The organism is Rhizorhabdus sp. GW822-FHT03C02, assembly GCF_058801765.1.
Map to the genome: position 1 here is coordinate 283,915 of NZ_JBXANN010000006.1, position 54,758 is coordinate 338,672.

At 66.1% G+C, this 54,758-nt stretch carries 62 protein-coding genes (2 of these 62 only partly in view); 45 read left to right on the top strand and 17 right to left on the bottom strand.

Going from position 1 to position 54,758, the window contains the following annotated elements; all coding sequences use genetic code 11:
• The 5 genes from AC1RM6_RS17340 to AC1RM6_RS17360 all read right to left on the bottom strand — a co-directional run.
• A protein-coding gene (locus AC1RM6_RS17340) for a class I SAM-dependent methyltransferase (RefSeq protein ID WP_493103404.1) crosses the window boundary here: on the bottom strand, positions 1-208 show its start. It extends 545 nt beyond the left edge of the window; only the first 208 of its 753 coding nucleotides appear in the window; the start codon lies at positions 206-208; its stop codon lies beyond the left edge, outside the window.
• Positions 209-313: 105 nt separating this feature from the next.
• Positions 314-1,387: a 3-deoxy-7-phosphoheptulonate synthase gene (locus AC1RM6_RS17345; RefSeq protein ID WP_493103406.1), complete on the bottom strand. Its 1,074-nt coding sequence runs from the start codon at positions 1,385-1,387 to the stop codon at positions 314-316.
• Between the two features lie 248 nt (positions 1,388-1,635).
• Positions 1,636-2,997, bottom strand: coding sequence for a multinuclear nonheme iron-dependent oxidase (locus AC1RM6_RS17350; protein ID WP_493103408.1), 1,362 nt, complete (start codon positions 2,995-2,997; stop codon positions 1,636-1,638).
• 13 nt (positions 2,998-3,010) lie between these two features.
• Positions 3,011-3,220, bottom strand: coding sequence for a hypothetical protein (locus AC1RM6_RS17355; protein ID WP_493103410.1), 210 nt, complete (start codon positions 3,218-3,220; stop codon positions 3,011-3,013).
• A 272-nt stretch (positions 3,221-3,492) separates the two neighbouring features.
• A complete protein-coding gene (locus AC1RM6_RS17360) occupies positions 3,493-3,975 on the bottom strand; it encodes an SspB family protein (RefSeq protein WP_493103411.1) in 483 nt (160 codons plus the stop codon).
• 131 nt (positions 3,976-4,106) lie between these two features.
• Between AC1RM6_RS17360 and hisB the strand changes: the two genes are divergently transcribed.
• The 8 genes from hisB to AC1RM6_RS17400 all read left to right on the top strand — a co-directional run bounded on the left by hisB (position 4,107) and on the right by AC1RM6_RS17400 (position 9,713).
• Positions 4,107-4,709 (top strand): imidazoleglycerol-phosphate dehydratase HisB, encoded by a 603-nt coding sequence (gene hisB / locus AC1RM6_RS17365; protein WP_493103413.1) that lies wholly within the window; start codon positions 4,107-4,109, stop codon positions 4,707-4,709.
• Positions 4,663-5,319 carry an imidazole glycerol phosphate synthase subunit HisH gene (gene hisH / locus AC1RM6_RS17370; protein ID WP_493103415.1) on the top strand — a complete coding sequence of 219 codons (657 nt, stop codon included), beginning with the start codon at positions 4,663-4,665 and terminating at the stop codon, positions 5,317-5,319. The genes hisB and hisH overlap by 47 nt, the downstream gene beginning before the upstream one ends.
• Positions 5,316-6,059 carry a 1-(5-phosphoribosyl)-5-[(5-phosphoribosylamino)methylideneamino]imidazole-4-carboxamide isomerase gene (hisA, locus tag AC1RM6_RS17375; RefSeq protein WP_493103417.1) on the top strand — a complete coding sequence of 248 codons (744 nt, stop codon included), beginning with the start codon at positions 5,316-5,318 and terminating at the stop codon, positions 6,057-6,059. Before hisH ends, hisA begins: the two co-directional genes overlap by 4 nt.
• Positions 6,056-6,817, top strand: a complete 762-nt coding sequence (hisF, locus tag AC1RM6_RS17380; protein ID WP_493103419.1) for an imidazole glycerol phosphate synthase subunit HisF — start codon at positions 6,056-6,058, stop codon at positions 6,815-6,817. Before hisA ends, hisF begins: the two co-directional genes overlap by 4 nt.
• 196 nt (positions 6,818-7,013) lie before the next feature.
• Entirely contained in the window at positions 7,014-7,202 is a 189-nt protein-coding gene (locus tag AC1RM6_RS17385) for a PEP-CTERM sorting domain-containing protein (protein WP_493103420.1), read from the top strand.
• Between the two features lie 136 nt (positions 7,203-7,338).
• On the top strand, positions 7,339-7,659 hold the full coding sequence (locus tag AC1RM6_RS17390; protein WP_493103421.1) for a phosphoribosyl-ATP diphosphatase: 321 nt from the start codon (positions 7,339-7,341) through the stop codon (positions 7,657-7,659).
• Between the two features lie 28 nt (positions 7,660-7,687).
• Positions 7,688-8,074, top strand: coding sequence for a histidine triad nucleotide-binding protein (locus AC1RM6_RS17395; protein ID WP_493103423.1), 387 nt, complete (start codon positions 7,688-7,690; stop codon positions 8,072-8,074).
• A gap of 127 nt (positions 8,075-8,201) precedes the next feature.
• A complete protein-coding gene (locus tag AC1RM6_RS17400) occupies positions 8,202-9,713 on the top strand; it encodes an amino acid permease (protein ID WP_493103424.1) in 1,512 nt (503 codons plus the stop codon).
• A gap of 53 nt (positions 9,714-9,766) precedes the next feature.
• On the opposite strand, the gene AC1RM6_RS17405 is transcribed toward AC1RM6_RS17400, so the two are convergent.
• The gene (locus AC1RM6_RS17405) at positions 9,767-10,663 is read right to left on the bottom strand and encodes an adenosine kinase (RefSeq protein ID WP_493103426.1); all 897 of its coding nucleotides are present in this window, start codon (positions 10,661-10,663) and stop codon (positions 9,767-9,769) included.
• Positions 10,664-10,901: 238 nt separating this feature from the next.
• On the opposite strand from AC1RM6_RS17405, the gene AC1RM6_RS17410 reads away from it, so the two are divergent.
• Positions 10,902-11,273: a hypothetical protein gene (locus AC1RM6_RS17410; protein WP_493103428.1), complete on the top strand. Its 372-nt coding sequence runs from the start codon at positions 10,902-10,904 to the stop codon at positions 11,271-11,273.
• 61 nt (positions 11,274-11,334) lie between these two features.
• Here the strand turns inward: AC1RM6_RS17410 and AC1RM6_RS17415 are convergent, their stop codons facing one another.
• From AC1RM6_RS17415 to AC1RM6_RS17440, 6 genes are all read right to left on the bottom strand, one after another.
• Positions 11,335-13,389, bottom strand: a complete 2,055-nt coding sequence (locus tag AC1RM6_RS17415) for an NAD(+) synthase (protein WP_493103430.1) — start codon at positions 13,387-13,389, stop codon at positions 11,335-11,337.
• 81 nt (positions 13,390-13,470) lie between these two features.
• A complete protein-coding gene (locus AC1RM6_RS17420; RefSeq protein WP_493103432.1) occupies positions 13,471-14,508 on the bottom strand; it encodes a GGDEF domain-containing protein in 1,038 nt (345 codons plus the stop codon).
• Positions 14,509-14,587: 79 nt separating this feature from the next.
• Positions 14,588-14,803: a DUF2842 domain-containing protein gene (locus tag AC1RM6_RS17425; RefSeq protein ID WP_493103434.1), complete on the bottom strand. Its 216-nt coding sequence runs from the start codon at positions 14,801-14,803 to the stop codon at positions 14,588-14,590.
• The gene (locus AC1RM6_RS17430; protein WP_493103436.1) at positions 14,800-15,393 is read right to left on the bottom strand and encodes a 5-formyltetrahydrofolate cyclo-ligase; all 594 of its coding nucleotides are present in this window, start codon (positions 15,391-15,393) and stop codon (positions 14,800-14,802) included. Before AC1RM6_RS17430 ends, AC1RM6_RS17425 begins: the two co-directional genes overlap by 4 nt.
• 234 nt (positions 15,394-15,627) lie before the next feature.
• Positions 15,628-15,951 (bottom strand): cell division protein ZapA, encoded by a 324-nt coding sequence (locus AC1RM6_RS17435; protein ID WP_493103438.1) that lies wholly within the window; start codon positions 15,949-15,951, stop codon positions 15,628-15,630.
• Complete coding sequence (locus AC1RM6_RS17440) at positions 15,951-16,190, bottom strand: hypothetical protein (protein WP_493103440.1); 240 nt, start codon at positions 16,188-16,190, stop codon at positions 15,951-15,953. Before AC1RM6_RS17440 ends, AC1RM6_RS17435 begins: the two co-directional genes overlap by 1 nt.
• A 143-nt stretch (positions 16,191-16,333) precedes the next feature.
• Here AC1RM6_RS17440 and tkt point away from each other — a divergent pair, with 143 nt between their 5' ends.
• The 32 genes from tkt (at position 16,334) to AC1RM6_RS17600 (ending at position 47,506) form a co-directional block, all read left to right on the top strand.
• Positions 16,334-18,304 carry a transketolase gene (gene tkt, locus AC1RM6_RS17445; RefSeq protein WP_493103442.1) on the top strand — a complete coding sequence of 657 codons (1,971 nt, stop codon included), beginning with the start codon at positions 16,334-16,336 and terminating at the stop codon, positions 18,302-18,304.
• A gap of 12 nt (positions 18,305-18,316) precedes the next feature.
• Entirely contained in the window at positions 18,317-19,327 is a 1,011-nt protein-coding gene (gene gap, locus AC1RM6_RS17450; protein WP_493103444.1) for a type I glyceraldehyde-3-phosphate dehydrogenase, read from the top strand.
• Positions 19,328-19,501: 174 nt separating this feature from the next.
• The gene (locus tag AC1RM6_RS17455) at positions 19,502-20,695 is read left to right on the top strand and encodes a phosphoglycerate kinase (RefSeq protein WP_493103446.1); all 1,194 of its coding nucleotides are present in this window, start codon (positions 19,502-19,504) and stop codon (positions 20,693-20,695) included.
• A 65-nt stretch (positions 20,696-20,760) separates the two neighbouring features.
• Positions 20,761-21,675: a class I fructose-bisphosphate aldolase gene (locus tag AC1RM6_RS17460; RefSeq protein WP_493103448.1), complete on the top strand. Its 915-nt coding sequence runs from the start codon at positions 20,761-20,763 to the stop codon at positions 21,673-21,675.
• 82 nt (positions 21,676-21,757) lie between these two features.
• The gene (locus AC1RM6_RS17465; RefSeq protein ID WP_493103450.1) at positions 21,758-22,291 is read left to right on the top strand and encodes a hypothetical protein; all 534 of its coding nucleotides are present in this window, start codon (positions 21,758-21,760) and stop codon (positions 22,289-22,291) included.
• A gap of 25 nt (positions 22,292-22,316) precedes the next feature.
• Complete coding sequence (gene thiE / locus AC1RM6_RS17470; RefSeq protein WP_493103452.1) at positions 22,317-23,024, top strand: thiamine phosphate synthase; 708 nt, start codon at positions 22,317-22,319, stop codon at positions 23,022-23,024.
• A gap of 100 nt (positions 23,025-23,124) precedes the next feature.
• A complete protein-coding gene (locus AC1RM6_RS17475; RefSeq protein ID WP_493103454.1) occupies positions 23,125-25,089 on the top strand; it encodes an OPT family oligopeptide transporter in 1,965 nt (654 codons plus the stop codon).
• Between the two features lie 80 nt (positions 25,090-25,169).
• Positions 25,170-25,733 (top strand): elongation factor P, encoded by a 564-nt coding sequence (gene efp, locus AC1RM6_RS17480; protein ID WP_493103456.1) that lies wholly within the window; start codon positions 25,170-25,172, stop codon positions 25,731-25,733.
• Positions 25,734-25,874: 141 nt separating this feature from the next.
• The gene (locus AC1RM6_RS17485) at positions 25,875-26,696 is read left to right on the top strand and encodes an inositol monophosphatase family protein (RefSeq protein ID WP_493103458.1); all 822 of its coding nucleotides are present in this window, start codon (positions 25,875-25,877) and stop codon (positions 26,694-26,696) included.
• Between the two features lie 151 nt (positions 26,697-26,847).
• Positions 26,848-27,225: an NADH-quinone oxidoreductase subunit A gene (gene ndhC / locus AC1RM6_RS17490; protein WP_493103460.1), complete on the top strand. Its 378-nt coding sequence runs from the start codon at positions 26,848-26,850 to the stop codon at positions 27,223-27,225.
• The gene (locus AC1RM6_RS17495; RefSeq protein WP_493103462.1) at positions 27,216-27,782 is read left to right on the top strand and encodes a NuoB/complex I 20 kDa subunit family protein; all 567 of its coding nucleotides are present in this window, start codon (positions 27,216-27,218) and stop codon (positions 27,780-27,782) included. The genes ndhC and AC1RM6_RS17495 overlap by 10 nt, the downstream gene beginning before the upstream one ends.
• A 2-nt stretch (positions 27,783-27,784) precedes the next feature.
• Positions 27,785-28,561, top strand: coding sequence for an NADH-quinone oxidoreductase subunit C (locus AC1RM6_RS17500; RefSeq protein ID WP_493103575.1), 777 nt, complete (start codon positions 27,785-27,787; stop codon positions 28,559-28,561).
• Positions 28,561-29,784 carry an NADH-quinone oxidoreductase subunit D gene (locus tag AC1RM6_RS17505; protein WP_493103464.1) on the top strand — a complete coding sequence of 408 codons (1,224 nt, stop codon included), beginning with the start codon at positions 28,561-28,563 and terminating at the stop codon, positions 29,782-29,784. Before AC1RM6_RS17500 ends, AC1RM6_RS17505 begins: the two co-directional genes overlap by 1 nt.
• A complete protein-coding gene (locus AC1RM6_RS17510) occupies positions 29,784-29,963 on the top strand; it encodes a hypothetical protein (protein ID WP_493103466.1) in 180 nt (59 codons plus the stop codon). Before AC1RM6_RS17505 ends, AC1RM6_RS17510 begins: the two co-directional genes overlap by 1 nt.
• A complete protein-coding gene (locus AC1RM6_RS17515) occupies positions 29,956-30,633 on the top strand; it encodes a complex I 24 kDa subunit family protein (protein ID WP_493103468.1) in 678 nt (225 codons plus the stop codon). The genes AC1RM6_RS17510 and AC1RM6_RS17515 overlap by 8 nt, the downstream gene beginning before the upstream one ends.
• Positions 30,630-30,776 carry a hypothetical protein gene (locus tag AC1RM6_RS17520; RefSeq protein ID WP_493103470.1) on the top strand — a complete coding sequence of 49 codons (147 nt, stop codon included), beginning with the start codon at positions 30,630-30,632 and terminating at the stop codon, positions 30,774-30,776. Before AC1RM6_RS17515 ends, AC1RM6_RS17520 begins: the two co-directional genes overlap by 4 nt.
• A 63-nt stretch (positions 30,777-30,839) precedes the next feature.
• Positions 30,840-32,138 carry an NADH-quinone oxidoreductase subunit NuoF gene (gene nuoF / locus AC1RM6_RS17525; RefSeq protein ID WP_493103472.1) on the top strand — a complete coding sequence of 433 codons (1,299 nt, stop codon included), beginning with the start codon at positions 30,840-30,842 and terminating at the stop codon, positions 32,136-32,138.
• Positions 32,135-32,779 carry a hypothetical protein gene (locus AC1RM6_RS17530; RefSeq protein ID WP_493103474.1) on the top strand — a complete coding sequence of 215 codons (645 nt, stop codon included), beginning with the start codon at positions 32,135-32,137 and terminating at the stop codon, positions 32,777-32,779. Before nuoF ends, AC1RM6_RS17530 begins: the two co-directional genes overlap by 4 nt.
• A 41-nt stretch (positions 32,780-32,820) precedes the next feature.
• Positions 32,821-33,471: a hypothetical protein gene (locus AC1RM6_RS17535; protein ID WP_493103476.1), complete on the top strand. Its 651-nt coding sequence runs from the start codon at positions 32,821-32,823 to the stop codon at positions 33,469-33,471.
• Between the two features lies 1 nt (position 33,472).
• Complete coding sequence (gene nuoG, locus AC1RM6_RS17540) at positions 33,473-35,476, top strand: NADH-quinone oxidoreductase subunit NuoG (RefSeq protein WP_493103478.1); 2,004 nt, start codon at positions 33,473-33,475, stop codon at positions 35,474-35,476.
• On the top strand, positions 35,473-36,525 hold the full coding sequence (gene nuoH / locus AC1RM6_RS17545; protein WP_493103480.1) for an NADH-quinone oxidoreductase subunit NuoH: 1,053 nt from the start codon (positions 35,473-35,475) through the stop codon (positions 36,523-36,525). Before nuoG ends, nuoH begins: the two co-directional genes overlap by 4 nt.
• Positions 36,522-37,007, top strand: a complete 486-nt coding sequence (nuoI, locus tag AC1RM6_RS17550; RefSeq protein WP_493103482.1) for an NADH-quinone oxidoreductase subunit NuoI — start codon at positions 36,522-36,524, stop codon at positions 37,005-37,007. The genes nuoH and nuoI overlap by 4 nt, the downstream gene beginning before the upstream one ends.
• A 36-nt stretch (positions 37,008-37,043) precedes the next feature.
• On the top strand, positions 37,044-37,655 hold the full coding sequence (locus tag AC1RM6_RS17555) for an NADH-quinone oxidoreductase subunit J (RefSeq protein WP_493103484.1): 612 nt from the start codon (positions 37,044-37,046) through the stop codon (positions 37,653-37,655).
• On the top strand, positions 37,652-37,957 hold the full coding sequence (nuoK, locus tag AC1RM6_RS17560; RefSeq protein WP_493103485.1) for an NADH-quinone oxidoreductase subunit NuoK: 306 nt from the start codon (positions 37,652-37,654) through the stop codon (positions 37,955-37,957). Before AC1RM6_RS17555 ends, nuoK begins: the two co-directional genes overlap by 4 nt.
• A 7-nt stretch (positions 37,958-37,964) precedes the next feature.
• The gene (nuoL, locus tag AC1RM6_RS17565; RefSeq protein WP_493103487.1) at positions 37,965-40,058 is read left to right on the top strand and encodes an NADH-quinone oxidoreductase subunit L; all 2,094 of its coding nucleotides are present in this window, start codon (positions 37,965-37,967) and stop codon (positions 40,056-40,058) included.
• A gap of 4 nt (positions 40,059-40,062) precedes the next feature.
• Positions 40,063-41,595 (top strand): NADH-quinone oxidoreductase subunit M, encoded by a 1,533-nt coding sequence (locus tag AC1RM6_RS17570; protein WP_493103488.1) that lies wholly within the window; start codon positions 40,063-40,065, stop codon positions 41,593-41,595.
• A complete protein-coding gene (gene nuoN, locus AC1RM6_RS17575; RefSeq protein ID WP_493103490.1) occupies positions 41,595-43,034 on the top strand; it encodes an NADH-quinone oxidoreductase subunit NuoN in 1,440 nt (479 codons plus the stop codon). Before AC1RM6_RS17570 ends, nuoN begins: the two co-directional genes overlap by 1 nt.
• A gap of 64 nt (positions 43,035-43,098) precedes the next feature.
• A complete protein-coding gene (locus AC1RM6_RS17580; protein ID WP_493103492.1) occupies positions 43,099-43,761 on the top strand; it encodes a biotin--[acetyl-CoA-carboxylase] ligase in 663 nt (220 codons plus the stop codon).
• Positions 43,762-43,790: 29 nt separating this feature from the next.
• A complete protein-coding gene (locus AC1RM6_RS17585) occupies positions 43,791-44,591 on the top strand; it encodes a type III pantothenate kinase (RefSeq protein ID WP_493103494.1) in 801 nt (266 codons plus the stop codon).
• Between the two features lie 155 nt (positions 44,592-44,746).
• Positions 44,747-46,327: a ribonuclease J gene (locus AC1RM6_RS17590; protein ID WP_493103496.1), complete on the top strand. Its 1,581-nt coding sequence runs from the start codon at positions 44,747-44,749 to the stop codon at positions 46,325-46,327.
• A gap of 10 nt (positions 46,328-46,337) precedes the next feature.
• On the top strand, positions 46,338-46,604 hold the full coding sequence (locus AC1RM6_RS17595; RefSeq protein ID WP_493103498.1) for a DUF1467 family protein: 267 nt from the start codon (positions 46,338-46,340) through the stop codon (positions 46,602-46,604).
• Between the two features lie 107 nt (positions 46,605-46,711).
• Positions 46,712-47,506 carry an SDR family NAD(P)-dependent oxidoreductase gene (locus AC1RM6_RS17600; protein WP_493103500.1) on the top strand — a complete coding sequence of 265 codons (795 nt, stop codon included), beginning with the start codon at positions 46,712-46,714 and terminating at the stop codon, positions 47,504-47,506.
• Between the two features lie 71 nt (positions 47,507-47,577).
• Here AC1RM6_RS17600 and AC1RM6_RS17605 read toward each other — a convergent pair whose 3' ends face one another.
• A complete protein-coding gene (locus tag AC1RM6_RS17605) occupies positions 47,578-48,900 on the bottom strand; it encodes a dicarboxylate/amino acid:cation symporter (protein WP_493103502.1) in 1,323 nt (440 codons plus the stop codon).
• Between the two features lie 120 nt (positions 48,901-49,020).
• A complete protein-coding gene (locus tag AC1RM6_RS17610) occupies positions 49,021-50,310 on the bottom strand; it encodes a glutamate-5-semialdehyde dehydrogenase (RefSeq protein WP_493103504.1) in 1,290 nt (429 codons plus the stop codon).
• Between the two features lie 78 nt (positions 50,311-50,388).
• On the opposite strand from AC1RM6_RS17610, the gene AC1RM6_RS17615 reads away from it, so the two are divergent.
• On the top strand, positions 50,389-51,483 hold the full coding sequence (locus AC1RM6_RS17615) for a DUF3667 domain-containing protein (RefSeq protein WP_493103506.1): 1,095 nt from the start codon (positions 50,389-50,391) through the stop codon (positions 51,481-51,483).
• Between the two features lie 24 nt (positions 51,484-51,507).
• Here AC1RM6_RS17615 and AC1RM6_RS17620 read toward each other — a convergent pair whose 3' ends face one another.
• From AC1RM6_RS17620 to AC1RM6_RS17630, 3 genes are all read right to left on the bottom strand, one after another.
• The gene (locus AC1RM6_RS17620) at positions 51,508-51,858 is read right to left on the bottom strand and encodes a hypothetical protein (protein ID WP_493103508.1); all 351 of its coding nucleotides are present in this window, start codon (positions 51,856-51,858) and stop codon (positions 51,508-51,510) included.
• A 91-nt stretch (positions 51,859-51,949) separates the two neighbouring features.
• Positions 51,950-52,132: a DUF1328 family protein gene (locus AC1RM6_RS17625; RefSeq protein ID WP_493103509.1), complete on the bottom strand. Its 183-nt coding sequence runs from the start codon at positions 52,130-52,132 to the stop codon at positions 51,950-51,952.
• 64 nt (positions 52,133-52,196) lie between these two features.
• Complete coding sequence (locus AC1RM6_RS17630) at positions 52,197-52,481, bottom strand: BolA family protein (protein ID WP_493103511.1); 285 nt, start codon at positions 52,479-52,481, stop codon at positions 52,197-52,199.
• A gap of 39 nt (positions 52,482-52,520) precedes the next feature.
• Between AC1RM6_RS17630 and AC1RM6_RS17635 the strand changes: the two genes are divergently transcribed.
• The 3 genes in view from AC1RM6_RS17635 to AC1RM6_RS17645 are tightly spaced (at most 28 nt apart) and all read left to right on the top strand, a layout consistent with a single transcriptional unit that may run on beyond the window.
• A complete protein-coding gene (locus tag AC1RM6_RS17635) occupies positions 52,521-53,123 on the top strand; it encodes a J domain-containing protein (RefSeq protein WP_493103513.1) in 603 nt (200 codons plus the stop codon).
• A 28-nt stretch (positions 53,124-53,151) separates the two neighbouring features.
• Positions 53,152-54,156 (top strand): cobaltochelatase subunit CobS, encoded by a 1,005-nt coding sequence (cobS, locus tag AC1RM6_RS17640; RefSeq protein ID WP_493103514.1) that lies wholly within the window; start codon positions 53,152-53,154, stop codon positions 54,154-54,156.
• A protein-coding gene (locus AC1RM6_RS17645) for a tyrosine-protein phosphatase (protein ID WP_493103516.1) crosses the window boundary here: on the top strand, positions 54,156-54,758 show its 5' portion. Its footprint extends 240 nt past the window's final position; the window shows 603 of its 843 coding nt (coding positions 1-603); the start codon lies at positions 54,156-54,158; its stop codon lies off the right edge, out of view. Before cobS ends, AC1RM6_RS17645 begins: the two co-directional genes overlap by 1 nt.

The following is a 54,758-nucleotide window of genomic DNA, read 5'->3' on the forward strand; positions in this document are numbered from 1 at the left end:
CCGATCCGGTGATCAGGTCGGCCGCCTTCATCCCCGGTTTCAAACCCAGAAAGGCGAGGGTCTCGACGGGCTTGCGCCCGGTGTCGAGCGCTATCGCATCGGCCGGTCGATCGGCGCGCGCCACCGCGGCGGCCAGGTCGGGTGCCGCCGCGATGGCTGGAGTGCAGAGACCGAGCGCGAGGCTGGCGATCAGGACGGGCAAGCGCATGGACATTTCCTTCGACGGACCGCGCATGATGTTGGGCGCGACGTCACCGCGCAATCCCGGCATCGCGCGGTTGGTCGATGCGGATCGCCCGTTGGTCGAACCGTGTCATGCCGCGCTTCGCGCACGCAGGCCGCGCCGCTGCCGGACGGCGAGCGCGAGCCGGTCGAGCAGGTCGACCGAGCTGTCCCAGTCGACGCAGGCGTCGGTGATCGATTGGCCATAGGTCAGCGGTCGGCCGGCGATCTGGTCCTGGCGTCCGGCGACCAGATGGCTCTCGATCATCACGCCGGCGATCCGGTCTTCGCCGATAGCGATCTGATCGCACAGACTGTCGACGACGCCGGGCTGATTCTCGTGACGCTTGCCGCTGTTGCCATGGCTGGCGTCGACGACCAGCCGCTCGGCCAGGCCCGCCCGCGCGAGTTCGGTGCAGGCGGCCGCGATCGATTCGGCATCGTAGTTCGGCGCGCGGCCGCCGCGCAGGACCACATGGGCATCCTCATTGCCGCTGGTCGTCGCGATCGCGGCGCGGCCGTCGCGGTCGACCGCCAGGAAATGATGCGGATGGCGGGCGGCCAGCACGGCATCGACCGCCACCTTCACATCGCCGTTGGTGCCGTTCTTGAATCCGACCGGGCAGGACAGGCCCGACGCCATTTCGCGATGGATCTGGCTCTCGGTGGTACGCGCTCCAATCGCGCCCCAGGCGACCAGATCGGCGACATATTGCGGTGTGGTCACATCGAGAAATTCGCAGGCGGCCGGAAGATCGAGCGCGGCGATGTCGAGGAGCAGTCCGCGCGCGATACGCAGCCCCTTGTCGATCCTGAAGCTCCCGTCGAGATCGGGATCATTGATCAGCCCCTTCCAGCCGACCGTGCTGCGCGGCTTTTCGAAATAGACCCGCATCAGGATCTCGAGTTCGCCCGCATGGCGCTTCCGCTCGGCCGCAAGGCGACGGGCATAGTCGATGGCCGCGTGCGGATCGTGGATCGAGCAAGGACCGATGATCACCGTCAGCCGATCGTCGGTCCCCGCCAATATGTCGTGGATGGCGGTTCGGGTGCCGCCGACGAGATCGCGGACGGCCGGGCTGGCGGGGGCTGCGTCGATCAGCGCCGCCGGCGGCGGGAGCGGGTCGAGGCGAAGGATGCGAAGATCGTGGGTGGTGTCGTGCATGTCGGGCTCCTTGGGATCGGGAGCTGGCGGACATGAAAAAGCCGCCAGGTCCCTGGCGGCTGGCGGGAGGTTCGGCTTGGTTGAACTTAGGCCGAGCGATCCTCTGCCGGCGCCAGGGGCGTCGGAGTGCCGAAATACCAAAAATAAAACTGGCTGGCGGCGAGGATCATGGCGCCATGCTATGTCCGAATCGCGCCGATGTCCATCCGCGCGGCGGCGACAGATCTCGACCGCGCGGGAGCGCCCCGTCAGGCGCGGGCGAAGGCCAGTGCCGCGAGGTCGGTCTCGGTCACCACCAGTTCGGTCTCGTCGACGATCGAACGCAGCACCGCCGCCTCGAACGCCAGCACCGCGGGCAATTCGGCGATATCGAGGTCGCGCTCGGCGAGCCAGGCGGCAAAGGCGATGGCTTCGTCGCTGGCGTAGAGCGACGGCGGCACGCAGGCGGCATAGTCGGCGAACAGGCGGTCGAGCGCTTCGCCGTCGAGGGCGGCGACGAGCAGGCGCATCGCATGGCTGAGCAGGCTGGTCATCACCCCGCGGCGGAAACGGTCGACCAGCGCGCGGTAGAGGTCGAAGCCGGGGTCGGCGGCGAAACCGGCGGCCTCGTCGGTGGCATGCGGCGCTGCAGTTCCGGCGGCGGCGGGCAGCATGGCCTGCGCGATCACGCCTTCCCATTCGCGCACGCTGATTCCGGGGGTGCTACGCAGCCAGACCGGCGCGGGGTGGCGGTCGACGGGGCGCGGTTCGGGCGGGCGCCGTTCCCATAGCCGGTGCAGCGTCTCGATCTGCTCGAGCAACGCGACCTCGCCGAAGCGCTCGGCGCGATCGGGCGCGATCTCGAACAGGATCGCCCCGACATTGGGCAGATGCGGCATGATCTCGGCGGCGATCGCCACGAGGTCGGGATCGATCGCGCCGCCATGCGCATCGAGCCACCAGCGGCCATGCGCTTCGCCGCCCGCGAGATGGACCTCCCACACCCGGTCGAGCGGCAGCGCATCGATCACCGAGGCGATGCTGCCGCGGCCGTTGCGCTCGTTCGCCCAGAGATTGTGGAGATCGAGCAATATGCCGCAATCGGCCTGCTCGGCGATGCTGGCGAGAAAGGCGCCGTCGGGCATCTCGCTCTTGCGCGGCGCGAAATAGCTGACCCCGGTCTCGAAGGCGATCGGCCCGCCGATCGCATCGCGCCGGCGCCGTATATTGGCGGCGGCCAGCGCCGCGCCCTCCTCGCTCTGGCAGGGCGGCATCAGGAAACCGAGCGGCAGGCCCTCGCCGCGGACATTGACGTCGAGCAGGCTGAGATGCTCGCTGGTCCAGGGCGTGGAAAGCCGATCCATCCAGTGGAGAAATTCGGGAATATGGCGATGCTGGTCGCACCAGCGGCCGGCGAGCGGGGCGCCGACGCCATGCAGCAGCTTCGCCTGGGGCAGGCTGGCGAGTCGGGCGATCGTGGTCGCGCTGCCACGGGGAAAGGCTCCCGGCGCGGTCGACCGGATCCACATCGTCTGCGGCTCGACCTCGGCGACCCGAATCAGGTCAGGGTGCCGGCGGAAGATCTCGTCGAGCGCCGGCAGATAGACCGCGCCCGGCCCAAGCGAAGGCACGGGCGCGGCCATATCAGCGAGCGACCGCGAGCGCGCCGACTTCGAACGTGCGCGGATTGACCGCGAGTTCGAACTCATGCGTGAAGCGGATGTCGAACCCCGACAGACAGGCGGCGCATCCGAGATGCCCCAGGACATTGTCGATCACCTTGTGCACCTGATCGACGCCCTTGAGCGGGGCGGCCAGCCGGACGGTCACTGCCCGGTCTTGCAGAGTAGCCATGCAACTTCTCCTACTGTTACCCGTCGCCCCCAACTCCGGGCGACAAGCGCACAATAGGATCATCGATTCGGCGAAACCGTGAGCCCGGTCACGCCAACATCATGCAGCCAATCGATTTTCTTTCGAGGCTCTTGTGCCATGCGCTGCCCATTTCCCTCGTCACCCTGAACTTGTTTCAGGGTCCACCGTGCGACAGGGGCGCGATCCCGAGGGGAAGAGTGGATGCTGAAACAAGTTCAGCATGACGGCTATGGAAGCGTCGGTAGCGCGACCTACTTCTTGCGGGTGAAGTCGATCGAAACGACGTTCGATCCATCCTCGACCGGCTGGACGGGGACATCGTTGCTACCGCTGCTGTGGCCGACTTCCTCGCCATCGTCGTCGGCTTGCGACTGGAACTGCAGCGCGAAATTGACCGCCGGATCGACGAAGCCGGTTACCGCCGCGAACGGGATGATCAGCTTGGCGGGAACCTGGTTGAACGACAGGCCGACCTCGAAGCCCTCGGGCTTGACCTTGAGATCCCAGAAGCGGTTCTGGATGACGATCGTCATCTCGTCGGGGAAACGCTCCTGGAGATGCCGGGGGATATCGACTCCGACGCCCTGGGTCTTGAAAGTGATGTAGAAATGATGCTCGCCGGGCAGGCCGCCATTTCTCTCGACTTCGCCGAGCACGCGGCCGACCACCGCACGCAGGGCCTCCTGTACGATCTCGTCGTAGGGAATCAGACTGTCGGGCGCTTGGTCGCTCATAATGCCGTAGGTGAACGTTGGGGATGGCGGGGTCAAGTCGTGCGTTGCAGCATGAGCCCGAGCCGCTATAGCGGCGCCGTTCCGGTGTGACCCCGGGGCAACATATGGGCGGGCAATATATAGGGCAGGCCATGCGGACGGCGACGATCACACGCAAGACCCATGAAACCGATATCGCGGTCGAACTCGATCTCGACGGCACCGGCGTCTACGACGTCGCCACCGGCATCGGCTTTCTCGACCATATGCTCGAACAGCTTTCGCGCCATTCGCTGATCGACCTCAAGGTCCGGATCGCGGGCGATCTTCATGTCGACCAGCACCACACCACCGAGGATAGCGGCATCGCGATCGGCGAGGCGCTGGCCAAGGCGCTCGGCGACAAGCGTGGCATCACCCGCTACGGTCAGGCCTATTCGCCGATGGACGAGACGCTGACCCGGGTCGCGCTCGACATCTCGGCCCGGCCCTGGCTCGTCTGGAAGGTCGGCTTCACCAGCCAGCGGCTCGGCGAATGGGACACCGAACTGATCGAGCACTGGTTCCAGAGCTTCGCGCAGGCGTCGGGCATCACCCTGCATGTCGAGAATCTCTACGGCAGCAACAACCATCATATCGTCGAGAGCTGCTTCAAAGGGCTGGCGCGGGCGCTGCGGATGGCGGTCGAGATCGACCCACGCAAGGCCGATGCGATCCCGTCGACCAAGGGTATGCTTGGGGGCGCGGGTGTCTGAGACGATCGCGCTCATCGACTATGGCGCGGGCAATCTGCGGTCGGTCGAAAATGCGCTGAAGGCGGCCGGGGGCCATCCGACCGTCACCGCCGATCCCGAACTGGTCCGCACCGCCGATCGCGTGGTGTTGCCCGGGGTCGGGGCCTTCGCCGCCTGCATGGGCGGGCTCGTGGCGATTCCCGGGATGGTCGAGGCGATGGGCGAGGCCGTGCTCGGCAAGGGGCGACCTTTCCTCGGCGTCTGCGTCGGCATGCAGCTGCTCGCCGATGCCGGGCATGAATTCGGCAGCACCCCAGGGCTGGGGTGGATCGCCGGCGACGTGCGGATGATGGTGCCCGCCGATCCGGCGCTCAAGATTCCGCATATGGGCTGGAACGATGTCCGGCCCGCGACCCCGCACCCGCTGATCGTGCCCGGCGAGGCCTATTATCTGCACAGCTTCGCTTTCGAGGTCGCCGATCCGCTGCACATGATCGCGACCACCGATCATGGCGGCCCGATCGTCGCCGCCGTGGGGCGCGACACGATCGTCGGCGCGCAGTTCCATCCCGAGAAGAGCCAAGCTTATGGCCTCGCCTTTCTCGACCGATTCCTGAAGTGGAAGCCATGAGTTTCACGATTTTCCCGGCGATCGATCTCAAGGGCGGACAGGTCGTGCGCCTGCTCGAAGGCGATATGGACCGCGCGACCATCTATGGCGACGATCCGGCGGGCCAGGCGAAGCGCTTCGCCGACCAGGGATCGGACTGGCTCCATGTCGTCGATCTCGACGGCGCCTTCGCCGGCAAGGCGGTCAATGCCGCGGCGGTCGAGGGCATCCTCAAGGCCTTTCCGGGCAAGGTCCAGCTCGGCGGGGGCATCCGCGACCGCGCCGGCATCGACCGTTGGCTCGGGCTCGGCGTCTCGCGGGTGATCATCGGCACCGCCGCGCTCGAAAATCCCGACCTGGTGAAGGGCGCCGCGAAGGATCTGCCCGGCCGCATCGTCGTCGGCGTCGATGCGCGCGACGGCTTCGTCGCGACCCACGGCTGGGCCGATGTCTCGACGGTCAGCATCTACGATCTCGCCGATCGTTTTGCCGATGCCGGGGTCGCGGCATTGCTGTTCACCGACGTCGGCCGCGACGGGCTGCTCAAGGGCTGCAATGTCGAGGCGACCGTCGCGCTCGCCCGGCATGCCTCGATCCCGGTGATCGCCAGCGGCGGGGTCGCCTCGATCGACGATGTCCACGCGCTGCTGCCGCATGCCGGCGACGGCATCGAAGGCGTGATCACCGGCCGTGCGCTCTATGACGGCCGTCTCGATCTCGCCGAGGCGATCCGGGTCGCCCGGACCGGACGGCCTGCATGACCGTCCGCGTCCGCATCATCCCCTGCCTCGACGTCGACAATGGCCGGGTGGTCAAGGGCGTGAACTTCGTCGACATCGCCGATGCCGGCGATCCGGTCGAGCAGGCGCGGGTCTATGATGCGGCCGAGGCCGACGAGCTGTGCTTCCTCGACATCACCGCCAGCCATCAGGGGCGCGGCACGATCATCGATGTGGTCGCGCGCACCGCCGCGGTCTGCTTCATGCCGCTGACCGTCGGCGGCGGGGTGCGTACCGTCGAGGATGCCCGCGCGCTGCTGCTCGCCGGGGCCGACAAGGTCGCGGTCAATTCGGCGGTGGTCGCCCGGCCCGAACTGTGCGCCGACATGGCCAACCGGTTCGGCGCGCAATGCGTGGTCGGCGCGATCGACGCGCGCGCGACCGGCCCGGGCAAATGGGAAATCTACACCCATGGCGGGCGCAAGCCGACCGGGATCGACGCGGTCGATCATGCCCGCCGCCTCGCCGAACTCGGCGCCGGCGAGATATTGCTGACCTCGATGGATCGCGACGGCACCCGCGACGGCTATGATCTCGCGCTGACGCGCGCGGTCGCCGATGCGGTGTCGGTGCCGGTGATCGCCAGCGGTGGTGTCGGGAATCTTGACCATCTCGTCGACGGAGTGGTGCGCGGCGGCGCGAGCGCGGTGCTGGCGGCCTCGATCTTCCATTTCGGGCAGTATAGCGTTGCCGAGGCGCGCGCGGCGCTGCGCCGTGCGGGACTGCCCGTCCGCAGCTGACCGGGGTTTTGCCGCGAAACTGTCGGCAGTCTTTACACCCGCCACCGATTGCAGGCGATTGTAAATTGTTAAAGGCCGGTAAACCGTGCCTCTTCACCGGCTGGCACGATTCCTGCGGTAAACGTCCCGGGAACCATCCGGGTGCGTCGCGCCCTCTGGGGGAGGCAGCTCGATGACGAGGATGGCGTTCAGGTTGATGGCATTGGTGACCATGATCGGCGTGACGTCGCCGGCCTGGGCTGGCTGGCTCGATGTCGACCAATGGCTGCCTGAACTCCCGCAACCAAGCGCGCTCGGTATCATGGGCCTCGGGGTCCTTGGTCTGGTCGTCGGCCGCTATGCGAGCCGGAAACGCGGCAATCCTTCGGATCAGCCGCCGCGATAAGCGTTTGCTCTGGTTAGTCGACACCCGTCCGCTCGGGGGGGCGGGCGGGTGTCGCAAATTGCGCCGGATTTTCGTCCGGTACGCGTGCGCCATATAGGATTTGACCTTTGTCGCGCGTCTCCCGATGTACCGCGGCATGTCCGATACCCTCTCCAGGCTCGAATCGACCGTCATCGCGCGCAAGGCCGCCGATCCCGGGTCATCCTATGTCGCCTCGCTTTTCGCGAAGGGTACTCCGAAGATCGCGCAGAAGCTCGGCGAGGAAGCGGTCGAGGCGGTGATCGCGGCGATGGCCGGCGATCGCGCGGGTCTCGTCGGTGAAGCCGCCGACCTCCTCTTCCATCTGACCGTGTTGCTGGCGGACCAGGGGGTACCGGTCGCCGAGGTGATGGCCGAGCTCGATCGTCGCGAGGGGATGTCCGGGCTTGCCGAAAAGGCCGCGCGCCCGAAAGGCTGATCATCCAACCCAGATCAATGGAGTTTCCATGCCGATCGATGCCACCCTTCCCTATGACGACGGCAATATCTTCGCGCGGATCCTGCGCGGCGAGATTCCGAGCCGGAAGGTCTATGAGGACGAGCATGCGCTCGCCTTCCACGACATCAACCCGCAGGCGCCGGTCCACATATTGGTGATCCCCAAGGGCCCTTATGTGTCGTGGGACGATTTCAGCGCCAACGCGTCGGATCGCGAGATTTCGGGCTTCGTCCGCGCGGTCGGTCATGTCGCGCGCGAGAATGAACTGGTCGAGCCCGGTTACCGGCTGCTCGCCAATATCGGCAAACATGGCCATCAGGAGGTTCCGCACCTCCATGTCCATCTGTTCGGCGGGCGCCAGTTCCGTGCGATGATCCCGCGCGAAGACGGGTGATTTGCCCGGTTCCGCACCGTTCGGCTTTGCCGAACCGCAAGGGTGCTTGCGCCGCGCGCAGGAACGGTTAGGCTCCCCTTCCCATGACCGCCGGTGCTTAGGGACACCGGCGTAAAGGGAACCCCGCATGATATTTGGGCGCGTAAAGTCTCTCGACGCCATTTTGGCGACAGCCGCCAAGAAATCTCTCCACCGTTCGCTCGGTGCCTTCCAGCTGACCATGCTCGGTATCGGCGGCATCATCGGAACCGGCATCTTCGTTCTGACCGCAGAAGCGGCGCAGAAGGCCGGTCCGGGCATGATCCTGGCCTTCATCATCGCCGGTTTCGTCTGCGCGGTCGCAGCCCTCTGCTACGCCGAAATGGCGGCGATGGTCCCGGTTTCGGGGTCGGCCTACACCTATAGCTATGCGGTGATGGGCGAACTGGTCGCCTGGATGGTCGGCTGGGCGCTCGTCCTCGAATATGCGGTCGCCGCTGGTGCGGTGTCGGTCGGCTGGTCGGGCTATGTGGTCGGCCTGTTCCAGGCGCTGACCGGCATCCATGTGCCCAGGGACCTGGTGCTCGGGCCGATCGACGGCGGCATCGTCAACATCCCCGCCGCGATCATCGCGCTGCTCGTGACCTGGCTGCTGGTGCTCGGCACCAAGGAAAGCGCGACGATCAACGCTGTCCTCGTCGGCATCAAGATCGCGGCGCTGGCGCTGTTCGTCATCCTCGCGCTGCCGGTGATCCATCTCGAGCATTTCGAGCCGTTCGCACCGACCGGTTTCGGCGGCATCTCGGCCGCTGCGGCCTCGATCTTCTTCGCCTATGTCGGCTTCGACGCGGTCTCGACCGCGGCCGAGGAAACCAAGAACCCGCAACGCAACATGCCGATCGGCCTGATCGGGTCGCTCGGCATCTGCACGATCTTCTACATGCTCGTCGCCGCCGGCGTGATCGGCACGGTCGGCGCACAGCCGATGATGAGCAATGGCGTGGCGCTTCCGACCGGTTCGGCGCAGCTGTCGCAGGCCTGCTCGGCGATCGGCGACAACGCCGTGGTCTGCTCGAAGGAGGCGCTGGCCTGGACGCTGCGCCAGATCGGCTGGCCGCAGATCGGCAACCTGCTCGGCCTCGCCGCCGGTCTCGCGCTGCCCTCGGTCATCCTGATGATGATGTTCGGCCAGACCCGCATCTTCTTCGTGATGAGCCGCGACGGCCTGCTGCCGGTGGTGCTGTCGAAGGTCCATCCGCGCTACAAGACTCCGCACGTCATCACGATGATCACCGGCGTGTTCGTCGCCCTGTTCGCGGCGCTGTTCCCGGTGGGAGCGCTTGCCGACATCTCCAACTCGGGAACGCTGTTCGCCTTCCTGATGGTGTCGATCGCGGTGCTGGTGCTGCGCAAGACCGATCCGGATCGTCGCCGTCCGTTCCGGACCCCGGCGATCGCGGTCGTCGCGCCGCTGTCGGCGGTGGGTTGCGTCTATCTGTTCTTCAGCCTGTCGGCTTACACGATCACGCTGTTCTTCAGCTGGGCGGCGATCGGCCTGGTGGTCTATTTCCTCTATGGCTATCGCCGGAGCCATGTCGGCCTCGGCCTCGACGAGGTGCACGAGACCGATCCAGACGTGCCGTCGCCGCCGGTTTTGTAATCGCCACTAGCTATTGGAAATCATGGGGTCGCCCGTCTCCGGACCGGCGGCCCCTAATTTTGTAGTCGCCGCTCGATTAATGCCGCGACGTCTTCCTGCGCGCGGAAACGCGGGCCGATGCGGGTGATGATCTCGCCCGCCGCGACCGACGCCATCCGTAGCGTGCGGGCGATGTCGTGGCCGCCGAGCAGCCCCGCGAACACGCCGGCCGCGAACACGTCGCCGGCGCCGGTGGTGTCGACGATAGCCCCGGCCGGTTCGGCGGGGGTATCGTGCCGTACGCCGGCCTCGACCGCGACCGCGCCATCGGGACCGCAGGTGACGATCGCCAGCGGCACCTGCGCGCCGATCGCGACCAGCGCCGCATCGAAATCGGCGATGCCGGTCAGCGCTTTCAACTCGCCGTCATTGGCGAAGAGGATGTCGATCTTGCCGTCGGCGATCAGCGCGCGGAAATCGTCGCCATGCTGCTCGATGCAGAATTCGGACGACAGGGTGAAGGCGATCTTGCGGCCGGCGGCCCTTGCCGCGGCGATCGCCTCGGCGGCGCGTGCGCGCGGCTGGTCGGTGCGCCACATATAGCCCTCGACATAGAGGATCGCGCTGTCGGCGATCAGCGCCATGTCGAGCGAGCCCTCGGGCAGATATTCCGACGCGCCGATCGCGGTGTTCATCGTCCGGTGGCCGTCGGGATGGACGATGATCAGGCAGCGCCCGGTCGGGGTGCCGTCGGCGAGCGGCTTCACCGGAAAGGCGATATGCTCGCGCGCCATGTCGTCGGCGAACAGGGTGCCGAGCCGGTCGTCGCCGACCTGGCCGACAAAGGCGCAGCGCGCGCCGGTCGCGGCGAGTGCCGCGAGCGTGTTCGCGGCCGAACCGCCGCTGACCTCCTCGCACACCCCCATTTCCTTGTGGAGGACGACCGCATGATGCGGCGCGATCGGGCTCATCAGCCCTTTCTGGAGACCGCGCGCGACGACGAATTCGTCTTCCTGGTGGCAGAGCACGTCGACCAGCGCATTGCCGATGGCGACGATATCGAAACGAGGCTCGGACAGGGACGGTCTCCGAAAACGCGGTTGTGCGGGGGATATGGTCGCGGACTAGCCGATTTCCACCGTCCTAGCCAAGCGGCGCTTCGTCACGTGGCGCTTGCAAGTGTGGTATGAAGATGCTGTGCCGGCGGCCATGAAGATCCTTGCCCCGTTCCTGTTGTCCGCGAGCCTGCTGCTGTCGGCCTGCGGCCCGACCACCGCGCCCGTCACCGTGTCCGCGGCCCCGCCGCCGGTGCGGGTCGAGGCCGGGCTCGATCGGGTGATCGGCCAGGATGCGCGCGCGCTGGTGATCCTGTTCGGCACCCCCAATCAGGATGTGCGCGAGGATCCGGCGCGCAAGCTCCAATATGCCAGCAATGTCTGCGTGCTCGACGCCTATCTCTACCCCAAGGCGCCGGGCCGCGAGCCGGTCGTGACCCATATCGACACCCGTCTGCCGACCGGCGAGGATGTCGACCGCGCGTCGTGCATCGCCGCGCTCAGCCGCCGCAAGGAAGCGCGCTAGATTTCCTTTGTTTTCCGCATTCTCCGAGTCGTCAGGTGATTCCACCTGACTAGAGAATGCTCTAAGCGTCGAGCGCCGCCGCCAGTTCGTCGAGCCAGACCTTCGCCGTCCCGTCCGACGGCGCGCGCCAGTCGCCACGGGGCGACAGCGCCGCCGCGCCCGAGACCTTCGGGCCGTTGGGGATCGCCGAGCGCTTGAACTGGCTGATCTCGAAGAAGCGGAACAGGAAGCTTTCGAGCCATTTGCGGATCGTCGCCATGTCATAGGCATTGCGCGCGTCGGCGGGAAACTCGATCGGCCACAGCCCTTGGTCGGCATCGTGCCAGGCATGCCAGGCGAGGAAGGCGATCTTCGACGGCGGCAATCCGAGCCGAGCGACATGGTGCAGGAAGAAATCGTGCAGCTCGTACGGCCCGATCTTCGATTGGGTGCTCTGGATCGCGCCGCTGGCATCGGCCGGAACCAGCTCGGGCGAGATTTCGGTGCCGAGGATCGCGGTCAGGATGTGGTCGGTTTCGGGATCGAACTGGCCGGTGCGCACGCACCAGCGGATCAGGAACTGGATCAGCGTCTTGGGCACGCCGCCATTGACCGCATAATGGCTCATCTGGTCGCCGACGCCGTAGGTGCACCAGCCGAGCGCGAGTTCGGACAGGTCGCCGGTGCCGATCACGAAGCCCTTGTGGTGATTGGCGAGGCGGAACAGATAATCGGTGCGCAAGCCCGCCTGCACATTTTCGAAGGTCACGTCATAGAGTGCCTCGCCGTCGGCGAAGGGGTGATGCATGTCGGCGAGCATCTGCCGCGCCGCCGGGCGGATATCGATCTCCTCGGCGCTGATCCCGAGTGCGCGCATCAGCGCCCAGGCATTGGCCTTGGTGTCCTCGCCGGTCGCGAAACCCGGCATGGTGTAGCCGAGGATGCGGGTGCGCGGGATACCGAGCCGGTCGCAGACCTTGGCGGCGACGATCAGCGCATGGGTCGAATCGAGTCCGCCCGACACCCCGATCACCATCGTTTCGCTCTTCGTCGAGGCGAAGCGCTTGGCGAGGCCGGCGACCTGGATGTTGAACGCCTCGTAGCAGTCGAGATCGAGCTTCCCGGGATCGGCGGGCACAAACGGGAAACGCGCGATCGGACGCCGCAGGCCGATATCGGCGAAATCGGGCGCATGCGCGAAGCCGATCCGGCGGAAGCGGGTTTCGGGATGGCCATGGGCTGCGGCGCAGTCGTTGAATGTCCCCATCCGCATCCGCTCGAGCCGCAGCCGGGCGACGTCGACATCGGCGCCGATCAGCTCGGCGGCGTCGCCGAACCGGCTCGATTCGGCGAGCATCTCGCCGAGTTCGTGGATCATCGCCTGGCCGTCCCAGGCGAGGTCGGTGGTGCTCTCGCCGGGGCCGCTCGCCGAATAGACATAGGCCGCGCAGGCCCGCACCGACTGCGATTCGGCGAGCAGCGCGCGCTCGCGCGCCTTGCCGATGATGATGTTCGACGCCGACAGGTTGCACAGGATCAGCGCCCCGGCCATCGCCCCCATCGTCGACGGCGGCAGCGGCGCCCAATAATCCTCGCAGATCTCGACATGGAAGACGAAGTCCGGGAGATCGTCGGCGGCGAAGATCAGGTCGGGGCCGAACGGCACGGTCTGGCCGCATAGCGCCATCTCGATGCCGCTCAGGCCATGGCCGAGCGCGAACCAGCGCTTCTCATAATATTCGCGATAATTGGGCAGGAAGCTTTTGGGGACGACGCCGAGGATGCGCCCGCGGGCGATCACCACCGCCGTATTATAGAGCCGCCCGCTGCGCCGGATCGGCGCGCCGACCAGCAGCACCGTCTTCAGGTCGGCGGTCGCCGCGACGAGCCGGCCGAGTTCGGCCTCGACCCGCGCGAGCATCGCGTCCTGAAGGTGGAGATCGTCGATCGCGTAGGAGGACAGCGCCAGTTCGGGCAGCACCAGCAGGTCGGCGCCTTCGGCATCGGCCTGCCGTGCCAGATCGAGGATCGCGGCGGCGTTGGCGGCGACATCGCCGACGCTGGCGACCGGGGTGCCGGCGGCGACGCGGATGAAACCATGGCGATGGATCGACGAGAAGGGGGCGGATGCGGTCATGCGCCCGCCTTACAGGACGGGGCAGGGCGATGCCAAATCGTTAGCGGGTAGACGCCGCGCCCAGCGAATGAGCGAACACCCTCACACCGCCGGGCGGTCGCCCGGTTCGGCGATCAGCACCCGGTTCCGCCCCGCTTCCTTGGCACGGTAGAGCGCCGCATCGGCGCGACGCAGGATAGAGACCGGCGAATCCTGGGCTTCGAGCGCGGCGATGCCACCCGAGAAGCTGAGCTTGCCGAGCGACTGGCCGGTGTTGGTGACCTTGAGTTCGCGCGACGCGATCGCGGCGCGAACGCGATCGAGCACGAGGCTGGCGTCCTGCGGGCTGCAGCGTTCGAAGATGACGACGAATTCCTCGCCGCCATAGCGGGCGACGAAATTCTCGGTGCCCGCGCGCGCCAGCGACGCGCCGACGAACTTGATCACCTCGTCGCCGATCTGGTGGCCATGGGTGTCGTTGAACAGCTTGAAATGGTCGATGTCGCAGATCGCGATCGAAACCGGCGTGGCCGAACGCTTCGCATTCTCGACCGCCTGGCGAAGGTGATGGTCGAGCGCGCGGCGATTCGGCAGGCCGGTCAGCGGATCGCTGTTCGCGGTGCGGTGCGCGGTCGCGAGGTCGTCGTGGAGCGACTTGATATGGGTTTCGGTTCGGCGAAGCTCGTCCTCGGCGGCCTGTGCCTTGTCGATCATCGTGCGGGTGAGTTCGACCAGCGTCTCCATTGCCTTGGTCGGCCCGGCGACGGCGAGATCGGTGCTCTGCAGCGCCGCGCCATAATCGCGGGCATCGTCCCCCGACTTGGCGACGATCGCGGTCACCTGTTCGACCAGCCCGCGTGCATCGCCGGCCATCCGGTTCAGATCCTCGCCCGACAGGCCGCCGCACTGCGCGGTGATCGCCGATATCGCACCCTGGGTCAGGCGACCTTCGCGGCGAATCGCCTTGTCGACCAGTCCGATCAGCTCGCGGTCGGCACCGATCAGATAGCGGTGGCAGATATCGAAATTCTCTGGCGACGGCTGCAAGGCGTTGTCGAACAGCAGCTGGCCGATCTTGTCGTACAGCCGCCGCCATTCGTCTCGTTGTGCGGACGCTTCAATGATCCGTTCTTCGCGCAACCGACCTACCCCGTCTTTGACCGGCTTTTGCTACCCCCTGCTTTGATTACATCCGGTTAACGCGACGGGCGCGCAACGATCAGAATCTGCGCCATTGCCCGGTTTCCATCCACGACAGCAGCGGCTTCAGCGGCAGGATCCAGACGATGCCCGCGATCAGATAGACCACTGCCTGCGCCAGCGCGGGGAGCCGTTCGATCAAAGGTGATGCGAACAGCACGATCAGCGCCCAGACCATGATGATCGTCAGCATCAGCAGGACGCCGGCCGGCTTGCGCCAGCTTGGTTCGCTCATTCGGTCACGCCTGTTTGCGCATCGGCCATCATCATGCCCTTCTCGGTGCAGACCGCGTCGAGCGGCACATCCCATGGATCGCGGGGAATAGAGCCGACCTGCTGCACGGACCAGCCGATTCCGATACGCATTGCCTGGCGGTTGGCGGCAAAGGCCCGGTCATAATGGCCGGCGCCCTGGCCAATCCGCCCCAGCCGGGCATCGAAGCCGAGCAGCGGCGCGAGGATCAGGTCGGGGCGCACCTCGTCGGCATAAGCACGTGGCTGGATCAGCCCCGCCCAACCCGATTCGACCGGGTCGCCCGGCGCCCAGCGCAGGAAGCGCATCTCGCCCGCGCGGTCGACGACATGGGGAAGGGCGGTGACAAGGCCGTGCGCGGCGGCGGCTTCGAGCATCGGCGTTGCGGACATCTCGGCCCCCAGCGACCAATAGCCGGCGACGCAGAACCGGCCTTCGAGGAACGGGGCGAGATGGCCGGCAGCCTTCGCCTCACAGGCGCGGCGCGCATCGTCGCCCATCGTCAGGACGCACCCGTCGCGCGCTGCGCGGAGCTGCGCACGCAAGGCGGCCTTGGTGTTCGGTTCAGCCATGGGAAATGATATTCCCCCGGGAAAAGGCGGGTGGCGGGACCGCCATGGTCGTTTCTGGAATATCCTCTGACGCCAAGTACGTCAGGTGGGGACCATATGCATCAGACCAGGATCTGAACAGGGACAGCCCCCATGGAAGATGAATCGCCTCAGGGATGTTCGCTGCAGTTCGTGCCGGGCAGTACCCGCCGCATCGATATGTAATCGCGATGCGGCCGACTCTCAAGGGGGGCGCTACGCGGGCCCCTCCAGCCGCGCCGCCAGCCGCTCGACCCGTTCCGCCATCCGTTCGATGGCGACCGCGATCGCGGGGTCGGCCTCGGCCGCTTCTTCCTTGCGGGCGACCGCGGCGGCGCCGCGCATATCGTTGAGTTCGTCGGCGATCAGCAGCGCCGACAGCAGCAGCGTGCGGGCCTCGGTCATCTCGCCGATCGCGCTGGTGATGTCGCCCGCCTTCATATCGACCATCCGCGCGAGGGCGCGTAGCTGATCCTCCTCGCCGTCGCGGCAGGTGAGCTTGTAGCGGCGGCCCGCGACCGAGACTTCGACCTCCGCCATCAATGATCGCCCAGCAGGCGGTCGAGCCGCTCGATCGCCGATTCGGTGCTCTCGCGCAGGGTGCGATGGCGCTCGGCCAGTCGGAACAGCGCCTCGCTTTCGTCGTGCGACAAGGGCGGCGGGCTGGCGTCGACCCCGGCTTCGACCCGAGCGAGCGCGCGCTCCAGTCTGCCCAGTGCAAGGATCAGCCTTTGATCGGTCATCATCGGCAGGAATAGCAGGCTGCGCGATGCCCGCAAGCGGCAGAAACATCGTCGTGGCGCGGCCCGGCAGGGTCCAGCGCGGTTGACCTTGCGGGCTACAGGCGACAAAGGGTCCGCGCGGGGGCTCGGAATCAACCTTGCCCTGCACCTCCGGTTCTTTGACGACAGAAGGCGCCTTAATGACGATTACATCGAAGCAGCTCGCAAACGCCATTCGCGCGCTATCGATGGATGCGGTCCAGGCCGCCAATTCGGGCCATCCCGGCATGCCGATGGGCATGGCCGACGTCGCCACGGAGTTGTTCACCGGCCACCTCAAATATGATCCCGCGCAGCCCAAATGGGCCGATCGCGACCGCTTCGTGCTGTCGGCGGGCCACGGATCGATGCTGATCTATTCGCTGCTCCATCTGACCGGCTATGCCCGCCCGACGATCGAGGACATCGCCAATTTCCGCCAGCTCCACAGCCCGTGCGCCGGGCATCCCGAGAATTTCGAGCTCGCCGGGATCGAGGCCACCACCGGCCCGCTCGGATCGGGGCTCGCGACCGCGGTCGGCATGGCGATCGCCGAACGCCATCTGAACGCGGTCTATGGCGACGATCTGGTCGATCACCGCACCTGGGTGATCGCCGGCGACGGCTGCCTGATGGAAGGCATCAACCATGAGGCGATCGGTCTGGCCGGGCATCTCAAGCTCGGCAAGATGATCGTGCTGTGGGACGACAACCGCATTACCATCGACGGCGCGGTATCGCTGTCGTCATCCGAGGACGTTCTCGCCCGCTACGCCGCGACCGGCTGGCATACGGTGAAGTGCGACGGGCATGATCCCGTGAGCATCAATGCCGCGATCGAGGCCGCCAAGGCCGATCCGCGGCCGTCGATCGTCGACTGCACGACGATCATCGGCTATGGCGCCCCCAACAAGCAGGGCACCTCGGCGACCCATGGCGCCGCGCTCGGCAACGACGAGGTCGCGGCCGCCCGCGTCGCGCTCGACTGGCCGTCGGCGCCGTTCGTCATCCCCGACGACATCAAGGCGGCCTGGGCCGCAGCCGGCCAGCGCGGCACCCCGGTCCGCTCGGCCTGGGAAGCGCGCCTCGTCGCCAGCGCCGATCGCGCCGAGTTCGAACGGCGCATGGCCGGCATCCTGCCCGCCGGTTTCTCGCTCGACGCCTATCTCCAGGATCTGATCGCCAACCCGCAGAAGGTCGCGACCCGCAAGGCGTCGGAGATGGTGCTGGGCACGATCAACGTGCAGATCCCCGAGACGATCGGCGGTTCGGCCGATCTGACCGGATCGAACAACACCAAGACCAAGGGCCAGGCGCCGTTCACCGCCGACGATTATGCCGGCCGCTATATCTATTACGGCATCCGCGAATTCGGCATGGCCTGCGCGATGAACGGCCTGGCGCTCCACGGCGGGGTGATCCCCTATGGCGGCACCTTCCTGGTCTTCTCCGATTATGCGCGCGGTGCGATCCGCCTCGCCGCGCTACAGCAGATCCGGTCGATCTTCGTGATGACCCATGATTCAATCGGCCTGGGCGAGGATGGTCCGACCCACCAGCCGATCGAGCATCTGATGAGCCTGCGGGTGATGCCGAACCTCGACGTCTATCGTCCGTGCGACGTGATCGAGACCGCCGAATGCTGGCAGCTCTCGCTCGAAAAGGCGACCGGCCCGTCGCTGCTGGCGCTGTCGCGCGAAGGCCTGCCGCAGCTGCGCACCGATATCAGCCGCAATTTCTCGGCGCTCGGCGCCTACCGCCTCAAGGCGGCGTCGGCGCCGCGCAAGGCGGTGCTGATCGCGAGCGGTTCGGAGGTCGAGATCGCGGTCGCGACCGCCGCGAAGCTCGAGGAGGCCGGAATCGGCGCCGACGTCGTCTCGATGCCGAGCTGGGAACGGTTCGACGCGCAGGACGAGGCCTATCGCGACGATATCCTGCCGTCCGACGCGCTGCTCGTCTCGATCGAGGCCGGCACGACGATCGGCTGGGAGCGCTATGTCGGCCGCAAGGGACTGCGCTTCGGCATCGACAGCTTCGGCGCCTCGGCACCGGTCAAGGCATTGTACGACCATTTCGGCCTGACGGCCGACAAGATCGCCCCGCGGGTCATCGGGGCACTCACGAACAACTGAGGAGTATTGGGCATGGCAGTTAAGGTTGCGATCAACGGTTTCGGGCGCATCGGTCGCCTGGTGGCGCGTGCGGTCCTGGCGAATCCCGGCAGCGGACTCGAACTGGTCGCAATCAATGACCTCGCCGATGCCAAGTCCAACGCGCTGCTGTTCAAGCGCGATTCGGTCCATGGCCCCTATCCGGGCACCGTCGAAGTCGACGGCAACGACCTGATCATCGACGGCAAGCGCATCAAGGTTTCGGCCGAGCGCGATCCGGCGAACCTGCCGCACGCCGCCAACGGCGTCGACATCGCGCTCGAATGCACCGGCTTCTTCACCGATCGCGAATCGGCGCAGAAGCATCTCGATGCGGGCGCCAAGCGCGTGCTGATCTCGGCCCCGGCCAAGGGCGTCGACCTGACCGTCGTGTTCGGCGTCAACAACGACAAGCTGACCGGCGAGCATGTCATCGTGTCGAACGCGTCGTGCACCACCAACTGCCTGGCGCCGGTCGCCAAGGTCCTCAACGACGCGATCGGCATCGAACGCGGCCTGATGACCACGATCCACAGCTACACCAACGACCAGAAGATCCTCGACCAGATCCACAGCGACATGCGCCGCGCGCGCGCCGCCGCGATGTCGATGATCCCGACCACCACCGGCGCCGCCCGTGCGGTCGGCGAAGTGCTGCCTGAGCTCAAGGGCAAGCTCGACGGTTCGGCGATCCGGGTTCCGACCCCGAACGTCTCGCTGATCGACCTGACCTTCACCCCGAAGCGCGACACCACCAAGGAAGAGGTCAACGCGTTGCTCAAGGCGGCGTCGGAGAGCGGCCCGCTCAAGGGCATCCTCGGCTATACCGACGAGCCGCTGGTCTCGATCGACTTCAACCATGATGCGCATTCGTCGACCGTCGACAGCCTCGAGACCGCGGTGCTCGAGGGCAAGCTGGTCCGGGTGATGAGCTGGTACGACAATGAATGGGGCTTCTCGAACCGCATGGTCGACACTGCCAGCGCGATCGCCAAGTTCCTCTGATCGAATGACCGCGCCCGCCGCTACCATCGCTGTTCCGGCGTTCGCCGGGCCGGCATGCGTGGCGCGGAGCGGACAAGGCGCGGCCGCCCGAGCGATCGGGCGGCCGTTCTTGCATGTGCCGATCATGGCGCACCCGATCATCGACATTCAGCCTGAACAGACTGGGGAAACAGGATGAGCTTCAAGAGCCTCGACGATATTGGTGATGTGAAGGGCAAGCGCGTGCTGGTCCGCGAGGATCTCAACGTGCCGATGGATGGGGGCCAGGTTACCGACGATACCCGCCTGCGCGCGGCGGCCCCGACGATCGCCGAGCTGGCGGACAAGGGCGCGATCGTGCTGATCCTCGCCCATTTCGGCCGCCCCAAGGGCGAGCGTAACCCCGAGATGAGCCTGGCGATGGTCACCAAGCCGCTCGAATCGGTGCTGGGCCGCGAGGTCCGCTTCATCGGCGACTGCGCCGGCGAACAGGCCGAGGCCGCGGTCGCCACGCTGGAGCCGGGCACGATCGCGATCCTCGAAAATACCCGCTTCCACAAGGGCGAGGAAAAGAACGATCCCGAACTCGCCAGGGCGATGGCGAAGCTCGGCGATCTCTATGTCAACGACGCCTTTTCGGCGGCGCACCGCGCGCATGTCTCGACCGAAGGTCTCGCCCATCTGCTGCCGGCCTTCGCCGGCCGGTCGATGCAGGCCGAACTCGAGGCGCTCGAAAAGGCGCTCGGCAAGCCCGAACATCCGGTCGCCGCGGTCGTCGGCGGCGCCAAGGTGTCGACCAAGCTCGATGTGCTCAAGCATCTGGTCGCCCGGGTCGACCATCTGATCATCGGCGGCGGCATGGCCAACACCTTCCTCGCCGCGCGCGGGGTCGATGTCGGCAAGTCGCTGTGCGAGCACGACCTGAAGGATACCGTGCTCGAGATCCTCGAAGCCGCCGACAAGGCCGATTGCACCGTCCATCTGCCGTATGACGTGGTGGTGGCGAAGGAATTCCGCGCCAACCCGCCGGTCCGCACCGTCAACGTCCACGAAGTCGCCGCCGACGAGATGATCCTCGACGTCGGCCCGTCGGCGGTCGAGGCGCTGGGCGATGCGCTCAAGAATTGCCGCACGCTGGTGTGGAATGGGCCGATGGGCGCGTTCGAGATCGCGCCGTTCGACACCGCGACCGTCGCGCTCGCCAAGACCGCGGCGGCGCTGACCAAGAGCGGTTCGCTGGTGTCGGTCGCGGGCGGCGGCGACACCGTCGCGGCGCTCAACCATGCCGGCGTCGCGAAGGATTTCACCTTCGTCTCGACCGCGGGCGGCGCTTTCCTCGAATGGATGGAAGGTCGCGAACTGCCGGGCGTCAAGGCGCTCGAAGACTGATTTCGGGCCGTTGCGCTGGGGTGCGTCAACGGCTGTATGGGGCAATATAAACTGTGGAGTATCCGATGAGCATCACGCCGATCGTCAAGAAGATCCTTTCGGGTTATGAAAGCGACAATCCCGGGGTGAAGGCGAATCTCGCCCGCATCCTGAACCAGGGCCGCCTGGGCGGCACCGGCAAGCTCGTCATCCTGCCGGTCGATCAGGGGTTCGAACATGGTCCGGCCCGCAGCTTTGCGATCAACCCGCCGGCCTATGACCCGCATTACCATTATCAGCTCGCGATCGACGCGGGGCTCAGCGCCTATGCCGCGCCGCTCGGCATGCTCGAGGCGGGGGCCGACACCTTCGCCGGCCAGATCCCGACGATCCTCAAGGTCAACAGCTCGAACAGCTGGGCGACCTCGATCGATCAGGCGGTGACCGGCACCGTCGACGACGCGCTGCGTCTCGGCTGCTCGGCGATCGGCTTCACCATCTATCCGGGTTCGGATCATGTCCTCGAACAGATGGAAGAGATTCGCGAGCTGTCGGCGCAGGCCAAGGCGGTCGGCATCGCGACCGTGATCTGGTCCTATCCGCGCGGCGGCGACATCTCGAAGGCGGGCGAGCTCGGGCTCGACGTCGGCGCCTATGCCGCGCACATGGCGGCGCTGCTCGGCGCGCACATCATCAAGGTCAAGCTGCCGAGTGACCATATCGAGCAGGCCGACGCCAAGAAGGCCTATGAGGGCTTCGATTCGTCGACCCAGGCGAAGCGCGTCGCGCACGTCGTGCAGAGCTGCTTCGCCGGCCGTCGCATCGTCGTCTTCTCGGGCGGTGCGGCCAAGGGCGCCGACGCGGTCTATCAGGACGCGCGCGACATTCGCGACGGCGGCGGCAACGGCTCGATCATCGGCCGCAACACCTTCCAGCGCCCGCGCGACGAAGCGCTGGCGATGCTCGACAAGATCGTTTCGATCTACAAGGGCGAGGAATAAGTCCGGTGGCGCGGGGGCGGGGCGGGCGGTCGAACGCCTGTTTCGCTCCCGCGTCGCTTTCTGCCGCGTGCGGCCTCGTGCCGTGACGGGGCAGCCTGTTCTCCCGGCCAACCCGCTGGCCTTCGCCTATCATCGCGCGGTTGCGCCGATGCTCTGGGTACTGGTCGCCCTGGCCGGCTGCGAATTGCTGGTCGCGCATGTACTGGTCGCGATCTGGAGCCACCGGGCGGCCGTCATCCTGTCGCTGCTGAGCCTGTCCGGCATCGTCTGGCTGGTGTGGGCGATATGGTCGTTCAAGACGATGCCCGTCCTCGTGTCGACCGACCGGCTGACGCTGCGGGTCGGCCGGATCAAGCGGATCGAGGTTCCGATCGGCGTCGTGGCCGGACTCCGCGAAAGCTGGGACGGCGCCGCCATCAAGAACCGATCGGTGCTCAACCTCGCGCTGGTCGCCTATCCCAATATCGTGATCGATCTGCGCGAGCCGGTGATGACGGGCGGCCCGTTGTCGCGGCCGGTCGCTGCGGTCGCGCACCGGCTCGACGATCCGCAGGCCTTTGCCGCTACGCTCGCGACGATCCTGCGGGCTCGCGCGCAAGAGGCGGCTTTCGCCTGAATGCCGACACGGCTAGGGAGGCGGTATGAACGATCCCGATCTCGATTTCGACGATGACGACCTGGCGCTCGATCCCGGCTTTGCCGACCGGTTCGAACGCGACCCCAAGCGTCCGCCCTGCCAGCTCTACCTGATCTCGCCCCCGGCGATCGACGCTGGATTCGCCGCGACGCTGGCCGCCGCGCTCGAGGCCGGCCCGGTGGCGGCGTTTCAGCTCCGGCTGAAGGGCATCGACGATCATGCGGTCGCCGAACTCGCGCCGCCGCTGCAGAAGATCTGCGCCGATCATGAGGTCGCGTTCATCGTCAACGACAGCATCGGCCTCGCCAAGCGGCTCGGCGCCGATGGCGTCCATCTCGGTCAGGACGATGGCGACCCGCGCGATGCGCGCGATGCGTTGGGCGCCGATGCCCAGATCGGCGTCACCTGCCACGACAGCCGCCATCTCGCGATGGAAGCGGGCGAGGCGGGCGCCGACTATGTCGCCTTCGGCGCCTTCTATCCGACGACGACCAAGGACACCGAGCATCGCGCCGATCCCGCAATCCTAGGCTGGTGGTCGACCGTGTTCGAAATCCCCTGCGTCGCGATCGGCGGCATCACCCCCGACAATGCCCGCCCGCTGGTCGAGGCCGGTGCCGATTTCCTCGCGGTGTCGGGTGCGGTGTGGAATGACCCCGACGGTCCGGCGGCGGCGGTGAAGAAGTTCGCGGCGGTGATCGCGGCGCGATAGCATCGGTCATCTCGGCGCAGCGAGTTGCGTCGGACAGCTTGGCTTTCCGCCATTCCCCCGCCATGCTGCCGGTTCGACTTTTCCGGAGAATCCGTACCCCATGGCCACCGCAGCCCCGACGCCCCTTCGCGAACTCACTCTGCGGGGGCTGCTGCTCGGCATAGCGATCACCACGCTGTTCACCGCGGCCAATGTCTATCTTGGCCTCAAGGTCGGGCTGACCTTCGCGACATCGATCCCCGCGGCGGTGATCTCGATGGCGGTGCTGCGGCTGGTCAGCAATTCGAACATCCTGGAGAACAACATCGTTCAGACCGTCGCGTCGGCGGCGGGCTGCATCGCCTCGATCATCTTCGTGCTGCCCGGGCTGATCATGATCGGCTGGTGGCAGGGTTTCCCCTTCTGGCAGACCTTCCTGCTGTGCGCGTCGGGCGGATTGATGGGGGTCGTGCTGTCGGTGCCGCTGCGCCGCGCGCTCGTCACCGGATCGGACCTGCCTTATCCCGAGGGCGTGGCCGCGGCCGAGGTGCTCAAGGTCGGCACCCAGACGGTCGAGGGCGCTGCCGAAAGCCAAGCGGGCCTGCGCATCATCATCGTCGGCAGCATCGCCTCGATGGGTTTCGCGCTGCTCGCCGCGACCCGGCTGGTGGCATCGGAAGCTTCGACCTGGTTCCGACTCGGCACCACCCCGGCGGCGACCGGCATCTGGGGATCGCTGTCCTTCGCACTGCTCGGCGCCGGCCATCTCGTCGGCCTATCGGTCGGCATGGCGATGCTGCTCGGTCAGTTGATCGGCTTCTGGGTCGCGACCCCGATCCTCAGCTACATGGCCAACGAACCGGGTTCGGCCGCCGACGCCGCACTCGGGGTGTGGAGTGGGCAAGTACGCTTCCTCGGCGCCGGGGTGATCGGGGCGGCGGCGATCTGGACGCTCGGCGGTCTCGCGGCGCCGATCTGGAAGGGCCTCGCCAGCGCCTTCGCGGCGTCGAAGGCGCGCAAGATCTCGTCGGAAGCACTACCGATCGAGGAACAGGATCTGCCGGTCGGCTGGATGGGGATATTGAGTGCGATCGCCGCGCTGCCGATCCTCGGGCTGTTGTGGCACTTCGCCGCGGTCGGCCCGCTGGCAGGCTTCGCGATCCCGCTCGCCTTCAGCTTCTACATCTATGTGATGGTTGCCGGCGCGTTCGTCGCGGCGGTGTGCGGCTATATGGCGGGGCTGATCGGTTCGTCGAACAGCCCGGTCTCGGGCCTGGCGATCCTCGCGGTGCTCGGTTCGTCGCTGCTGCTCGCGATCGGCGTGCAGCCGCTGCTGGGCGGCGAAGCGACTCCGCAGCTCGTGGCCTTCGCATTGTTCGTGACCGGCCTCGTCCTCGCCTGCGCGGTGATCGCCAACGACAATCTCCAGGATCTCAAGACCGGCCAACTCGTCGGTGCGACACCCTGGAAGCAGCAGGTCGCCTTGATCGTCGGCGTGCTTGCCGGCTCGGCGGTGATCCCGCCGATTCTCGACCTGCTCAACGCCGCATATGGCTTCACGCCGCTGCCGGGGGTCAACCTGCCGACCCCCGCTGCACCGCTGCCGGCGCCACAGGCGACGCTGATCGCGACGCTGGCGCGCGGCGTGCTCGGCGAAGGGCTCGACTGGAAGATGATCGGCATCGGTGCCGTCGTCGGGCTCGTGCTGGTCGCGCTCGACGCGCTGATGGGGCGCAAGGGCTGGCTCCGCCTGTCGCCGCTTGCGGTCGGCATCGGCATCTATCTGCCGATGAGCGCCACGCTGCCGGTGGTGATCGGCGCGCTGATCGGCTGGTATTATGACCGCAAGCATCGCGATCCCGCCGCGCAGCGCATGGGCGTGCTGCTGGCATCGGGCTTCATCGTCGGCGAAAGCCTGTTCGGGGTGTTGCTCGCCGGCGTGATCGTCGCGACCGCCAATGGTGCGCCGTTCGCGCTGATCGGCGAAGGCCATGAAGGCCTGGCGATGGCGGCAGGGACCCTGCTGGTGGTTGCGCTGCTGTTCGGGCTCTATCGCTGGACGGCGAAGACCGCGCAGCGCCTTTAGGGCCGGAACTTGTTCTTTGGGCCGTCTGCGGCTATGGCGCGCGCCGGCTCTTTCAAATCCTCACACTTCCAGGTGAACCCATGAAGATCAGCGGCGTGGACATTCGTCCCGGCAATATCATCGAATATGAAGGCGGCATCTGGCGCGCCGTCAAGATCCAGCACACCCAGCCGGGCAAGGGTGGCGCCTATATGCAGGTCGAGATGAAGAACCTCATCGACGGCCGCAAGAACAATGTCCGCTTCCGTTCGGCCGAGACGGTCGAGAAGGTTCGCCTGGACACGACCGACTTCCAGTTCCTGTTCGCCGAGGGTGAGGATCTGACCTTCATGGACAAGGCGACCTACGACCAGATCACGCTGCCGCGCGACCTGCTCGGCGACGCCGCCGCCTTCCTGCAGGACGGCATGGACGTGGTGATGGAGCTTTACGACGAGCGCCCGATCTCGGTGCAGTTGCCCGACACGGTCGAGGCGGTGATCGTCGAAGCCGATGCCGTGGTGAAGGGGCAGACCGCCTCGTCGAGCTACAAGCCGGCGATCCTCGACAATGGCGTGCGCGTGATGGTGCCGCCGTTCATCTCGTCGGGCACCAAGATCGTCGTCGACGTCTACACCCAGGAATATGTCCGCCGCGCGGAGTAGAACCTGACTTAGCCCCTCCCTGCAAGGGAGGGGGTGGGTGGCGAGCCCTGGCTTCGGCGTTGCGTGCCCTCACCCTCCCACGCGCTAAAGCGCGTGGGCCCCTCCCTCTCCCCTAAGGGAGAGGGTTTTGGAGTTTGTTTTATGGTTGCCCATTCAGGCCTCATCACCGTCATGGACCGCGCCGCGCGCAAGGCCGCGCCGCGGTTGCGCCGCGACTTCAACGAGGTTCAGCAGCTCCAGGTGAGTCGCAAGGGTCCGGCCGACTTCGTGTCGATGGCCGACCAGCGCGCCGAACAGACCCTGTTCGAGGAACTGCGCAAGGCGCGGCCCGACTGGGGCTTCCTGATGGAGGAGCGCGGCGAGGTCGAGGGCGATCCGTCGAAGCCGCGCTGGGTGGTCGATCCGCTCGACGGCACCAGCAACTTCCTTCACGGCATCCCCCATTTCGCGATCTCGATCGCGGTCGAGGAGCCGCGCGCCGGCGGCGGGCGTGGCGAGATCACCCAGGGGCTGGTCTATCAGCCGCTGACCGACGAGAGCTTCTGGGCCGAAAAGGGCCGTGGCGCCTGGCAGCAGGATCGCCGGCTGCGCGTCTCGGCGCGCCGCGACCTGTCCGAGGCGCTGATCGCCACCGGCATCCCTTTCCTCGGCCATGGCAATTTCAAGCAGTGGACCGCGATCTTCGAACAGGTCGCGCCCGAAGTCGCCGGTATCCGCCGCTTCGGCGCGGCCGCGCTCGATCTCGCCTGGGTCGCGGCGGGCCGCTTCGACGCCTTCTGGGAATCGGACCTGAAGCCTTGGGACGTCGCCGCCGGCATGCTGCTGGTGCGCGAAGCCGGCGGCTATGTCAGCGACTTCCGCGGCGGCGACAAGCCGATCGAACGCAACGAGTATCTCGCGTCGAACGACGGCCTTCACACCAAGCTGCACAAGCTGATCGCGCAGGGCGTCAAGGGCCTCTGATTTTCCGCGGAAATCTCAGCAAAACGGTGGTCTGAACCGCCTGTTTTATTGCGATTCATTCTCACTGGTCCGACCGCTTGCTTCGCAGGTGCAGCGGGCCTAAACACCGCCGCAATGGCCGGTTTACGGCCGTCCTTGTCGGAGCAATCGCATGGCGTCAGTCGCCGCTGGATATCTGCCGATCCTTCTGTTTCTGGGGGTCGCACTCGCTCTCTCCAGCGCGTTCGTCTTCCTGCCGATGGCAGTGGGGCGCCTGACCGGCACCCATCAGCCGTCGCCGGCCAAGCTGACCGAATATGAATGCGGTTTCCCCGCGTTCGAGGACAGCCGGGCTCAATTCGACGTTCGCTTCTATCTGATCGCGATCCTGTTCATCATCTTCGATCTCGAAGCCGCCTTCCTTTACCCCTGGGCGGTGTCGCTCGGCGGGATCGGGTTCGCCGGCTGGCTGTCGATGATGCTTTTCCTTGCCGAGCTCACCATCGGCTATGTCTATGCGTGGAAGAAGGGAGCGCTGGAATGGGAGTGATTCTCGACCCGGCCCAGAATGCTGCGATCCCCGGCGCGCTGGCGGCCGGCAACGTGGCGCCCGACGCCGACTATTTCAATGCGCTCCAGGCCGAAGTGAACGACAAGGGTTTCCTGGTCACCTCGGCCGAGGACCTGTTCACCTGGGCGCGCACCGGCTCGCTGTGGTGGATGACCTTCGGGCTCGCCTGCTGCGCGGTCGAGATGATCCACGTCAACATGCCGCGCTACGACATGGAGCGATTCGGCGCCGCGCCGCGCGCGTCGCCGCGCCAGTCGGACGTGATGATCGTCGCGGGCACGCTGTGCAACAAGATGGCCCCGGCCCTGCGCCGGGTCTACGACCAGATGTCCGAGCCGAAATATGTGATCTCGATGGGATCCTGCGCCAATGGCGGCGGCTATTATCATTATAGCTACAGCGTCGTGCGCGGCTGCGACCGGATCGTGCCGGTCGACATCTATGTCCCGGGCTGCCCGCCGACCGCGGAAGCCCTGCTCTACGGGATCATGCAGTTGCAGCGTAAGATCCGGCGGATCGGGAGCTTCGAGCGTTGAGCGTGTCGCTGACCTTCCCCAGATTCGCGTCGAACGACGGCGTGATCGACGCCGCGACCGCGGCGCTCGGCGATCGCCTGCTTCATGCCCATGAGCATGTCGGCGAGATCGCGCTCCATGTCCGCCGCGACGCGATCGTCGAAGCGCTGACGATCCTGCGCGACGAGCTCGCCTATCAGCAGCTGATGGAGATCGCCGGAGTAGATTATCCCGATCGCCCCGAGCGGTTCGAGGTCGTCTACTGCCTGCTCAGCCTGACGAAGAATCACCGCATCCGCGTCCATGTCGCGACCGACGAGGTCGCGCCGGTGCCGTCGGTGACCGGGATCTGGCCGGTCGCCGGCTGGCTCGAGCGCGAGGTGTTCGACATGTACGGGGTGCTGTTCGCCGGCAATCCCGACCTGCGCCGCATCCTGACCGATTATGGATTCAAGGGGCATCCGCAGCGCAAGGACTTCCCGCTGACCGGCTATGTCGAGCTGCGTTATTCGGAGCGCGAGAAGCGGGTGGTTTACGAACCGGTCCGCCTCGCCCAGGATTTCCGCAGTTTCGACTTCATGTCGCCGTGGGAAGGCGCCGATTATATCCTGCCGGGCGACGAGAAGGTCTCGGCGACCCAGCCCGGCGCGCCGACGCCTGCGCCTGCGCAGAAGGCGCCCGAGCCGGTGAAGGCCGAGGCGCCGCCAGCGACGCCCAAGACCACCGACAGCACCGCGCAGACCGGCGCCGGCAAGCCCGGTCCCGATGCCGGCCCTGCCGCTGACGGGGAGAAGAAGTGATGGCCAGCACCTATGACACGCTGACCCCCGAGGCGCAGAAGACCGGCGACACCGAGATCGCCAACTACACGATCAATTTCGGCCCGCAGCATCCGGCGGCGCATGGCGTGCTGCGCATGGTGATGGAGCTCGACGGCGAAATCGTCGAGCGGGTCGATCCGCATGTCGGGCTGCTCCACCGCGGCACCGAGAAGCTGATCGAGTATAAGACCTATCTCCAGGCGCTGCCCTATTTCGACCGGCTCGATTATTGTTCGCCGCTCGGCATGGAGCACAGCTATGTGCTGGCGGTCGAGAAGCTGCTCCAGCTCGAAGTGCCGATCCGAGCGCAATATCTGCGGGTGTTCTTCGCCGAGCTGACCCGCATCTGCAATCACATGCTCAACATCGGCAGCCACGTCATGGACGTCGGTGCGATGACGCCGAACCTGTGGCTGTTCGAGATTCGCGAGGATTGCCTCAACTTCTTCGAACGCGCGTCGGGCGCGCGCATGCACTCGGCCTATTTCCGGCCGGGCGGCGTGCACCAGGACGTGCCGCTCAAGCTGCTGACCGATATCGGCGACTGGCTCGATACCCGGCTGCCGCGGCTGTTCGACGACGCGGTGTCGCTGTTCGCTGACAACCGCATCTTCAAGCAGCGCAACGTCGATATCGGCGTGGTCAGCAAGGAAGACGCGATCGCCTGGGGCTTCTCCGGGCCGATGATCCGCGGTGCGGGCATCCCCTGGGACATCCGCAAGTCGCAGCCCTATGACGCCTACGCCAAGATGGATTTCGAAATCCCGGTCGGCACCAAGGGCGATTGCTACGACCGTGTGATGGTCCGGATCGAGGAGGTCCGGCAGTCGGCGCGGATCATGAAGCAGTGCCTGAACGAGATGCCCGACGGGCCGATCGCCAGCCTCGACCGCAAGGTGGTGCCACCCAAGCGCGGCGAGATGAAGCGCTCGATGGAGGCGCTGATCCACCACTTCAAGCTCTACACCGAGGGCTTCCACGTTCCCGCCGGCGACGTCTATGTCGCGACGGAGAGCCCGAAGGGCGAATTCGGCGTCTATCTGGTCTCCGACGGATCGAACAAGCCGTATCGCTGCAAGATCCGGCCGACCGGTTTCTCGCATCTCCAGGCGATGGACTTCATGATGAAGGGCCATATGCTCGCCGACACCACCGCGATCCTCTCGGCGATCGACATCGTGTTCGGGGAGGTCGATCGCTGATGCGCGCGGCTTATCCATTCTGGCTGTTCGCCCTGGTCGCGCTGCTGATCGCGGGCACCGCCTTCGGTATCGCTCAGTTCGCGCCCGGGATGGGCGTGCCCTTTGTCGCCCTCGCTTCGACGCTCTGGGTCGCCTTCGTCGCGACCCGTCAGCGCAACTGGCAGAAGAAGAATGTCTGACGCACCGCAGATTCCCGACGAGGCCGAAACCCGCGCGCGCTGGGGCGATTTCGCCTGGACCGCGGAAAATGCCGAGAAGGTCAAGACGATCATCGGCCGCTACCCGCCGGGCCGTCAGCAGTCGGCGGTGATGCCGCTGCTCGACCTCGCCCAGCGCCAGGTCGGTGTCGACACCCAGACCCAGGGCTGGCTGCCGGTTCCGGTGATGGAGTATATCGGCAACCAGCTCGGTATGGCCTATATCCGCGTGTACGAGGTCGCGTCCTTCTACACGATGTACAATCTGGCGCCGGTCGGCCGCTATCATGTCCAGGTGTGCGGCACGACGCCGTGCATGCTGCGCGGATCGGACGATGTGCTCGACGCCTGCTACAAGAAGGGCATGAAGAAGGGGGCGACCACCGCCGACGGCCTCTTCACCCTGACCGAGGTCGAATGCCTGGGCGCGTGCGCCAATGCGCCGATGGTCCAGATCAACGACGACAATTACGAAGATCTGACCTTCGAGACGACGACCGCGATCCTCGAGGCGCTGGCGAAGGGCGAGCAGCCGAAGATCGGCCCGCAGATCGACCGCCAGACGAGCTGCCCCGAGGGCGGCCCGACCTCGCTCGCGGAAATGGTCGGCGAAAATCACGATTATCGGGGTCGGTGGAATGCGCCGGCATGAGCGGTCTGATCGGCATCATCGTTGCGATCGTCGTGGCGATCGTGCTGATCAAGCTGACCTTCAAGCTGCTCGGCATCGCGATCGCGATCGCGCTGGGCGTGGCGGTTTATTTCATCGCCGAGAAATTGGTGGGGAGCCGGTGATGGCCCGTAACATTTTTGGGGCCCATAACTTTTTTGGGGCCCATAGTTTTTTTGGGGATCGTCATGCTTGACGACAAGGATCGCATCTTCACCAACGTCTATGGCTTCCAGCCGTGGAATCTCGACGCGGCGCGCAAGCGCGGCGACTGGGATGACACCAAGGCGCTGATGGCGCGCGGCCAGGACGCGATCATCGACGAGATCAAGGCGTCGGGGCTGCGCGGCCGCGGCGGCGCGGGCTTCGCGACGGGGCTCAAATGGAGCTTCATGCCCAAGGAGCCCAAGCCGGGCAAACCGCAGTTCCTGCTGATCAACGCCGACGAATCCGAACCCGGTTCGTGCAAGGACCGCGAGATCATCCGCCACGATCCGCACAAGCTGATCGAAGGCGCGCTGATCGCCGGTTTCGCGATGCGTGCGCGTGCCGCCTACATCTATATCCGCGGCGAATTCATCTACGAAGCCAAGGTGCTGTTCGCCGCGGTCGAGGAGGCTTATGCCGCCGGCCTGCTGGGCAAGAACGCCGCCGGCTCGGGCTATGATTTCGACGTCTTCGTCCATCGCGGCGCCGGCGCCTATATCTGCGGCGAGGAAACCGCGCAGATCGAGAGCCTCGAAGGCAAGAAGGGCCAGCCGCGGCTCAAGCCGCCGTTTCCGGCGGGCGCGGGCCTGTGGGGCTGCCCGACCACGGTCAACAATGTCGAGAGCATCGCGGTCGCCCCGACGATCCTGCGGCGTGGCGCGGCCTGGTTCTCGTCCTTCGGGCGCGAGAACAACAAGGGCACCAAGCTGTTCCAGATCAGCGGCCATGTGAACAAGCCTTGCGTGGTCGAGGAGGAGATGGGCGTCTCGTTCCGCGAGCTGATCGACAAGCATGCCGGCGGTATCCGCGGCGGCTGGGACAATCTGCTCGCGGTGATCCCTGGCGGATCGTCGGTGCCGCTGGTGCCGGCCGCCGAGATCATGGACGCGCCGATGGACTTCGACGGTCTGCGCGCGCTCGGCTCCGGCCTCGGTACCGCCGCGGTGATCGTCATGGACAAGTCGACCGACATCGTCCGCGCGATCAGCCGCTTGTCCTATTTCTACAAGCATGAGAGCTGCGGCCAGTGCACGCCGTGCCGCGAAGGCACCGGCTGGATGTGGCGGGTGATGGAACGGCTGCGCACGGGCGAAGCCGAGATGGCCGAGATCGACATGCTCCACGACGTCACCAAGCAGGTCGAGGGTCACACGATCTGCGCGCTCGGCGATGCCGCGGCCTGGCCGATCCAGGGCCTGATCCGCCATTTCCGCCCTGAGATCGAGCGCCGCATCAGCGACCGCAATGGCGGCGCGCCGGTGATGGAAGCCGCCGAGTGATCCGTTCGGCCACCCTTGCTTGTGCCGCGCTGGCCTTGCTGGCCGGTGGCCCCGTCCGTGCCGCGGACGAGAAGCAGGACGAGTCCTCGGTCTATGGCGTCCCTTCGGAGGCGCTCGCGGTCGAGGCGATGCACAATTTCGGGAAATGCGTCGTCGATCAGAACTCCAAGTCGGCGCGCGCCATCCTGGCGATGGATTACCGCACCGCGCCCTATCGCGAGAAGATCACCAGGCTCGGCAAGGGCAGCGGCTATTGCACCCCGGGCAACCGGATCAAGGCCAATCAGGTGCTGTTCGCGGCGGGTATGGCCGAAGCCCTGCTCGTGCGCGACAAACGGCTTCCCGATCTGGGGCGTTATGTGAAGCTGGATTCCTCGTTGCGACCGATCACGGCGCGCAGCGCGTCGGAAATGGTCGCCTTCTGCGTTGTCCGCGCAGCGCCTGGCGATGTCGCGAAGATCTTCGCGACGACTCCGGCAAGCCCCGACGAGAACAAGGCGATGCAGGCAATCGGCCAGGAAATCGTCAACTGCGTCCCCCAGGGGCAGTCCTTCCGCCTGAACCGGGCCGGGCTTCGCGCCTTGCTCGCGCTCGGCGCATATCGACTCGCGGCGTGGAATGCAGGGGAGATCCGAAGCTGATGCGCGGAACTCGCCTTGTCCTCGCCGCGATATCGGCTGCCATGCTGCTGTCCGCTGGCCAGTGGGCCGCGGCTCAGGCGCCGAAGGCGCCGGTCGATCCGGCCGCGCGTGAAACGCTGCGGCGGGTCGCCGATTGTCTCGCCTCGTCGGACACCGGCCGGCTGCGCGGCGTCCTTGCGGCGGTGCCGGGATCGGCACGCGAGCATGACGTGATCGAGGCGATGAACCGGCGCAGCGGGCGCTGCCTGTCCGGCGCGATCGGCGAAATGAATCTCGACACGATCTCGCTGCGCGGCGCGATGGCGGAAGCGCTGTATCGTCATGATTTCCCGAACGGGCTTCCCTCGCCCCGCCAGGCTCCGCTGGTCGACATCGACAATATGTGGTCCGATGCGTCCGACAGCCAGGGCGATCCGCAGCGGCTGACGATGCGGCGGTTCGCGCGCTGCGTGGTCGCGACCTCGCCCGACGCGGTCGCCGGGCTGGTTGCGGCGGCGCCGGGTTCGAGCCAGGAGCGCGACGGGTTCGCCGCGCTGCAGACCGCGATGAGCGCCTGCGTCGATCGCGGCGGCGGCATCAAGGCCGACCGTCTGATCGTCCGCGGAATTTTTGCCGAGGCATTGGGGGAATATGCCGTTGCCCGCCGCAACGGTTTCAATGTCGCCAGTCCCATAGAGCCGAAGAAGAGCTGATATGCCGAAACTGAAAGTCGATGGGATCGAAGTCGAAGTCCCCGCCGGCGCCACCGTGCTCCAGGCGTGCGAGGCGGCCGGCCGCGAGATTCCGCGCTTCTGCTATCATGAACGCCTGTCGATCGCGGGCAACTGCCGGATGTGCCTCGTCGAGGTGAAGCCCGGACCGCCCAAGCCGCAGGCGTCGTGCGCGCTGCCGGCGGGCGAGAACCAGGAAGTCTTCACCCAGTCGCCGATGGTCAAGAAGGCCCGCGAAGGCGTGATGGAATTCCTGCTGATCAACCATCCGCTCGACTGCCCGATCTGCGATCAGGGCGGCGAATGCGACCTGCAGGACCAATCGGTCGCTTATGGCCGCGGCCAGTCGCGCTTCCATGAGAACAAGCGTGCGGTCACCGACAAATATATGGGCCCGATCGTCAAGACGACGATGACCCGTTGCATCCAGTGCACCCGCTGCGTGCGCTTCGCCGAGGAAGTGTCGGGGGTCGAGGAAATCGGCGCGATCGGCCGCGGCGAGAATATGCAGATCACGTCGTATCTCGAACATGCCGTCACCAGCGAGCTTTCGGGCAATGTCGTCGATCTCTGCCCGGTCGGCGCGCTGACCTCGAAGCCCTATGCGTTCGAAGCGCGGCCCTGGGAGCTCAAGAAGACCCCGGCGATCGACGTGATGGATGCGGTCGGCACCAATATCCGCCTCGACAGCCGCGGCCGGCAGGTGTTGCGCGCGCTGCCGCGGATCAACGAGGACGTCAACGAGGAATGGGCGTCGGACAAGACGCGCCACGCGGTCGATGGCCTGGTCCGCCGCCGGCTCGACAAGCCTTATCTGCGCAAGGACGGCAAGCTCGTCGCGGTGACCTGGGGCGAGGCCTTCGCGGCGATCGCCGCGGTCGGCGCGGGGTCCTCGGTGGCGGCGGTCGCGGGCGACCAGCTCGACTGCGAGACGATGTATGCCGCCAAGGCGCTGCTCGCCAAGCTCGGTTCGACCCTGCTCGAAGGCCGCCAGACCGGCCTCGACTATGACGTGAGCAACCTCGCGGCGGTCAATTTCAACTCGACGATCGGCGGCATCGAGACCGCCGACGCGATCCTGCTGGTCGGCACCAACCTGCGCTGGGAAGCCCCGCTGATCAACACCCGCATCCGCAAGGCGGTGAAGCGCGGGGCGAAGGTCTTCGCGATCGGCGAAGAGCTCGACCTGACCTACAAGGCGAGCTGGATCGGCAACGATCTGGGCGTGCTCGCCAACCTCCCCAAGGAGGTCGCCGATGCCTTCGCCAAGGCCGAACGGCCGGCGGTGATCGTCGGCGGCGGCGCGCTCAAGGCGGGCGCGCAGGGCGCGACGCTCGGCCTAGTCGGCTCGCTCGGCCTCGTGAAGGATGGCTGGAACGGCTATAATGTCGTGCACATGGCTGCCGCGCGCATGGGCGGGCTGATGCTCGGCTTCGGCCAGAAGGGCGGCATCGCCGACCTCGCCGCCGCCGCGCCGAAGCTGCTCTTCCTGCTCGGCGCCGACGATGTCGACACGACGAAGTTCGCAGGCTCGTTCAAGGTCTATCTCGGCCATCATGGCGATGCCGGCGCGGCTGCGGCCGACGTCGTGCTGCCGGGTGCCGCCTACACCGAGAAGCCCGGCATCTATGTGAACACCGAGGGACGCGTCCAGCGCGGCGAGCGGGCGGTCTTCCCGCCGGGCGACGCCCGCGAGGACTGGGCGATCCTGCGCGCGCTGTCCGATGCGCTCGGCGCGACGCTGCCGTTCGACAGCTTCGACGCGCTGCGCGCGGCGATGTTCGCCGAAGTGCCCGCACTGGGTGTCGAAGGGCTTGCCGCTTATTCCTGGGCGCCGCCCAGTCTCGACGCCGCGGCGTCGGGCGCGGTTGGCTATCCGATCAAGGATTTCTATCTGACCAACCCGATCGCCCGCGCGAGCGAGACGATGCAGCGCTGCTCGGCGGAACTGCTCCATGGACAGAGCTTCGCGGAGGCCGCGGAATGACCGCCTTCTTCGAATCGCTCGGCGCGCCGTTCGGCCTCGCTTATTTCCTGTCGATGATCATCGGCATCCTGGTGATCGCGCTGCCGCTGATGCTGACAGTGGCGATGATCATCTATGCCGACCGCAAGATCTGGGCGGCGATGGCGCTGCGCCGTGGTCCCAACGTGGTCGGCCCGTTCGGCCTGCTGCAGAGCTTCGCCGACGGCGCCAAGGTGTTCCTCCAGGAAACCATCATCCCGTCGGCGGCGAACAAGGGACTGTTCCTGATCGCGCCGATCCTGACCTTCACGGTCGCGCTGATCGTGTGGGCGGTGATCCCGTTCGATCGGGGCGTGGTGCTCGCCGACATCAATGTCGGCCTGCTCTACATTCTCGCGGCGTCGTCGCTGGGCGTCTATGGCGTGATCATCGCCGGCTGGGCGTCGAACTCCAAATACCCCTTCTATTCGGCGCTCCGCGCGGCCGCGCAGATGGTCAGCTACGAAGTCTCGATCGGTTTCGTGCTGATCTCGATCGTGCTGTGGGCCGGCAGCTTCAACATGTCGCACATCGTCGAGGCGCAGCGCGCACATGTCTTCGGCTTCATCAACGGCTTCGGTTTCAACCCGCTGCTGTTCCCGATGGCGGTGATCTTCCTGATCTCGGCGATGGCCGAGACCGCCCGCGCGCCGTTCGACCTGACCGAGGCCGAGTCCGAGCTCGTCGCCGGTTACCAGACCGAATATTCGTCGATGGCGTTCGCGCTCTACTGGCTCGGCGAATATGCCAACGTCATCCTGATGTGCGGATTGAACGCGATCCTGTTCTGGGGCGGCTGGCTGCCCCCGATCGACTGGGCGCCGCTTTATCTGGTACCGGGGATCGTCTGGTTCTTCGCCAAGCTGTTCTTCTTCTTCTTCGTCTTCTCCTGGGTGAAGGCGACGGTACCGCGCTATCGCTACGACCAGCTGATGCGGTTGGGTTGGAAGATCTTCCTGCCTGTCTCGCTGTTCTGGGTGTTCCTCGTCTCAGGGTATCTTGAGATTACCCGCTACGGAGTCTTCGGATGAGCCTCGGCTACATCATCAAGTCGTTCACGCTCTGGGAGTTCGTGAAGGCGCACTGGCTGACCCTGAAGTATTTCTTCAAGGCCAAGGCGACGATCAACTATCCGTTCGAGAAGAACCCGCTGTCGCCCCGCTTCCGCGGCGAGCATGCGCTGCGCCGTTATCCCAATGGCGAGGAGCGCTGCATCGCGTGCAAGCTGTGCGAGGCGGTGTGCCCGGCACAGGCGATCACGATCGAGGCCGAGCCGCGTGACGACGGATCGCGCCGTACCACGCGCTACGACATCGACATGACCAAGTGCATCTTCTGCGGCTTCTGCCAGGAAGCCTGCCCGGTCGATGCGATCGTTGAGGGGCCGAACTTCGAATATGCGACCGAAACGCGCGAGGAGCTGATCTACGACAAGGCCAAGCTGCTCGACAACGGCGACCGCTGGGAGCCGGCGATCGCCGCGAACCTTGCCGCCGATGCACCCTATCGTTAAGCCGCCAGCCGTGTCCAAAGGGGGCTCTAGCAAGCCGTGATCCAGACCATCGCCTTTTATCTGTTCGCCGCCCTGGTGATCGCGTCCGGGACGCTGACCATCATGTCGCGCAACCCCGTGCACTCGGTGCTCTGGCTGATCCTCGCCTTCTTCAACGCGGCGGGGCTGATGGTGCTCGTCGGCGCCGAATTCATCGCGATGCTGCTGGTGATCGTCTATGTCGGCGCGGTCGCGGTGCTGTTCCTGTTCGTCGTGATGATGCTCGACATCGACTTCGCCGAGCTGCGGGCGGGCTTCGCCCAATATCTGCCGTTCGGCGTGCTGCTGATGATCGTGCTCGGCGCGGAGATCATCTTCGCGGTCGGCGCCTGGAACGCCGGCGGGATCGAGGTCGCGAACAAGGTCGCACCGACCCCGGCCGAGGTGCCCAATATCGAGGCGCTCGGCACCCTCATCTACACGCGTTACCTCTACATCTTCGAAGGCGCCGGCCTTGTGCTGCTCGTCGCGCTGATCGGCGCGATCGTGCTGACCCACCGCGTGCGCGGCGGCGTCAAGGCGCAGAAGGTGTCCGCGCAGAACATGCGCCGGCCCGAGGACGCGACCCGCAACGTCAAGCCGGCCATTGGCCAGGGGGTGGACCTGTGATCGGGCTCCAGCATTATCTGGTCGTCTCGGCCATCCTGTTCGTGATGGGGGTGTTCGGCATCTTCCTGAACCGGAAGAACATCATCATCATCCTGATGGCGATCGAGCTGATCCTGCTCAGCGTGAACCTCAACCTCGTCGCCTTCTCCGCCTTTCTCGGCGATCTGGTCGGCCAGGTCTTCGCGATGTTCGTGCTGACGGTGGCGGCCGGCGAGGCCGCGATCGGGCTCGCCATCCTCGTCATCTATTTCCGTGGCCGGGGCACGATCTCGGTCGACGATGTCAACCGGATGAAGGGGTGATCGTTCGGTGATCAAACTCATAGTCTTCCTGCCCCTGCTGGCCGCGATCGTCGCCGGCCTGGGCAACCGCATGCTCGGCAATGTCGTCACCAAGACGATCACGACCGGCGCGCTGTTCGCATCCTGCCTGATGAGCTGGCCGATCTTCATCGGCTTCCTCAACGGGTCGATGGTCGCGCATGTCGAACCGGTGCTGGCCTTCATCCGTTCGGGCGCGCTCGACGTCGACTGGGCGCTGCGCGTCGATACGCTGACCGCGGTGATGCTGGTGGTGGTGACCTCGGTCTCCAGCCTCGTCCATCTGTATAGCTGGGGCTATATGGCCGAGGACGACAGCCAGCCGCGCTTCTTCGCCTATCTGTCGCTGTTCACCTTCGCGATGCTGATGCTGGTGACCTCGGACAGCCTGGTCCAGATGTTCTTCGGCTGGGAAGGGGTCGGTCTCGCCTCCTATCTGCTGATCGGCTTCTGGTATCAGAAGCCGTCGGCCAATGCCGCGGCGATCAAGGCGTTCGTCGTCAACCGCGTCGGCGACTTCGGCTTCTCGCTCGGTATCTTCGGCACCTTCTTGGTATTCGGCACCGTCTCGATCCCCGAGATCCTCGCTGCCGCACCGGGCTATGCCAATGCCTCGATCGGCTTTCTCGGCCACCGCGTCGACCTGATGACGCTGCTCTGCCTGCTGCTGTTCGTCGGCGCGATGGGCAAGTCGGCGCAGCTCGGCCTGCACACCTGGCTCCCCGACGCGATGGAAGGCCCGACCCCGGTGTCGGCGCTGATCCATGCCGCGACGATGGTCACCGCGGGCGTGTTCATGGTCTGCCGCCTGTCGCCGATGTTCGAGGTGTCGCCCACCGCGATGCATGTCGTCACCTATGTCGGTGCCGCCACCGCCTTCTTCGCGGCGACCGTCGGTACCACCCAGACCGATATCAAGCGCGTCATCGCCTATTCGACCTGTTCGCAGCTCGGTTACATGTTCATGGCCGCCGGCGTCGGCGCCTATGGCGCGGCGATGTTCCACCTGTTCACCCACGCCTTCTTCAAGGCGCTGCTGTTCCTCGGCGCGGGTTCGGTGATCCACGCGATGCACCATGAGCAGGACATGCGCTATTATGGCGGCCTGTGGAGAAAGATCCCGTGGACCTTCGCGGCGATGACCGCGGGCACGCTGGCGATCACCGGGGTCGGCATCGCCGGCATCTTCGGCTTCGCGGGCTTCTATTCGAAGGACGCGATCATCGAGGCGGCGTTCGCCAGCGGCACCAGCTCGGGCGGGATCGCCTTCGCGGTCGCGGTGTTCGCGGCGCTGCTCACCAGTTTCTATTCGTGGCGGCTGGTGTTCCTGACCTTCTTTGGCAAGCCGCGCTGGGCGGGCTCCGAGCATATCCAGCATGCGGTCCACGATGCGCACGGCCACGGCCATGAGCATCATGACGCGCCGGCCGACGAGGATGCCGGCCATGATGCCCATGCGCACGACGCGCACGGTCATGATGCCCATGGCCACGACCATGGTCATGCGCTCGAGGGCGATGCCGGCTATCATCCGCATGAGAGCCCGGCGCCGATGATGATCCCGCTGTTCGTGCTGTCGATGGGCGCGATCTTCGCGGGCTGGTTCTTCGCACCCTGGTTCCTCGACCCCGAACGGGGCGCGCAATTCTGGAACGGCTCGATCGCCTTCAACGAGCATCTGATGCATGCCATGCACGGCATTCCCGAACTGGCGAAGCTGTCGGCGACGATCGTCATGATCATCGGCCTGCTGATCGCGCTCTGGGCCTATGTCTGGGACAGGAGCATTCCGGGGCGCTTCACCGCGCAATTCTCGGTGCTCTACGACTTCCTGCTGCACAAATGGTATTTCGACGAGCTCTACCATGTGCTGTTCGTGGTGCCTTCCTTCTGGCTCGGCCGCTTCTTCTGGAAGAAGGGCGACGAGGGCACGATCGATCGCTTCGGCCCCAACGGGGTCGCGGCGGTGGTCGCCGGATCGGGCGCGATCGCGCGGCGTGCGCAGTCGGGTTATCTTTATACTTATGCGCTGGTGATGTTGCTCGGCCTGGCCGCGGCGGCAACCTGGGCGATGGTGGGCTGAACGTATGGGATTTCCGATCCTCTCCCTGATGATCGCGATCCCGGCGGTTGCCGCGGTCGCCTGTCTCTTCACGGGCGCCAAGGCGGCGCGCTGGATCGCGTTGATCGCGACCCTGATCGACTTTGCCTTGGGCATCCAGCTGTGGCTGACCTACGAGATCGGCGGGCCGCAATGGCAGTTCGTCGAACATGCCGATCTGTTCGGGCGCTTCGCCTGGGCCCTGGGCATCGATGGTATCGCGCTGCTGCTGATCGTGCTGTCGGTCTTCCTGATGCCGATCTGCATCGGCGCCAGCTGGGTCGCGATCGAGAAGCGCGTGCCCGAATATATGGCGGCGTTCCTGCTGATGGAAACGCTGATGATCGGCGTGTTCACCGCGCAGGACATGTTCCTGTTCTACATCTTCTTCGAAGCCGGCCTGATCCCGATGTACCTGATCATCGGTATCTGGGGCGGCGCCAACCGCATCTACGCCTCGTATAAATTCTTCCTCTACACCCTGCTCGGATCGGTGCTGATGCTGATCGCGATGCTGTGGATGGTGAACCAGGCGGGTACGACCTTCATCCCGGCGCTGATGGCCTACGACTTCCCGGTCCAGGCGCAGACCTGGCTGTTCCTCGCCTTCTTCGCCTCGTTCGCGGTCAAGATGCCGATGTGGCCGGTCCACACCTGGCTGCCCGATGCGCACGTCCAGGCGCCGACCGCGGGCTCGGTGATCCTGGCCGGCGTGCTGCTCAAGATGGGCGGCTACGGCTTCATCCGCTTCTCGCTGCCGATGTTCCCGGTCGCGAGCGCCGAGCTGTTCTGGCTGGTGATGGGCCTGTCGATGGTCGCGGTGGTGGTCACCTCGCTGATCGCGCTGGTCCAGGACGACATGAAGAAGCTCATCGCCTATTCGTCGGTCGCGCATATGGCGTTCGTCACGATCGGCCTGTTCGCCTTCAACCGACAGGGGATCGAGGGCGCGCTGATGGTCATGCTCGGCCATGGCCTGGTCTCGGGTGCGCTGTTCCTGTGCGTCGGCGTGATCTACGACCGGCTCCATACCCGCGAGATCTCGCGCTATGGCGGTCTGGCGACCAACATGCCCAAATATGCGCTGCTGTTCCTGCTGTTCACCATGGCCTCGGTCGGCCTGCCGGGCACCAGCAACTTCGTCGGTGAGTTTCTGAGCCTGGTCGGCGCCTATGAGGCGAACAGCTGGGTCGCGTTCGTCGCGACCACCGGCATCATCCTCGGCGCCGCCTATATGCTCTATCTCTATCGCCGCGTCGTCTATGGCCCGCTGGTCAAGGACGATGTCGCGGCGATGCCCGACCTGTCGGCGCGCGAACTCGCACTGCTGGTGCCGCTCGGCCTCGCGGTGCTGTGGATGGGCGTCTATCCCGAATCCTTCCTGGCGCCGATGCGCGCGGATGTGGGAGCGGTGCTTGCCCGCATCGCCCCGACCGCGCCGAAGAGCGACGCGCAGCCGGTCGTCGGCAAGCCCGCCGCCGCGCCCCACCATGCCAATGCGCTGGAGGCGCACCACTGATGTCGATCACCGCCTCTCTCGCGCTCACTCTGCCCGAGCTGATCCTGTCGCTCGGCGCGCTCGCGCTGCTGATGGTCGCGGCGTTCGGCGGCGACGGCATGACCCGCGCGATCGGCTGGGGCGCGGTCGCGCTGTTCGCCGCCGCGGGTTTCTCGCTCACCGGTTCGGCCGGCAATGGCGGCCCGGGCTTCGACGGCCTCTATGTCGCCGACAGCTTCGGCAGCTTCGCCAAGATTCTGATCTACATCGCCGCGGCGGTGTCGGTGATCATCGCCCCGGGTTTCTTCTCGCGCGCCGGTGCGCTGCGGGCCGAATATCCGATCCTGATCCTGCTGTCGGCGGTCGGCATGGGGATGATGGTCTCGGCGAGCGACCTGCTGACGCTCTATGTCGGGCTCGAGCTCCAGTCGCTGTCGGCCTATGTGCTTGCCAGTTTCATGCGCCGCGATGCGCGTTCGGCCGAAGCCGGCCTCAAATATTTTGTGCTCGGCGCGCTTGCCAGCGGCATCCTGCTCTACGGTATCTCGCTTCTCTACGGCTTCACCGGCACCACCCTGTTCGCCGGCATCGCCGACTCGCTGGGTAAGGGCATCTCGACCGGGCAGATGTTCGGTATCGTCTTCATTCTCGCCGGTCTCGCCTTCAAGATCTCGGCGGTGCCGTTCCACATGTGGACCCCCGACGTCTATGAAGGTGCGCCGACCCCGGTTACCGCCTTCTTCGCCTCGGCGCCCAAGGTCGCCGGCATGGCGCTGCTGATGCGGGTCTCGATCGAGGCGATGGGTGCGGGCACCGATGCCTGGCGGCAGATCGTCGTCTTCTCGGCGCTCGCCTCGACGATCCTCGGCGGTGTCGCGGCGATCGGCCAGTCCAACATCAAGCGGCTGCTGGCCTATTCGTCGATCAACAATGTCGGCTTCGCGCTGTTCGGCCTCGCCGCGGGTACCCCGGAGGGTGTTGCCGCGACGATGACCTATATGGCGGTCTATGTCGCGATGACGCTCGGCAGCTTCCTGTGCGTGCTGCAGATGCGGACTGCCGAAGGCGAGCCGATCGAGACGATCGCCAGCCTGTCGGGCCTGTCGCGGACCCGTCCGGCGCTCGCCGCGGCGCTGGCGATGTTCATGTTCTCGCTGGCCGGCATCCCGCCGCTGTTCGGCTTCTGGCCCAAATTCCTGGTGTTCGACGCGCTGGTGAAGATCGGGCTGTGGCCGCTGGCGATGATCGGTATCGCAACCTCGGTGATCGGTGCCTTCTATTATCTGAAGATCGTCAAGACGATGTACTTCGACGAGCCCGCCGCCGCCTATGCGCCGTCGGACAGCAAGCTCGAAGGCGGGCTGATCGCGCTGTCGGCGCTGTTCGTCTCGCCGCTCGGCTATCTCGCGATCCCGTTCCTCGGCCTGGCGAGCATGACCGCGGCGCGCTCGCTGTTCTAGCTCCGGGCCGTCCGCCACGTCGCTGATCCATCACGTCGCCGTCACCGCATCGACCAACGATGACATGGCGGCGCTCGCTCGTGCGGGCGCGCCCGAGGGCAGCTGGCTGCGCGCCGACGTGCAGCAGGGCGGTCGCGGCCGACACGGGCGACCCTGGGTGTCGCCCGCCGGCAATCTCTATGCGAGCAGCCTCGTAAGGCCCTGGCCGGGCGATCCCCCGCCGCACACACTGGCGATGGTTGCCGCGGTTGCGCTGGACACTCTGCTCCAGGCGTTCGTCGATCCGGCACGGCTGCGGATCAAATGGCCGAACGACCTGCTCGTCGACGGTGCCAAGATCTCGGGCATATTGCTCGAGGCGGTCGACGATGCGGTGGTGGTCGGCATCGGCGTCAATCTGGCGCATCACCCCGACAATATCGATCGCGCTGCCACCAGCCTGGCCGGGCTCGGGGCCGCGGTGCCGGCACCCGCCGATTTCGTCGCCGATCTTGCGGCGTCGTTCGCGGCCTGGCTCGCGCGCTGGCGGGGCGAGGGGCTCGGTATCGTCATCCGTCGCTGGCTCGAACGCGCGCACCCGATCGGTACCGCGCTGACGGTTCGGCTCCCCGACGGCGAATCGCTCGATGGCCTGTTCGACGGACTCGCCGCCGACGGCGCGCTTCGTCTGCGGCTTGGCGACGGCCAAATCCATGTGATGCACGCCGGCGACGTTTTCCTGCTATAGCGCCGACAAAGAGAGGATTCGACGACGCGATGCTGCTTGCGATCGATGCCGGCAATACCAATATCGTTTTTGCGCTGATCGAAGGCGGCCGTATCCGCTCGCGTTGGCGGATCGCGACCGATCCGCGGCGCACCGCCGACGAATATGCGGTCTGGCTCCACCAGCTTCTCGCACTCGACGGGCATGATCGCTCGGTGATCGAGGCGGTGATCATCGCGACGGTGGTGCCGCGCGCGCTCCACAATCTGGAGATGCTGTCGGGCAAATATTTCAACACCCGGCCGTTGGTGGCCGGGCGGGCGCCGGTCGAATGGGGAATCACCCTCGACGTGCCCGAGCCGCACACCGTCGGCGCCGATCGGGCGGTCAACGCGATCGCGGCGCATGCGCTGCATGAGGGCGACCTGATCATCGTCGACTTCGGTACTGCGACGACGTTCGATCTGGTCGATTATACCGGCGCCTATAAGGGCGGGATCATCGCCCCGGGCATCAACCTGTCGCTCGACGCGCTCGTCGCCGCCGCCGCCAAGCTGCCGCGAATCGCGATCGAGGCGCCCAAGGGCAACCGCAGCGTGATCGGCCGCACCACCGAGGACCAGATGCAGATCGGCATCTACTGGGGCTATGTGGCGATGATCGAAGGCTTGCTCGCGCGGATGAAGGCCGAGATCGGCCGCCCGGTGAAGGTGATTGCGACTGGTGGCCTCGCCACCCTGTTCGAGCGCAACAGCGATGCGTTCGATGTGATTGAACCCGACCTCACCCTGCAAGGGCTGGGTCGGATGTACGACAGGTACAAGGCCGGCCGCAGCCCGAGCGGCGCATGAACGAAGCGATCTCGATGCCTTGGCATCTTCGAGATCGCATATGAACGGCGCGCGTATCGCGCGCCCGAGATTTTGGAAATGGAACAAAAACTTAAGTGACCAAACCTGGTAACGAACTTCTCTTCCTGGCCCTTGGCGGCTCGGGGGAGATTGGAATGAACGTCAATCTCTACGGCACCCAGGGCAAATGGGTGATGGTCGATCTCGGCCTGACCTTTTCCGATCCCGGCTATCCCGGGGTCGAACTGATCCTGCCCGACCTCAGCTTCATCGAGGAGCGCGCTGACGATCTGCTCGGTATCGTCCTGACCCACGGCCATGAGGATCATATCGGCGCGATCCCCTATCTCGCTGCCGATCTCGGGGTACCGCTCTACGCGACCAAGTTCACCGCGGGTCTGATTCGCGGCAAGCTCGAGGAAGAGGGGATCGCCGACAAGGTGAAACTCCACGTCATCGAGGGCGAGGGAAGCTTCCAGCTCGGGCCGTTCGGCTTCACCTATGTCCCGCTCGCCCATTCGATTCCCGAGGGCAACGCGCTGCTGATCGACACGCCTTATGGCCGGATCTTTCACACCGGCGACTGGAAGGTCGACGAGAATCCGCTGCTCGGCGTTCCGGCGACCGCCGCGGAATTGACCGCGATCGGCGACAAGGGCGTGCTGGCGCTCGTCTGCGATTCGACCAACGTCTTCAACGACAAGGCATCGGGATCCGAAAAGGATGTCCGCGAGGGGCTCGACGAGGTGGTCGCCGCCTGCACCGGCCGCGTGCTCGTTACCACCTTCGCCTCGAACGCGGCCCGCGTGCAGACGCTCGGCGAGGTCGCGCGCGATACCGGTCGGCAGCTCTGCGTCGCCGGGCGCTCGCTCGACCGGATCATCCGGGTGGCGAAGGCGAGCGGCTATCTCGCCGATTTCCCGCCGACGATCGATGTCGACACCGCGATGCGGCTGCCGCCGCGCGAGGTGATGATCATCGCCACCGGCGGCCAGGGCGAGGCACGCGCCGCGCTCAGCCGGATCGCGTTCGACAATCATCCGGTCAAGCTGTCGGCGGGCGACACGGTGGTCTTCTCGTCGAAGCAGATTCCCGGCAACGAGCTGGCGATCGGTCGAATCCAGAATGCGATCGCCGCCAAGCATATCGACATGGTCACCGAGAAGCAGGCCTTCGTCCATGTCTCGGGCCATCCCGGCCGTCCCGAGCTTGCGGCGATGTACAAGTGGATCCGGCCCGAGATCATCCTGCCGGTCCATGGCGAATTGCGCCACATGGCCGAGCAGGAACGCTTCGCCCGGTCCGAAGGCGTGCCCAAGGGCATCGTCCAGACCAATGGCACGCTGCTCCGTCTCGCCCCGAACGGTCCGAAGAAGATCGGGAACGAACGGGTCGGACGGCTCGTGCTCGACGGCGACGTGATCCTGCCGGCGGACGGATCGACGATGAACGAACGGCGTCGCATCGCCGCTTACGGGTCGATCGCGGTTACCGTCGCGATCGATTCGCGGCGGCGGCTGCAGGGTGAGCCCTCGATCCAGATCCAGGGCATTCCGGTCGAGGAAGATCGCGACGATTTCCTCGACGATGCCCGCGAGGCCGCGGCCGAAGCGGTCAAGGACGGCCCGAAGGACGAGGTAAAGCTGCGCGAATCGATCCGCCTCGCGGTCCGCCGCCGCGCGAGCGCCTGGACCGGCAAGAAGCCGGTCGTCGACGTGTCGATCATCCGAGTCTGAGGCCGCTCCGATGAAGATCAGTTCGATGACGGCGATCTATCTGCTGTTCTGGTGGGGGTGCCTGTTCCTGGTGCTCCCGTTCCGGCTGCGGTCGAGCACCGAACCCGAGCAGTTCGTACCGGGCCAGGTCGAGAGCGCGACCCCGCGCTTCTCGGTCTGGCGGACGGTGCTGTGGACGACGATCGTCTCGGCGGTCTGCTTCGGGGCGTTCCTGATCAACTACAGCCAGGGCTGGATCACCGCCGACATGTTCGACCTGATGCACTATGGCGGATGAGCATCGTCGGCGGAGCGCAGCTTCGCATGTCGATAGCAAATAGATAGTGACTAACTATCATGATGGAAGTAACTGGGGGCATCCGCAGCCTTCAGGAGTCTTTCATCATGACCATTTCCCTTCGCGGCACCGCCCTCATCACCGGCGCATCGACCGGGATCGGCGCCGTCTATGCCGACCGCCTTGCCCATCGCGGGCATGACCTGATCCTCGTCGCGCGCGACGTCGCGCGGCTGACCGCGCTTGCCGAACGGTTGCGCGCCGAGACCGGCCGTACGGTCGAGATCCTGCCGGCCGACCTCACCGACCCTGCCGACCTGGCTCGGGTCGCCGATCGCCTGGCCGATCCGGCGATCGGGCTGCTGGTCAACAATGCCGGCATGTCGCTCAATGGCGGCTTGCTCGACAATGACGCGGCCAAGATCGTCCAGCTGATCGCGCTCAACATCACCGCACCGACGGTGCTTGCCGGGGTCGCCGGCAAGGCTTTCGGCGCGCGCGGCGCCGGTGCGATCGTCAACATCGCTTCGGTGCTCGCGCTGGCGCCCGAGCTGTTCGATGGCGTCTATTCGGGCAGCAAGGCACATCTGGTGAACGTGAGCGTGTCGCTCGCGGCACAGCTCAAGGACAAGGGGGTGACCGTCCAGGCGGTGTTGCCCGGCGCGACCCGGACCGAGATCTGGGAACGGTCGGGCAAGGATGTCGACGCGCTGCCCGAGGGCTGGGTGATGGAGGTCGACGATCTCGTCGATGCCGCTCTGGTCGGCCTCGACCGCGGCGAGACGGTGACGATCCCGCCATTGGCCGACGAAGGTCAGTGGGAAGCCTATGAGGAAGCCCGCCTGGCGATGGCGCCCAATCTGTCGCGCAGCGCGGTTGCCGCGCGCTACCGCGCCGCCTGAGCGGTTCGACAAATGAAAAGGGGGCCCGCAACCGATCGGTTGCGGGCCCCCTTTTCGTTCCGGCCGAAATATCACGCCTCGGCGAGTACGCCTTCGGGCAAAGGCTCTTCGAGGATCGCCTCGCGCTTGGCGACGATCATCGGCACCAGGATCTGGCCCGCGACATTGACCGCGGTCCGACCCATGTCGAGGATCGGATCGATCGCGAGCAACAGGCCGGCGCCTTCGAGCGGCAGGCCGAGGGTCGACAGGGTCAGCGTCAGCATCACCACCGCGCCGGTCAGCCCCGCGGTCGCCGCCGAACCGACCACCGAGACGAAGGCGATCAGGCCATAGTCGGCGAGCCCGAGATGCAGCCCGTAGAACTGGGCGACGAAGATCGCCGAGATCGCCGGATAGATGGCGGCGCAGCCGTCCATCTTGGTGGTCGCCGCCAGCGGCACCGCGAAAGCGGCATAGGTCTTCGGAACGCCGAGCACTTCGGCCGCGCGTTCGGTGACCGGCAGCGTGCCGATCGACGAGCGCGACACGAAGCCGAGCTGGATCGCGGGCCAGGCGCCGGCGAAATAGCGTCGCGGCGAAATATCGTTGAACAGCAGCAGCGCCGGATAGACGACGAACAGCACCAGCGCGAGCCCGATATAGACGGCGGCGGCGAACCAGCCGAGCTTGGCCAGCGCATCCCAGCCATATTCGGCGACCGCGGTGCCGAGCAGCCCCGCCGATCCGATCGGGGTCAGCCGGATCACCCACCACAGCAGCTTGCGCATCAGCGCCAGCAGCGATTTGACGAAGGCGACGAACGGTTCGGCGGCGGCGCCGACCTTGAGCGCGGCGGCGCCGACCGCGATCGAGATGACGATCAGCTGGAGCACGTTGAAGCCGAGCGAGGTCGTCACCGCGCCGGTGTCGGCCTTGACCTTGCTCGACGCATAGAGGCCGAGCGCGTTGGCGGGCACCAGGCCCTTGAGGAAGTCGAGCCAGGTGCCGACCGACTTCGGCACGCTCGCCTCGGCCGGCGCGACGCCGGCCGAGAGGCCCGGCTGGATGATCAGGCCCAGCGCGATGCCGATCACCACCGCGATCAGCGCGGTGATCGCGAACCACAGCAGCGTCTGGCCGACGAGCCGCGCGGCATTGTTGAGGTCGCGCAGATTGACGATGCTGGTGACGATCGCCGCGAAGATCAGCGGCGGCACCAGCGCCTTGAGCAACTGCACGAAAATCGTGCCGACCGTGTCGAGGGTGACCGCCAGCGCATTGGGATCGCCGCCGGGCAACTCGCCGATCGTCCTGGCGACGAGCCCGAGCAGCAGGCCGATGAGCATCCCGGCGAGCACCTGCAGGCCGAAATTGCTGAAGAAGGGACGGGCAGGCGTGGACGATGCGACCATGGCTTTTCTCGCGAGAAGTTCGGCGCCGAACGTGGGATCGGACCGCGATCACAACAAACGAGATTAACTTATCGATCCCACAGTGCGACTATCATTCCCTATCGATGCGGTAGGGTTAGATCAGGGCCGGATCTGTCCGCTTCCCCGGACCAGCCACTTATAGGTGGTGAGCCCCTCGAGCGCGACCGGCCCGCGCGCGTGCATCCGGCCGGTCGAGATGCCGATCTCGGCACCGAGCCCGAACTCTCCGCCATCGGCGAACTGCGTCGAGGCGTTGTGCATCACGATCGCGCTGTCGACCTCGCGCAGGAAGCGTTCGGCGGTCGGCTGATCCTCGGTCAGGATCGATTCGGTGTGGTGCGAGGAGTGGCGCGCGATATGCGCGACCGCGCCCTCGACCCCGTCGACCAGGGCGATCGAGACGATCGGGTCGAGATATTCGGTGTCCCAGTCCTCGTCGGAGGCGGCGACCGCGCGCGGATCGAGCGCGCGGATGCCACCATCGCCGCGCACCTCGCAACCGGCGTCGATCAGCGCAGCGACGATCGCGGCGGGATCGCCATAGGCCTTGTCGATCAGGATCGTCTCGGCGGCGCCGCACACCCCGGTGCGTCGCATCTTGGCATTGACCGCAAGCGGCAGCGCCTTGGTGGGATCGGCGGCGCGATCGACATAGAGATGCACGATGCCGTCGAGATGCGCGAGCACCGGCACCCGCGATTCGGTCTGGACCCGCTCGGTAAGCCCCTTGCCGCCGCGCGGGATGATGATGTCGATCAGCCCCTGCGCCACCAGCATCGCGCCTACCGCGGCACGATCGGTGGTGGGGATGAGCTGGATCGCCTCTTCGGGCAGGCCCGCCGCCTTCACCCCGTCGATCATCGCGGCGTGGAGCGCGGCGTTGCTGCGCTTCGCCTCGGAGCCGCCGCGCAGGATGCAGGCATTGCCCGACATCAGCGCGAGCGCGCCGGCGTCGGCGGTCACATTGGGCCGGCTTTCATAGATGATGCCGATCACGCCGAGCGGTACCCGCACCCGCTGAAGCAGCAGGCCGTTGGGCCGGTGGCGTTCGTCGATCATCTGCCCAACCGGATCGTCGAGCCCGGCGACGTCGTCGAGCGCGCCGGCGATGGCTTCGACCCTGGCCGGATCGAGCAACAGCCGGTCGAGCATCGCCGAAGACAGGCCGTTGGTGCGAGCGGCGGCGACATCCTCGGCATTGGCGGCGAGGATCGCCGCGGCGGCGGCGCGGATCGCCCGTGCGGCTTCGCGCAACGCGGTGGCCTTGCGATCGGTTGGCGCGCCCCCGAGCAGCGTCGCCGCGGCGCGCGCGCGGGCGCCCATGTCGGCGATCAACTGCTCCGCATCGATCGGCGCTTCGGTCGGGGTCTTGGTGAGGACGTCGAACATGTGGGGCCCCTAGCACAACCGCGCTTTTGCCCCAAAGCCCTCTCGCGCTTGACCCCGGGCAATGTTAGCTATCGCAGCATGAGCGGGGAATTCGAAGCGGTCGCGGATATCGCGACGGGGGCACTGGCGGCGCGCGCGGTCGACCGCGCGGGCGACGATGGTCATGGTCATGATTCACATGGCGGTGCCTGCCTCAACTGCGGCACCGCGCTGATCGGCCCGCATTGCCACCAATGCGGCCAGTCGGGGCATGTCCACCGCACCGCCAGCGCATTGTTCCATGACATTGCCCATGGCGTGTTCCATTTCGAAGGACGGACCTGGCACACATTGCCGATGCTGTTCGCGCATCCGGGCGAACTCACCCGGCGCTATGTCCGTGGCGAACGGGTCAGCTTCGTCTCGCCGATGGCCCTGTTCCTGTTCTCGGTCTTCCTGATGGTCGCGACCTTCTCCTGGGTCGGCGGGCCGACCGGCCATAGCAACAACAGTACCCGCGAGGCGGCGGTGGCCGCATCCGATCCGCGGGTGGTGCTCGCGCGGGAGACGGCGAAGCTCGACAAGCTCAAGGCCCAGCGTGCGGCGCTACCCGAGAAGAACGGCCAGATCGGCGCGGCGATCGACAAACAGATTCAGGAGATGACCTCCGAGGTCGAGACGATCCGTCTTGCCGCCAATGCCCAGAAGGTGGTGACCGGCGAGGGCGAGTTCGATCCCGAAAAGATGAACATCACCACCCGCATCCCCGAGGTCGACTCGGTGATCCGCAAGGCGACCCGCAACCCCGCGCTCACCCTCTACAAGCTGCAGAGCAGCGCCTATAAATATAGCTGGGCGCTGATCCCGATCTCGCTGCCCTTCATCTGGCTGATGTTCGCGTTCCGCCGCGATGTCGGCCTCTACGACCATGCGATCTTTGCGACCTATTCGCTGTCGACGATGACCCTGCTGGTGGTGGTGCTGAGCATCGCCGCGACGATCGGGGTCTCGCAGTCGATCGTCTGGCTGACCTTCTTCTTCTTTCCGCCCTGGCACATGTATCGCCAGCTCAGGGGCGCCTATCTGCTGACCCGCGGTGGCGCGCTGTGGCGGACCTTCTTCCTGATTATTGCGGCTTATGCGTCGGCGCTGATCTTCGTTACCGTGTTGCTGGCGCTCGAACTGAGCCATTGACGGCCATGCCGCCAAGGGCGGCCGTCATTTGGCCTTGGGCAGCCTGCACACCGGCAGCTTGAGCTTGGGGAGGTCGGCACAGGGCCGGACCTGGACCGACTGGTCGGGGCCGATGAACACGCCATAGTCGCCGCCCTTGACGCAATGCGCGGTCCACATCGTCAGATTCTTGTAGCGCTCCTGCAGCGCGACCCGATCGACCATCTTGCAGACCTGCTCATTGTCGAGGATCGCGCGGCGCATCGCCGCGCGCTTTTCGATGTCGGGCAGCTTGGCGAGGCGGGCACTCAGCGGGTCGACCATGATCGCCAGCGCCGAGGCGGTGGGCAGGGCTATCATCGCGCAGAAGGCGAGGGCGAGGCGGGCGGTTTTCATGCGATGATCATATAAGGCGAAGGCCGCGACGCCCAGCCCCTCTCGGGTCGCTGCTCGCCACGGCCTTGCTTCGACTTTCTTTGTGGTGCGGTCAGACCGCGTCGCTGATCTTCTTGCCGGCGAACAGTGCCAGCAGCGCGAAGATGATGAACATCGCGACCGCGACGAAGAACAGGATCTTGGCGAGGCCTACGAAGGCGCCGCCGATTCCGCCAAAACCGAGGGCTCCCATCACGAGCCCGACGACCAGAAAAATCAGCGCCCATTTGAGCATGACCGTCTCCTATTAAATGACGGCCACGTAACGTCCTCGTCCGGCGTAAAGTTCCGGCCGACCCCTATTCTCCCGGTGCGCGGGCCTTGATCGCCAGGGCGTGAACCCGTTCGCGCAGCAGATCGCCGAGCGCGCCGTTCACCGCGCGCTGGCGTGCGACACGGTTCTGGCCGGCGAAGCTTTCGGCGACGATCTCGACGGTGAAGTGGCTCTCGCCCGATCCGTCATGGCCGGCATGGCCGCGATGCTTCTCGCTGTCGTCGATCACCGCGAGATGCGCCGGGTTGAGCGCCTGGGTCAGGCGGCGCGCGATTTCCTGGGCCACAGGGCCAGTGGGAATGTCGTTCATCGGGACTATATAGGGCGGCTTGAGCGAAAGAGGCGAATTTTGAGCAACGAGTCGACTGCCCGGCGCGGAGGCCCCCGTTTCCATGGCCGGATGGACAGCAAGAACAGGATGTGTGCGCATCCGGGTTGCGATCAGCCCGGCGAGTTTCGCGCGCCGGTGATTCGCGGCGGCCGGTCGGGCTTCGACGGCCCCGGCGACTATCGCTTCCTGTGCCTCGACCATGTCCGCGCGTTCAACAGCAGCTATAATTTCTTCTCGGGCATGAGCACCGACGAGATCGAGGCCGAGCAGACCCCCTATGCCGGGTGGGAACGCGAGACCCGCGCCTTTTCGGCGAACCCCAATGCCGGGCCTCGGTGGAGCGATTTCGTCGATCCGCTCGATGCGATCGGCGCGAAATTCGCCCGACGCGCCGATCGCGAGCGCAAGGACGGCCGCGAACTGTCCGAGGGCGACCGGCGGGCGCTCAAGGTGCTGGGGCTGGAGAAGGATGCCGACCGGCGCGAGCTTCGCAGCCGTTACGCCGAACTCGTGCGCCTCTACCATCCTGACCGAAATGGCGGCGATCGTAGTCATGAGAAGGCTTTGCAGGACGTGATTTCGGCTTATACGCAACTGAAAGGCCGCCCGGCCTTCGCATGAGCACAAAAGCAATCCGGAAGATCAGCCTATGACCGACCTCCCCAACACCCAGCCCGACAGCCGCGCCGACACGGTGCTCGCGGCGCCGGACAAGATGGTCAAGGTCCGCGAGCTGTTCGGTATCGACAGCGATCTCGAGGTCCCGGCCTTTTCCGAAGCCGACGAGCGGGTGCCCGATCTCGATCCGGCCTATGTGTTCGATCCGGACACGACGATGGCGATCGTCGCGGGCTTCGCGTACAACCGCCGGGTGATGGTCCAGGGCTATCATGGCACCGGCAAATCCAGTCATATCGAACAGGTTGCGGCGCGGCTGAAATGGCCGTGCATCCGCATCAATCTCGATGCGCATATCAGCCGCATCGATCTGGTCGGCCGCGACGCGATCGTGCTGCGCGACGGCCAGCAGGTCACCGAATTCCGCGAAGGCCTGCTGCCCTGGGCGCTGCAGACCCCGACCGCGATCGTGTTCGACGAATATGATGCCGGCCGCCCCGACGTGATGTTCGTGATCCAGCGCGTGCTCGAGACCGAGGGCAAGCTGACCCTGCTCGACCAGAATCGGGTGATCCGGCCCAATCCCTGGTTCCGCCTTTTCGCAACCGCGAACACGGTCGGCCTGGGCGACACCACCGGCCTCTATCATGGCACCCAGCAGATCAACCAGGGTCAGATGGACCGCTGGAACATCGTCGTTACGCTCAACTATCTGCCGGCGGCGACCGAGGCGCAGATCGTGCTCGCCAAGTCGGGTGAATATGACAAGCCCGACGGCAAGAAGGTCGTCGACAACATGGTCAAGGTTGCCGATATGACCCGGCAGGGCTTCATCGCCGGCGATATCTCGACGGTGATGAGCCCGCGCACGGTGATCAGCTGGGCGCAGAACGCGCTGATCTTCAACGATGTCGGCTTCGCCTTCCGCCTGTCGTTCCTCAACAAGTGCGACGAGAGCGAGCGGGCGCTGGTCGCCGAATATTATCAGCGGGTGTTCGGCAAGGATCTGCCCGAAAGCGTGGTCGGCAAGGCATGATGCGGCGATCCGCGGTCCTGGCCGGCGCCCTGCTGCTGGCGCTCGCGCCGGCCGGGCCGCTGGTCGGCACGCTGTCGGCCAAGGCCGCGGCGCCGGCGGCGCATCTGCGGGTGCTGCCGCTCGAGGGCGGCAATAATTTCCGCGACATGGGCGGCTATCGCACCACCGACGGCAAGCATGTCCGCTGGAACATGCTCTATCGATCGGGGGCGATGTCGAAGCTGACCGCCGCCGATTATACCTATCTCGACAAGCTCGGCATTGCCGTGGTCTGCGACCTGCGCAGCGGATCGGAGCGCAAGGCACAGCCGACGGTCTGGGGTGGGGCGAACAAGCCGGTCTACTGGACGCGCGATTATGATCTGAGCGTCGGGCAGCTCAGCAAGCTGTTCGCGCCGGGCAGCAAGCCGACGGCGGCCGATGGCCGCGCGGCGATGATCGCGCTCTACGCCGACCTGCCGTTCGCGCAGGCCGATGGCTATCGCGAGATGTTCCGCAACCTGGTCGCGGGCAAGGTGCCGCTCGCCTTCAACTGTTCGGCGGGCAAGGACCGCACCGGGGTCGGCGCGGCGCTGATCCTGTCGGCGCTCGGGGTGCCGCGC

What these genes read in the sequence shown, in the direction of transcription:
- AC1RM6_RS17345 (WP_493103406.1), bottom strand. Translation starts at nt 1,387, where the DNA reads ATGCACGACACCACCCACGATCTTCGCATCCTTCGCCTCGACCCGCTC.
- AC1RM6_RS17355 (WP_493103410.1), bottom strand. Translation starts at nt 3,220, where the DNA reads ATGGCTACTCTGCAAGACCGGGCAGTGACCGTCCGGCTGGCCGCCCCG.
- AC1RM6_RS17360 (WP_493103411.1), bottom strand. Translation starts at nt 3,975, where the DNA reads ATGAGCGACCAAGCGCCCGACAGTCTGATTCCCTACGACGAGATCGTA.
- hisB (WP_493103413.1), top strand. Translation starts at nt 4,107, where the DNA reads ATGCGGACGGCGACGATCACACGCAAGACCCATGAAACCGATATCGCG.
- hisH (WP_493103415.1), top strand. Translation starts at nt 4,663, where the DNA reads ATGCGATCCCGTCGACCAAGGGTATGCTTGGGGGCGCGGGTGTCTGAG.
- hisA (WP_493103417.1), top strand. Translation starts at nt 5,316, where the DNA reads ATGAGTTTCACGATTTTCCCGGCGATCGATCTCAAGGGCGGACAGGTC.
- hisF (WP_493103419.1), top strand. Translation starts at nt 6,056, where the DNA reads ATGACCGTCCGCGTCCGCATCATCCCCTGCCTCGACGTCGACAATGGC.
- AC1RM6_RS17385 (WP_493103420.1), top strand. Translation starts at nt 7,014, where the DNA reads ATGGCATTGGTGACCATGATCGGCGTGACGTCGCCGGCCTGGGCTGGC.
- AC1RM6_RS17390 (WP_493103421.1), top strand. Translation starts at nt 7,339, where the DNA reads ATGTCCGATACCCTCTCCAGGCTCGAATCGACCGTCATCGCGCGCAAG.
- AC1RM6_RS17395 (WP_493103423.1), top strand. Translation starts at nt 7,688, where the DNA reads ATGCCGATCGATGCCACCCTTCCCTATGACGACGGCAATATCTTCGCG.
- AC1RM6_RS17400 (WP_493103424.1), top strand. Translation starts at nt 8,202, where the DNA reads ATGATATTTGGGCGCGTAAAGTCTCTCGACGCCATTTTGGCGACAGCC.
- AC1RM6_RS17405 (WP_493103426.1), bottom strand. Translation starts at nt 10,663, where the DNA reads ATGAGCCCGATCGCGCCGCATCATGCGGTCGTCCTCCACAAGGAAATG.
- AC1RM6_RS17410 (WP_493103428.1), top strand. Translation starts at nt 10,902, where the DNA reads ATGAAGATCCTTGCCCCGTTCCTGTTGTCCGCGAGCCTGCTGCTGTCG.
- AC1RM6_RS17415 (WP_493103430.1), bottom strand. Translation starts at nt 13,389, where the DNA reads ATGACCGCATCCGCCCCCTTCTCGTCGATCCATCGCCATGGTTTCATC.
- AC1RM6_RS17425 (WP_493103434.1), bottom strand. Translation starts at nt 14,803, where the DNA reads ATGAGCGAACCAAGCTGGCGCAAGCCGGCCGGCGTCCTGCTGATGCTG.
- AC1RM6_RS17430 (WP_493103436.1), bottom strand. Translation starts at nt 15,393, where the DNA reads ATGGCTGAACCGAACACCAAGGCCGCCTTGCGTGCGCAGCTCCGCGCA.
- AC1RM6_RS17435 (WP_493103438.1), bottom strand. Translation starts at nt 15,951, where the DNA reads ATGGCGGAGGTCGAAGTCTCGGTCGCGGGCCGCCGCTACAAGCTCACC.
- tkt (WP_493103442.1), top strand. Translation starts at nt 16,334, where the DNA reads ATGACGATTACATCGAAGCAGCTCGCAAACGCCATTCGCGCGCTATCG.
- gap (WP_493103444.1), top strand. Translation starts at nt 18,317, where the DNA reads ATGGCAGTTAAGGTTGCGATCAACGGTTTCGGGCGCATCGGTCGCCTG.
- AC1RM6_RS17455 (WP_493103446.1), top strand. Translation starts at nt 19,502, where the DNA reads ATGAGCTTCAAGAGCCTCGACGATATTGGTGATGTGAAGGGCAAGCGC.
- AC1RM6_RS17460 (WP_493103448.1), top strand. Translation starts at nt 20,761, where the DNA reads ATGAGCATCACGCCGATCGTCAAGAAGATCCTTTCGGGTTATGAAAGC.
- thiE (WP_493103452.1), top strand. Translation starts at nt 22,317, where the DNA reads ATGAACGATCCCGATCTCGATTTCGACGATGACGACCTGGCGCTCGAT.
- AC1RM6_RS17475 (WP_493103454.1), top strand. Translation starts at nt 23,125, where the DNA reads ATGGCCACCGCAGCCCCGACGCCCCTTCGCGAACTCACTCTGCGGGGG.
- efp (WP_493103456.1), top strand. Translation starts at nt 25,170, where the DNA reads ATGAAGATCAGCGGCGTGGACATTCGTCCCGGCAATATCATCGAATAT.
- AC1RM6_RS17485 (WP_493103458.1), top strand. Translation starts at nt 25,875, where the DNA reads ATGGTTGCCCATTCAGGCCTCATCACCGTCATGGACCGCGCCGCGCGC.
- ndhC (WP_493103460.1), top strand. Translation starts at nt 26,848, where the DNA reads ATGGCGTCAGTCGCCGCTGGATATCTGCCGATCCTTCTGTTTCTGGGG.
- AC1RM6_RS17495 (WP_493103462.1), top strand. Translation starts at nt 27,216, where the DNA reads ATGGGAGTGATTCTCGACCCGGCCCAGAATGCTGCGATCCCCGGCGCG.
- AC1RM6_RS17505 (WP_493103464.1), top strand. Translation starts at nt 28,561, where the DNA reads ATGGCCAGCACCTATGACACGCTGACCCCCGAGGCGCAGAAGACCGGC.
- AC1RM6_RS17510 (WP_493103466.1), top strand. Translation starts at nt 29,784, where the DNA reads ATGCGCGCGGCTTATCCATTCTGGCTGTTCGCCCTGGTCGCGCTGCTG.
- AC1RM6_RS17515 (WP_493103468.1), top strand. Translation starts at nt 29,956, where the DNA reads ATGTCTGACGCACCGCAGATTCCCGACGAGGCCGAAACCCGCGCGCGC.
- AC1RM6_RS17520 (WP_493103470.1), top strand. Translation starts at nt 30,630, where the DNA reads ATGAGCGGTCTGATCGGCATCATCGTTGCGATCGTCGTGGCGATCGTG.
- nuoF (WP_493103472.1), top strand. Translation starts at nt 30,840, where the DNA reads ATGCTTGACGACAAGGATCGCATCTTCACCAACGTCTATGGCTTCCAG.
- AC1RM6_RS17535 (WP_493103476.1), top strand. Translation starts at nt 32,821, where the DNA reads ATGCTGCTGTCCGCTGGCCAGTGGGCCGCGGCTCAGGCGCCGAAGGCG.
- nuoG (WP_493103478.1), top strand. Translation starts at nt 33,473, where the DNA reads ATGCCGAAACTGAAAGTCGATGGGATCGAAGTCGAAGTCCCCGCCGGC.
- nuoH (WP_493103480.1), top strand. Translation starts at nt 35,473, where the DNA reads ATGACCGCCTTCTTCGAATCGCTCGGCGCGCCGTTCGGCCTCGCTTAT.
- nuoI (WP_493103482.1), top strand. Translation starts at nt 36,522, where the DNA reads ATGAGCCTCGGCTACATCATCAAGTCGTTCACGCTCTGGGAGTTCGTG.
- AC1RM6_RS17570 (WP_493103488.1), top strand. Translation starts at nt 40,063, where the DNA reads ATGGGATTTCCGATCCTCTCCCTGATGATCGCGATCCCGGCGGTTGCC.
- nuoN (WP_493103490.1), top strand. Translation starts at nt 41,595, where the DNA reads ATGTCGATCACCGCCTCTCTCGCGCTCACTCTGCCCGAGCTGATCCTG.
- AC1RM6_RS17580 (WP_493103492.1), top strand. Translation starts at nt 43,099, where the DNA reads ATGGCGGCGCTCGCTCGTGCGGGCGCGCCCGAGGGCAGCTGGCTGCGC.
- AC1RM6_RS17585 (WP_493103494.1), top strand. Translation starts at nt 43,791, where the DNA reads ATGCTGCTTGCGATCGATGCCGGCAATACCAATATCGTTTTTGCGCTG.
- AC1RM6_RS17590 (WP_493103496.1), top strand. Translation starts at nt 44,747, where the DNA reads ATGAACGTCAATCTCTACGGCACCCAGGGCAAATGGGTGATGGTCGAT.
- AC1RM6_RS17595 (WP_493103498.1), top strand. Translation starts at nt 46,338, where the DNA reads ATGAAGATCAGTTCGATGACGGCGATCTATCTGCTGTTCTGGTGGGGG.
- AC1RM6_RS17600 (WP_493103500.1), top strand. Translation starts at nt 46,712, where the DNA reads ATGACCATTTCCCTTCGCGGCACCGCCCTCATCACCGGCGCATCGACC.
- AC1RM6_RS17605 (WP_493103502.1), bottom strand. Translation starts at nt 48,900, where the DNA reads ATGGTCGCATCGTCCACGCCTGCCCGTCCCTTCTTCAGCAATTTCGGC.
- AC1RM6_RS17610 (WP_493103504.1), bottom strand. Translation starts at nt 50,310, where the DNA reads ATGTTCGACGTCCTCACCAAGACCCCGACCGAAGCGCCGATCGATGCG.
- AC1RM6_RS17615 (WP_493103506.1), top strand. Translation starts at nt 50,389, where the DNA reads ATGAGCGGGGAATTCGAAGCGGTCGCGGATATCGCGACGGGGGCACTG.
- AC1RM6_RS17620 (WP_493103508.1), bottom strand. Translation starts at nt 51,858, where the DNA reads ATGAAAACCGCCCGCCTCGCCCTCGCCTTCTGCGCGATGATAGCCCTG.
- AC1RM6_RS17625 (WP_493103509.1), bottom strand. Translation starts at nt 52,132, where the DNA reads ATGCTCAAATGGGCGCTGATTTTTCTGGTCGTCGGGCTCGTGATGGGA.
- AC1RM6_RS17630 (WP_493103511.1), bottom strand. Translation starts at nt 52,481, where the DNA reads ATGAACGACATTCCCACTGGCCCTGTGGCCCAGGAAATCGCGCGCCGC.
- cobS (WP_493103514.1), top strand. Translation starts at nt 53,152, where the DNA reads ATGACCGACCTCCCCAACACCCAGCCCGACAGCCGCGCCGACACGGTG.